We start from the raw sequence: 57426 nt of genomic DNA, 5'->3' as shown, positions 1-57426 counted from the left end.
ACTGGGGCTGGTTGAGCGGGTGCCACATGTCGGAGCGCGGGTTGTTGCCCTGAGTCCGGAAAAACTGATTGAGATTTATGCGGTGCGTGAAGCACTGGAAGGCATGGCTGCCCGTCAGGCGTGCGCCCATATTACGGAAGAAGAACTGGAAGGGCTGGAACATCTGCTCAGACAGCATCAGGAACACATCGAAGAAGTAGACGGGGCTTCTTATTTTCATCAGCACGGCGATTTTGATTTTCACTATCGCATCATCAAGGCCAGCCGGAACAGCAAGCTGATCAGCCTGCTGTGCGATGAGCTGTACCATTTGCTGCGCATGTACCGGTATCAGTCGCCACGCTCGCACGCCCGCCCGGAACGTGCACTCAACGAACACGTGCAGATTTTGTCAGCCATCCGGGATCGCGACGGTGAACTGGCAGAAATGCTGATGCGTCGCCACATCATGCGCAGCCGGACACTGATTGAAAGCCAGCTGAGAAAGGATGAACCCTCAGCGCGCTGAATGAACCGAATGAAACAAGGAGTGATTTATGAAACCAGGACAGCGTTTTCGTCAGGCGGTGGCCGACAATCATCCGTTACAGGTGGTCGGTACCATTCATCCCTATTGCGCCATGATGGCGCAGCAGGTGGGGCATCAGGCGATTTATCTCTCGGGGGGCGGCATCGCCAATGCATCTTACGGGCTGCCGGATCTGGGCATCACCACGCTGAATGATGTGACGGAAGATGTCCGACGGATCACCGCAGCCTGTGATTTACCGCTGCTGGTGGATATTGATACCGGTTTTGGCGGCGCGTTCAACATTGCCCGGACGATTCGGGAGATGGAACGTTCAGGGGCTGCGGCGGTGCACATGGAAGATCAGGTGGCGCAGAAACGCTGCGGCCATCGTCCGAATAAAGCCATCGTGTCTCAGAGCGAAATGGTGGATCGCATCAAAGCTGCGGTCGATGCTCGTCAGGATGAGAGTTTTGTCATCATGGCCCGGACTGATGCACTGGCGGTTGAAGGCATGGATGCGGCCATTGAACGGGCGATTGCCTGTGTCGAAGCGGGTGCCGACATGATCTTCCCGGAAGCGATCAACACGCTGGAACAATACCGTCAGTTTGTTGATGCAGTCAAAGTGCCGGTGCTGGCGAATATCACCGAGTTTGGCAAAACACCGCTGTTCTCCTGCGAAGAACTCGCTGAACAAGGGGTCGATATGGTGCTCTATCCGCTGTCTGCTTTCCGGGCCATGAATCAGGCGGCCCTGAATGTCTATCAGCATTTGCTGACCGATGGCCATCAGCGCAACGTGGTGGATCAAATGCAAACCCGCGAGGAGTTGTATCAATATCTTGGCTACCATGAATATGAACAAAAACTGGATCAATTGTTCAGTGGCCGGTAATGCCTGAGGCACACCGCTTCGCCGTTCACGGGGTGTGAAAAGCAGTGTGCATCAGTGAAAGAGCATCAGCGAACGAACATGCACGAATAAACATCAACGTAAAAATATCAGTCAAAAAACATCATCAATGAGAAGGCGTATGACGTAAGCGTCTCTGCCCGAAGCCGGGCCAAATCCATAACGTGACACAACGTGAAGAAAGGAGCCTGTAATGACTGCGACACACTCAGTGACAGCGGATAATCAACACACGGCAAACAAGGACAGTTCACACAATCAACCCCTGGGCGGTGCAGGACTGCGCGGTCAGAGTGCCGGCAGTACGGCGCTGTGTACTGTCGGGAAAACCGGCACCGGCCTGACTTACCGCGGCTACGACATTACGGATCTGGCGCATCATGCGCAGTTTGAAGAAGTCGCTTATCTGCTGCTGAAAGGCAAGCTGCCGACGCAGGCCGAGCTGGATCAGTACAAAGCCACACTGAAAGCCAAACGCGGTTTGCCGGATGCATTGAAAACCGTGCTGGAAGCGATTCCGGCGGATGCCCATCCGATGGATGTGATGCGCACCGGCTGCTCGATGCTGGGCAATCTGGATCAGGAAATGGATTTCAGTCAGCAGGCGGATAAAACCGATACAATTCTGGCGCTGCTGCCAGCCATCATCTGCTACTGGTACCGCTTCAGCCATGACGGCGTGCGAATTGAGACGGCTGGTTCGGATCAGGACTGCACTGGCGGGTATTTTCTGGAAATGCTGACCGGGAAAGCGCCCTCTGAACTGCACAAACAGGTCATGCACTGTTCGCTGATTCTTTATGCCGAGCACGAATTCAATGCCTCGACCTTCACCGCACGAGTCTGTGCGTCAACGTTGTCGGATCTGCATTCCTGCATCACTGCGGCCATTGGCAGCCTGCGCGGCCCGCTGCACGGCGGGGCCAATGAAGCGGCGATGGCGATGATTGAGCACTGGCAAACGCCGGATGAAGCAGAAACCAATCTTCTGAAGATGCTGGCGAACAAAGAAAAAATCATGGGCTTCGGTCATGCGATTTACCGCGAATCTGATCCGCGCAATGCGCTGATCAAAGCCTGGTCACACAGGCTGTCTCAGGATGTGGGCGACACCCGGTTGTATGCGGTTTCTGAACGGGTGGAAGCCGTGATGAAGCGCGAAAAAGGGCTGTTTGCCAATGCCGATTTCTTCCATGCCTCGGCCTATCACTTCATGGGGATCCCGACCAAGCTGTTTACCCCGATTTTCGTGATGAGCCGGGTCACGGGTTGGGCGGCCCATGTGTATGAGCAGCGCGCCAATAACCGGATTATCCGTCCGAGTGCCGACTATATCGGTCCGGATCATCAGGACTGGCTGCCCATTGAAAAACGTAAATAAGCCGTACGCTAATCTAAGACTCTGAAGTAAAAGGAAAGATGAATGAGCCTCAATGTTGAACTGAATGAACGCCCGCAACCCGATGAACTGCTGGTGAAAATTGCCGATTATGTGGCGCAGACCGAGATCACTTCTGTGGAAGCTTATAACACGGCCCGGAACTGTCTGATGGATACTTTAGGCTGTGGCCTGCTGGCACTGCGTTTTCCGGAGTGTACCAAGCATCTGGGGCCGACGGTTCCGGGGACGACTGTGCGGCACGGCGCGCGGGTACCGGGCACGTCACATGAGCTGGATCCGGTGACGGCGGCGTTTAATATCGGCTGCATCATTCGCTGGCTGGATTTCAACGATACCTGGCTGGCGGCAGAATGGGGCCATCCGTCAGATAATCTGGGCGGTATTCTGGCGACGGCTGATTACCTCAGCCGGGTTGCGGTGGCGGAAGGTAAAGCACCGCTGACGATGCGCGATGTACTGACGGCGATGATCAAAGCCCATGAAATTCAGGGCGTGCTGGCACTGGAAAACAGTTATAACCGGGTGGGTCTGGACCATGTATTGCTGGTGCGTGTGGCGTCTACGGCTGTGGTGACTAAGATGCTGGGCGGCACCCGGGATCAGATCATTGATGCCGTGTCTCAGGCCTGGGTTGATGGCTGTTCGCTGCGGACTTACCGTCATGCACCGAATGCCGGTTCCCGGAAATCGTGGGCGGCGGGTGATGCAACGTCCCGTGCGGTGCGTCTGGCGATGATCACCATGAAAGGCGAAATGGGCCTGCCGTCTGTGCTGACGGCGCCGAAGTGGGGTTACTACGACGTGCTGTTCAATGGTCAGCCGTTCAAGGTCAATCAGGACTTCAGCAGCTATGTGATGGAAAATGTGCTGTTCAAGATCTCCTTCCCGGCAGAATTCCATGCGCAGACCGCGGTGGAGTGCGCGGTTGCACTTCATGAGAAAGTGAAAGAACGGCTGGATGAGATTGAACGGATTGAAGTGACCACCCATGAATCTGCCATTCGCATTATTTCCAAATCCGGTGATCTGGCGAATCCGGCCGACCGGGACCACTGCCTGCAATACATGATTGCGGTGCCGTTGATTCACGGGGATCTGGTTGCTGAGCACTACGAAGATGAGTTCCACCGGGGCGACGGCCGCATTGATGTGCTGCGCAGCAAGATGGAAGTCATTGAAGACAAGCGGTACAGCGCGGAATATCTGGAAGCGGACAAGCGTTCGATCGCGAATTCTATTCAGATCTTCTTTAACGATGGCACCTGTACGGAAAAAGTCTCAGTTGAATACCCGATCGGTCACCGTCGTCGCCGTGAAGAAGGCATTCCGGTACTGGAACGTAAATTCAAACGGAATCTGCAAACCCGCTTCCCGCAGGGTCGATGCGAGCAGATTTTTGAACTTTGCAGCGATCAGGCCAAACTGGAAGCCACCCCGGTTCATGAGTTTATGTCACTGTTTGTGATGAACTGAGCCGATGACGGCTGAGTCCGGATTCAGAACGTTCAAAATGACACCGGCGCATGATGCGCCGGTTTTTTTATGGCTTTGATCCGACGGCTGCACCCTGAACGTTCCCTCCTGAAATCAGAGTCGTTCATTGTGCGAATTGTTAATGAAGCACGGGCGGCTGACTGAGTCGTGGTTTCAGTTGCTCTGCCTCGCGTTTTACAGCAATCACGACTACAAACTGTACCCGCGTCAGGCGAAATGTGTTGTCATTGACCGGTCTGGCCGGAAAGGTCTGACTTGCAGGCCAATTGTATTGACTGAGTTCGGGTGGACCATCCGGATTGAACGGCTGGCGGCTTTCTGTCAGTTCCAGATGCAGCCTTGGAAATTGCGTCAGCATGCTCACCTCTATCATCAGGCAGGAATCATCGTCCTGTCGTCCCTAAAAAATAAACTGGCTGAAATTGGGGCTTTCTGATTAGAGATATAAGGACGGTGAAAAGAACTTCAAGTTTCCGGGACGGAATTTTTTATTCCCTGGAAAAACGGTCAACTTTGATCTGGTTCAGCCCTGCATCTGCATCAGTGAATAGAATGCAGAGATGGATGGGTCGGATTTTCTGTTCAGCGAGGTTAAAGGTGTTTCACTTCTGTCAGGCTATGGCCACATTGATTGAACGTATTAAAAGGGCGGCTGAAGGTGTCGTACGTTTGGTTGAGCCTTTGAATGATCAACCGCTGACGGGCACTTCAGTGAACCCGTGTATAGACTGGTTTGATGCACAGCCGGTTTACCCGAAACTCTACTGGCAATCCCGGGATGGTTACGAAGAAGTGGTCGCGCTGGGACAGCAAGTAACGTTTTCAGATCCGATGCCAGCCTATGCGATTTTACAGGATGATCAGCGCATCTGGGGCTGTCGGGCATTTGATGGTCAGGCAGACAACTGTGATACCGCGAAGTCTTCATTCTTTTTTCTACCGCATCTTGAGTTGATCCGAACCGGTGAATATTGGTCGCTGGCTGTGAACCTGCATGCGGGCAAAGAGACGGTGATCAAGGTTTTACAGCAGTTAATAAGTGAGTACTTACCAGTTTCTCCGATTACTTCAGGCATTGTGTCTGTCCGGCATACACCCACCAAAGACGGCTGGCACACACTGGTGAAAGGTGCGCTGAACGACATTCAGGCGCAGTTGATGGATAAAGTTGTGCTTGCCCGGCAGACGACGGTGACCTTCGACTCAGCATGCACCGCTGCTCAGGTTCTGAAAGCCAGCCAGCAGGAAAACCGGCACAGTTTCCATTTCCTGCTGGCCTTAGATGCAAGGCGCGCATTTTTGGGATCGACCCCAGAGCGACTATACCGTCGGGAAGGCAGAAGACTGCAAACCGAAGCGCTGGCCGGGACGATTGGCCGGGGCACAAACGGCGCGCACGATCAGCGGCTGGGGCGGTGGTTGTGCCTGGATGCCAAGAATTTGCAGGAAAATCAGTATGTCGTCGATGATATTCTTGAACGGATTCGTCCATATACCGATTCAGTGACGGTCGATGAATCGGTCAGTCTGGTCCGGTTACGACAGGTGCAGCACCTGAAACGGCATATCAGCGGCGTGCTGCAACCTGATGTCTGCGGTGCAAAGCTGCTCCATGCGCTGCAACCGACTGCGGCGGTGGCCGGGTTACCGCGTCAGCAGGCAATGCAGTTTATTCTGAATCACGAACCCTTTGAGCGGGGCTGGTATGCCGGGTCGCTGGGTTATGTCAGCCTGCCGAAAGCCGAATTTTGTGTGGCGCTGCGCAGCGCGTATCTGATGGATGAAAAACTTCAGCTATACGCCGGAGCTGGCATTGTACAAGGTTCAGATCCTGCCAGTGAATGGCAGGAGGTGGATAAGAAAATGTCGACGTTATTATCGCTTTTCACAGACGTTCGTTCTGACTTGCCTGTGTCGGAGGTGGCCTGATGGCAACAGATGATTCCGGCATGAAATCCATCACGCAGGCGCAACTGAATCGCTTGTGGGCTAGAACTATGCTGGAAGAGCTGACCCGGCTGGGGGTTGCTCATGTTTGTGTGGCGCCGGGGTCGCGTTCGACGCCACTGACGCTGGAAGCCGATGCGAACCCGAAGCTGACGCTGCATACTCATTTCGATGAACGCGGACTGGGCTTTCTGGCGTTGGGCATGGCAAAAGCCAGCGGTCAGCCTGTGGCCGTCGTGGTCACGTCCGGCACTGCGGTCGCCAATTTGTTGCCTGCGGTGGTCGAGGCAGGACTGACCGGGGAAAAACTGGTGTTGATGACTGCGGATCGCCCGGCTGAACTCATCGGGTGTGGTGCCAATCAGGCGATTCATCAGCCGGGGCTGTTTTCCAGTCATGTCACGGCTCACCTGAATCTTCCCAGCCCGTCACAAGCGGTCCCGCTGAGCTGGCTGCTGACCTCGGTCGATGCGCTGATGCATCGTCAGCAGTGTGAAGGCGGCGCGCTGCATCTCAACTGCCCTTTTCCTGAGCCGTTGTACGGGGATGCCGATCTGGCCGAAGACAGTGCTTACTATCAATCACTGGGGGACTGGCGGATGCAATCAACGCCTTATACCCGCTATGACCTCGGTAAAGCGGCACCTGTGTTGCCGCCGGATTGCTCAGCACTGGCTGCCGGTCACACGGTGATCATTGCCGGTGATTTATCCGTCCGGGATGCCCGTGCTGTGGCAGAGCTGGCTGAAACGCTGGGGTGTCCGCTGCTGTGTGATCCGCAATCCGGCATGAGCAGTGACTGGGCGCATTATGACCTTTGGTTACAGCATCAAGCGCTGGCGGAGCCACTGAACGATTGCCGGTTGATCCTGCAATTTGGTTCGCGACTGATTTCCAAGCGTCTGAATCAGTGGCTGGCCCGGCAGGTGAGCAAGGGTTGCTGTGAATACTGGTATGTGTCGCCGGATCATCACAGGAACAATCAGAGTCATCTGCCGCAGCGTCACATGATTGCGGAGATTACAGACTGGGTTCGTGCGGTGAAGTCTGTATTACCGGCACAGAAAACCGATGGTACCGGAGAGAGTTGGCGCAGGCAGACGCAAAGTGCCAACAGGAAAGTGCAGTTGTTGCTGGACGATTACAGGACAGCGCATCCCGGTCTCACGGAAATGGCGCTGGCGATCGATCTGAGTCAGCGCGGGCAGCAGGCCAGCCTGTTTCTCGGTAACAGCCTGATTGCCAGACTGGTGGATATGCTGACGGTTTTTGATGGTCGGGCGGTGTATTCCAATCGTGGTGCGTCGGGCATCGACGGGCTGGTTGCCACGGCCGCGGGTGTTCAGCGGGTCACCGGAAAACCCCTGATGCTGATGCTGGGCGATACTGCGTTGCTGCACGATCTCAACTCACTGGCATTACTGAGCCATTGTGCAGATCCTGTCGTGATCGTGGTCACCAATAATGACGGCGGTGCGATTTTTGATCTGCTGCCTGTGCCGGAAGATGACAAGCAGCGGTTATATCAAATGCCTCATGGCTATGAATTTGCCCATGCTGCCCGCCAGTTTGGGCTGGGTTATTGCAAAGCCGCAACGCTGGCGGACTATCAGTCTGTCGTCAGTGAACACCTCAATACGGGGACAGGCGCCTTGCTGGTTGAAGTCCAGACCCCGCCGGGTCAGGCCGTCGGGCAACTCAGTGAGCTGATCCGGAGGCTGCATGCTTTATAGCCGTTTTCATGCCTTCGGGGAGGATATGGAACAGCCGGTGCTCGTCTTTCTGCATGGCCTGCTGGGGAATAGCGATGACTGGCGAGCCTGCACCGGTGATTTACAGGCGCAGACCTGCTTTACGCTGGATTTACCTGGCCACGGACAAAGCCGTGACGTGCGCTGTGCCTCATTCGATGAGACGGTCTGGCAGGTGAAGGAGACACTCATCGCGAACCACTTATCCAATCGGCCTGTTGTGCTGGTCGGGTATTCTCTTGGTGGCCGGATTGCCATGCATGGGGTCGCCAACAGGTTGTTTGCACCGCTGGATATCCGGGGGTTGGTGGTCGAGGGGGGGCATTTCGGACTGATTTCGGCGACGGACAGAGCTTTGCGCTGGCGTCATGATCAGCGCTGGGCACGCCGTTTTCGCCGTGAGCCAATCACTGCCGTCTTAAATGACTGGTATCAGCAGCCGGTATTCGCATCCCTCAATGAAGCACAGACACAGCATTTGGTGACCCGCCGCAGCGAGAATTCGGGCGACTGCGTTGCGCATATGCTGCTGGCAACATCTCTGGCCCGGCAGGATGCACTGCTGGCGCTATTAAAAGCCCAGCCGGTGCCTGTGCATTATCTGTTTGGTGCGCAGGACAGCAAGTTTTCCCGGCTGGCACTGGAAAGTGGTTTCCCGTCAACCCGGATTTCAAAGGCGGGGCACAACGCGCATCAAGATCAGCCGCAGGTTGTTGCCCGGGTGCTGCGGGAACAGGTTCTTCGGCAGATCTCGCTTCGACAGTCCGAACCGGTATGAGTCAGATGATAGCAGTCTTATGAACGGCTTCTAACCATGCGCAAAAACAAAGTTTGGTGACGGGTTGCAGTGCTATGCTCAGCCCCTGTATCGCCAAGCTGGAACGCCATACTGGGACAGGCGAATGTATCAATTTTCTTTGTTTTTGGAGTACATATGACAATCACCGTAGGCATTTCAGAACAAGCGCTCTATGCACCGATTGAATGGATCAATGTCGGTCAAGCGTATGCGGATATTCAGTACCACAAATCGGACGATGGGATTGCCAGAATTACCATCGCCCGACCGCAGGTGCGTAATGCTTTCCGGCCTCAGACTGTGAAAGAGATGATGCATGCGCTGGCTGATGCCCGGTATGACGACACGATCGGAGCGATTATTCTGACCGGACTCGGTGACGAGGCATTTTGCTCCGGCGGTGATCAGAAAGTGCGGGGCGATTACGGCGGTTATCAGGATGATGCAGGCACGCATCACCTGAATGTGCTGGATTTTCAGCGCCAGATCCGCACCTGCCCGAAACCGGTTGTGGCTTCCGTCGCAGGCTGGGCTGTCGGCGGTGGTCATGTACTGCACATGATGTGTGACCTGACCATTGCCGCAGAGAATGCCAAATTCGGCCAGACCGGCCCGAAAGTTGGCTCTTTTGACGGTGGCTGGGGCGCATCTTACATGGCTCGGATTGTCGGTCAGAAAAAGGCGCGTGAAATCTGGTTCCTGTGCCGTTTCTATGATGCGCAGGAAGCGCTGGAGATGGGACTGGTGAATACCGTGGTGCCGCTTGCGGAACTGGAAAGAGAAACCGTTCGCTGGTGCCGTGAAATGCTTCAGCACAGCCCGATGGCGCTGCGCTGCCTGAAAGCGGCGCTGAACGCCGACTGTGACGGTCAGGCCGGATTACAGGAACTGGCCGGGAATGCCACCATGATGTTCTACATGACGGAAGAAGGTCAGGAAGGCCGGAATGCTTTTAATGAAAAGCGTCAGCCGGACTTCAACAAATTCAAACGTAACCCGTAATCGAACGGGGAAGTCGCATATGACGAAGCGCTCGGCAAAGCTTTATCGTTATCAACTGCCGATGGACAGCGGAGTCGTGCTTCGGGGGAAACATCTGACCGAACGACGCGGTTATGTTGTCATGCTGCAAGCAGGGGAATACAGCGGCCTCGGGGAAATCGCTCCGTTGTCTGGCTTGAGTGCAGAGTCACCGGAACAGGCGGCACAACAGGCGCAACTTGCACTGGCCGGCTGGGTTAGCGGCGCACCTTTGGTGGCAGCCGATCTTTTTCCGTCGGTTGCATTCGGTCTGTCGATGGTTGAATTGGCCTGTGCGGGGCAGCTTCCGGTACAGGGCCAGTTCAGGACGGCCCCTTTGCTGAGTGGACAAACCGATACCTGCCTGACACCGGAACACCGAATTGCCAAAGTGAAAGTGGGCCGGGAGACGCCGGCGCAGGACGCGACAAAGGTGAATCAACTGCTGAGCGCTTATCCGGATCTGACCTTGCGTCTGGATGCCAACCGCGCCTGGTTACCGGGACAGGCACAGCAATTTGCCTGTCATCTGACGCCGGCCTCAGCCTCTCGTATCGTTTTCATTGAAGAACCTTGCGCGCAACCGCAAGACAGTCTGGCTTTTTCAGCAGCCAGTGGTCTTCCGCTGGCCTGGGATGAAACCTTGCAACAAGCGGTGAAACAGCCGGATTTCCGGCTGGACGATCTGTCCGGTGCGGCTGCGATTGTGGTGAAACCGAGTCTGATCGGTTCAGTACAACAGTGCGCGGCGCTCATTTGGGAAGCAAAGGCATCGGGGATGGATGCTGTCATCAGTTCCAGTCTGGAGTCCAGCCTTGGCTTAACTCAGCTCGCCCGTTTATCACACTGGCTCTTACCTGAGAGCGTGCCGGGTCTGGATACCCTGAACCTGTTTCTGGCACAACTTGAAACGCCCTGGCCGGGCAGTTTGTTGCCGGTTCAGAGACTCACGGATCAAACCTTGGTGTGGCAGTCATGAATAAGCACTTTCTCTGGCAGCAATGGGCAACCATGCAGCCTGATCAGATCGCACTGATCACGCCGGATACGGTATATAGCTGGCAGGCACTGACGGCACAGGTCCATGCGCTGGCAAACCGTTTGTCGCAGCAGGGCGTACAGACCGGCACTGTAGTGACGGCGGTTGGAAAGAATACGCCGGAACTGGTGCTGCTGCATCTGGCCTGCCTTCAATTAGGCGCTATCACCGCGCTGACCATGCCACAGCCGATTCGGCCCCTGCGGGAGAAGCTGGATGTGCTGTATGCAACTGGGCTGAATCAAAAAGGACAGGCACGGTTCTTGTGGTTCAGCGAGCAGGTCCGTGCCGGTTTTTCAGCACCGGACTGGCAAGCGCTGACGACAGGCGCGACACTGCTGGATCTGGCGATTCAGCCTGAAGCCGACTGTGCTCTCAGCCTTTCGGATGTGAATGCCATCGCGTCCATTATTTTCACTTCCGGATCTTCCGGTGCCCCGAAAGCAGTCGCTCACACGCAGGCGCAGCATCTGGCTTCTGCCCGTGGTCTGCTGGATGTGTTTTCGTTTCAACAGACAGATTGCTGGCTGCTGAGCTTACCGATGTATCACGTCTCCGGATTGTCGATTCTCTATCGCTGGTTGAGTACCGGTGCCTGTCTGAAAATTGGCAACGGAAAGCTGGAGGAGGACATTCAGGGTGTCACCCATGCCTCACTGGTGGCGACGCAGCTCAAACGGCTGCTGGAGCCGTTGGAGCAGCCGCAGCGGTTGAAACTCAGTCATGTGCTGCTGGGCGGGAGTGATGTTCCTTTACCTTTGTGTCAGCAGGCCGCGCAACTGGGCATTCAGATCTGGTTGGGGTATGGCATGACAGAAGCGGCATCGACCGTCACTGCCAAGCAAGTCGAGACGGTTGCAAGCGCCGGACGGGTTTTGCCAAACCGGCAGGTGCAACTGAAACACAACCGGATTTATATTGGCGGTCAAACACTCGCCAGTGGTTACTATCATCAGGGAAAAATCACCCCGCTGGTGGATGCGCAGGGCTGGTTTGATACCAGGGATCTGGGGCAGTGGGTTGGCGATGAACTCCGCATTATTGGCCGTGCCGATAATCAGTTCATTTCCGGCGGTGAGAATATCCATTGCGAAGAAATCGAAGCTGTACTCAATCGCCATCCGGCCATTCATCAAACCATCGTCATTCCGGTTCCATGCGACGAATACGGCGCACGTCCGATCGCCCTGATCGACGCCGCTGAAGACCCATCCACTCTGAATCTGCCGCACTGGCTGGCCAATCAACTCGACCGCTTCAAAATCCCGGATGCATTCTACCCCATGCCCAAGTTGCCGCAGGCGGGCATTAAAGTGTCACGACAAGCCATGAAAGACTGGTTTGCATCGTGTCATGGTGGTGTTCGGCCGGTCAAAATATCATGAGGCTACACTTCACGCATGCTCGGGAAGTGACATGTCGCAGAAGGACAAACGAAAACCATTTGCTTGTATGCCGTTTACACTAAAATATTGTTCAAACATAAACTCTTCATACTTTTCCTTTTCAGTGAGATGAACGTCTTCAGGATCCTGCATACCGACAGGTGAGTAAAAAATAAATTTTGGACAGGGTCTGGTTTTGATAAATGGCGCGTAGCTGAAGAATTCCGGGTCTTCCTTGATCCCAAACCAAAGAAAAATTGTTGTGACAATGAGGAGTGAAACTGACGTTTTCATATGGCGTGATACCTAGTCTCGCTTTTCAGCGACGAGCAAATTTGTCGGATGTTTGGGAATGATTTATTAGATTATTTGAACATCTTCGGGTCAAACTCAAAATCGAGTTTTTTATGAGCTTCGAAATTTTTTCCATTGCAGGATAGTTTGGGTGGACTACATTGTTGTTGTCTCGCTGTGAGATTGTCGATGGCGCTTGTCATGCTGTAAATTGAGGCTCTGTGTTATTCAGAAACTCATCCCCAATATCATCCTGAGTTCGCTCATTCGGCAGAATATCCCGCTATGTCTGAGGTAAATCTTCCATTTATAATTGGGCGATCAAGTCCTCAGGAATATCGGTACGATAGAGATCATATTGATCGATGATGTTTGGGTCATTGTGCACGTGAACAAAACAAGGGCTGATACATCCAGATCACAGTTCAATTTTTTCTTGCCATACAATGAGTTAATCAGTTCACATTTCGCTTGAATTTCACCGAAAGTAGAATTTCGAACGTTATTTTTTGTGCTATCTACATCTCACTCGACAGGAGCAATATCCTCGTCGGGGGAATGAGAATACATCAACAATAACGTGATCCTTCGGGAGTCATTTCTCCCGCAAAGGACGGCAAAAGGAAATCGACATGAGAACCTTACCTACACTCGTGATTGGCGCGTCGCTGATCAGTGCCCCCGCACTTGCCGACTGGCACTTCCGGGGAACGCCGAACCAGTGGAACGCGGCACAGATGACACAGATCGCGGCCAATCACTATCAAACCTGCCAGACCTTTCAGCAAGGGGATGCCACGGGTGGCGCCCGGTTTAAAATTGATCGGTACGGCGACTGGCAGGAAAGCTATCCCGCCAGCGATTACACGGTTGCCGGCGATCAAAGCTACCGGATTGATTTTTATCCTGACAGCCACAGCATACAAACCACGCAAGTTGCCAGTTGCGACAGCCAAGCTTTTGCACAAAACTTTAACGCGCTTTATTTTCGCGGCACGGCCAATAACTGGGCCGCAGATGCGATGGCGCTGGTCGGTGACAACACGTGGTCACGGCTGATTCATTTTGACGGGCAGGCCAATCAGCGATTTAAATTTGACCTGACCGGGGACTGGTCACAGAACTATGGTGACAATCAGAATGACGGGGTGCTGGATGCGGCTGGTGGGGATATCTATACAAACGTAAGCGGCGATTATGTGGTCACGGTGAACGACCAGACACTGGTGTACAGTCTGAGGGCCGTGAATCCATGTACTGCTGACTGTGCGGTTCAGCCGTCACTCGGTGCAATCTATCAACCCGATAAAACGACCTTTGCGATTTGGTCGCCGGACCACAGCAATGTCACGGTCACCGTGAATGGGACAGAGTATCCGCTCAGCAAGGTGAGTGACTTTAACGGTTACACCGATGTTTATCAGACCGAAGTCAGTGGCGATCTGTATCTGGCTGAATATACCTTTCAGATCAATGGGATTCCGGTTCGGGATCCCTACGGAAAAATGGTGAAACCTGGCACGGGAGACAGTGAAGCGATCAACATTGTGATGGATATGTCCCGCACCCGTCCTGCTGGGGGCTGGGCTGAGCGACCTGCACTCGTCAATCGGGAAGATGCCGTGATTTATGAAGTTCATGTCCGTGATTTTACGATCGATGCCAGTTCCGGTGTGAGCGCGGCCAAGCGCGGTAAGTTTCTGGGCATGGTGGAAAGCGGCACGCGGTACAACGGGCTGAAAACAGGGATTGATCATCTGGTCGATCTGGGGGTGACGCACGTCCAACTGCTGCCCGTTTTTGATTTCGCGACCTGTGACGGACTGCCTGACAGCGATCCTTGTTACAACTGGGGTTATGATCCGCGCAATTACAATGTGCCGGAAGAGCGTTATTCTCAGGTGCCGACCGATTACGAGGCGCGTGCGAATGAATTTAAGACGATGGTGAATGAATTCCACAAAGCCGGGATCCGGGTCATCATGGATGTGGTGTATAACCACACTTACGCTAATGAAATGTTCGAAAACATCAGCAACCGCTATTACACGCCAACGGATCTTTCCGGGACAGGCAACGCAATTGACGCCGACCAGCCGATGGTCAGCCGCATGATCCAGGATTCACTGGCTTATTGGGTGGATGAATACGGTATCGATGGGTTCCGTTTCGACTTGATTGGCATTTTCTCTTACGGGGAAGTTGTAAAATGGGGACAGGCACTGAATCAACAATTCCCGGATCGTAATTTGCTCATTTACGGTGAACCGTGGAATGGCTACGCCAGTGATCCGAAAGAAGCGCAACGTGTTCGTTACGGTACAACGCATAAAATTGCAGCAGAACATGTTGGTGTTTTCAACGGTGCCTATCGTGAAGCTCTGAAAGGTTCGAATGACGATACCCGAAAAGGTTTTATGTTTAATCAACTGGATAGCACCGATGCGGGCTGGTCTATCTATGATGGGATACGTGGGTCGGCATACGATCCGAACGACAGCCGAAACAGTACCTGGTTCAGGAACTTCGCTGCCGATCCGGAACAAAGCATTAACTACATTTCCGCCCATGATAATTTTGGGTTGTGGGATAAAGTTTTTTTAAGTCTGTCGAGCAACGTTGTGCAAAATAGCGCCCACCAAATCCTCAGTCTGACGCCTCCAGTGAATCTCGATTATGCTAAGCGAGTCGTGAATTTTGGTATGGGGATGGTACTGACCAGTCAGGGGATTAGTTTCGTGCATGCCGGAGACGAGTTCTTACGGACAAAAACCGACAACGAACACATGACTGTCCCCAGTGCCTGGAATTTCGGTCATCACGCCGGGACACACAATACTTACAATGCCCCGGACAGTTTTAACAGTATCAAGTGGCACCGTCGCGCTGACAATGCAGCCACTTATAAATATCTGAAAGATATGATTACGCTGCGTCGTCACCACGCGGGATTGCGCATGACTTCGAATCAGGACATTGCGAAATACCTGATGGTTTCCAGACCGGATGCGTTTGGTGGGCAACTGGTCACCGGTCATATCACCTACCCGCAAGACACACATAATCTGTTTGTGGTCTACAACAGTGGGGATAAACAGACCATCAGTCTGCCTGCTGGTGATTGGACGCTGGCTGTGGATGCCTCGGGTGCGCAGAACCAGATCGGACTTTCCGGCAATGTGCTCGTCGAAGGAACGGCGGTGACTGTGTTTACGCAGGCCCGGTAACTGAGTTTTTAGTCATCGTTGGTCATTGTTGGGACAGACACGTTTTCTTCATGTGACTGTCCCAGTTTGAAGGTACGTCACTCCGAAGACAAAACAAGGACAGGCACTTTATGCTGAAAATGTGATGATGCAGAACTGCTCTGATGGTACCAGGATTGCTGATATGCAGGAACGAAAGGTTATGTGATGTCTTGCTAAAGGGGTTGGTTGCTGTTGACTTCAGTGGATATTGAGTGTGATGTGAGAGTCTGTGAACCATTTCATGTTTTATTCTGTATTCAAAAATTTCAGGACGGGGAAAGAGTTAATCCAGTTCGACGACGGCGGTTCAAATAAGGTAAAGCGGTCCGAATCGCAGTTTTGGATCCAACCAGTGTCCCTTTTTCTATGTTTTGGCAGGTTTCCAGCCAGAATTGGGACTCGAAGCCTAAACGAGTGAGTATCGTGGGAAACGCCGGTGGAATATGACCCGGCTTATTTTCTCGGATTTGCCTGCTGGTCCAGTCAAGTAGTTCGAGGTAGTCCATCAGACGAAAGGGGAGTCCTGCGGGTCTGTCGTTTCTTGGATGACCGGTAAATGGATAAAGAACCCGCTTAAAAGTGTGGTGTTTCTGGTCAGGCTGTAATCGTGCTTTGACTGAAGTATATGCCGAGCTTTCAGGCGTGTCTGCAATACCCGCACGCACAGGATTGAGATCAACATAGGCTAAGGCCGCTGCCAGTGCTTGTTCATCCAGTAATGCCTGGCTTTTGAAACGTCCTTCCCAGAAATGTCCAGTGCAGCCATCTTCAAGGTTGGCTTCTGTAGCAATGTATTGATTGAGTAATCGCATGAACCAGCTGATAGAACATAGCCTGGTCCGCCAAGTTTGGATTAACTTCTGGCAACTGACTTTCTCGGATTCAGACGCCAGTTCCTGTTTTAAAAATCGATGTATTAATACGGGAGTGCGATGAAAGGTTATCCAGCGCTGAATGACTGCCTCATCGGATAATTTTTGAGCTTTCTCCTGATTAATATGCAGCACTAAATGATAGTGATTACTCATAATTGCATAGGCACAAACATCCACGCAAAAAGCATCGGCGATCTGCATGAGACGCCTTTCAACCCATGCTCGGCGATGTTCATAACTGGTTTGTGTCTGCTCGTCATATCCGCAGAGAAATGAACGGCGGACACACCGTGACACACAATGGTAGTACGGTGTTGCTTCAGGACAAATGAGCTGGCTTCGTGCGGTCGTCATGATGATTCCCTGTTTTGCTGGATGGATAAACAGTATTTCGGAGTTGTGTCTGTGAAAAGCATGGTGAGTGAAATTGATGAACCATGCCTGAAAAACATGAAAGTGATAGGTTTGTATGTTTCTAAAGGTGTTTGTTTTGATGTCTGTCCCGATATCTTTTGGAGGACAGACATCGTCATTTTCTTCTCATGTCTGTCCCGAGAGGTTGAGAGGTTGCCGAAGACGTTGATAAATTATGTCTGTCCCAAAAAAGTCAAAAATTCATGTCTGTCCTGAAAAAGTCGCCTGAACTTTTACTTTACCTTCCCGTAACGGGAAGCTTTAACCTGATGGCTGGTTTTAATGGGGAGAATGGAATGGGTTGTTGTAATCAGGCACCGAAGGGTGGCAGTAATCAGCTGGGGTTGCTGGTCAAGGGGGTACTGGGGCTGGCTGTGGTGATTGTGGTGCTGGCTGTCGCGTTTGGCTGATTGTTGCATGGCTGAGCAGAGGTGGGTTGACTTCGGCGGTAAAATTGAGTAATTTTCCGGCGAATACGAATTTGGACTTCTCTACGATGTTTTACATCCTCTTTAAGAATTTTGTCAGGCGAGTGTGCTCCGTGCATAAAACACGATGAAGTGTTGCTCGGAGCTGAAACTCTTCTGAATCTTCATCAGATATAACCGGCATACCTGATTTTTTCAGGCGGACGTGTTGTATCTGAACAAAGTAGAGAGTGGGGCCGACGATGACCTTCATCGCCGGCCTTTTTTGTTTTTGTTTACCAGAAACAAAGCATGATGTTTCTTGAAGAAAATTCTTGAAGCGGGGGCCGGTATGAAAATACCGCCCCCGTTTTTTTATGGATGTAACACAATGAGTTTACTGAATATTCAAAATCTGACTTACCACATCGGCGACAAAACCCTGTATCAGAATGCCGATTTCATGTTGTTTCCTGGCGAGCATCTGGGGGTGACCGGGAAGAACGGTGTGGGGAAAAGTACCTTACTGAAACTGCTTCAGGCTGAGATTCTGCCGGATAGTGGCGACATTCTTTGGCAGCCGTCTGTGCAGATTGGTTATCTGGACCAGCATGCGCAGATGAATGCAGCGTTGTCTGTCCGGGGATATCTGCAAACGGCCTTTGCTGATTTATATGCCCTTGAAGCGGAAATGATGTCGATTTATGCCTGTCCTGATAAAAGTGCGCGGGACAGTTATCTGACTCGGGCCGCGACGATTCAGGCCACGCTGGAAAGCCAGTCATTTTATGTGATCGACAGCCGGATTGGTGCAGTGGCTGAAGGCTTAGGGATCACTCAGTTCGGGATGGAGACCCGGCTGGGAGAGTTGAGTGGCGGGCAGCGGCACAAGGTGATGCTGGCATCCCTCTTGTTGATCTCGCCGGATGTGTTACTGCTGGATGAGCCGACCAACTATCTGGATACGGTTCATGTCGACTGGCTGGCCGACTATCTGAACAGCTTTGACGGCGCGTTTCTGGTGGTGTCTCACGATCGGGCCTTTCTGAACCGGATCGCAATGGGGATCTGCGATATCGATCGTCAGAAAATCTGCAAATATAAAGGCAATGTGGATAAGGCGATGGCTCAGAAAGCCAGTGTGGATGCGGCGCATGCCAAGCAATATCTGGCGCAGAAAAAACATATCGATAAGCTGGAACAGTTTATCGCCAAAAATGGGGCTGGGGTCAATGCGAGCATTGCCAACGGGCGGAAAAAGCAACTGGCACGCATCGATCGTCTGGCTGCGCCGGAGCAGGAAAAGGAGATTTCGTTCGCTTTTCGAACCGCTGCGCATGCTGCACAGAAAGTCCTGGCAGCGTCGGCACTGGAGATTGGCTATTCCCGTTCGCTGTTGCCGAAAATGGGCTTCACGCTGTCCCGAGGTGAAAAAGTCGTGATTGCCGGGTTTAACGGAATCGGAAAATCGACCCTGCTGAAAACACTGGTCGGTGAACTGGCGCCCATTGCCGGGCAGGTTGCGTTGTCGCAGGGGCTGAAACTGGGCTATTTCGAACAGGAATTATACTGGGATGATCCGGAGGCAACGCCAGTCAATCTGGTGAAATCGGCTTGTTCTGGCTTGGATGACAAAGCGGCAAGGCAGCATTTGGCACGTTTTGGTGTCTCAGGCAAACTGGCAATTCAACCGATTCGTTCACTGAGCGGCGGCGAACAGACGAAAGTGAAGCTGTGCCGTCTGGCACTTCAGCCAACTAACTTGCTGGTGCTGGACGAGCCGACGACGCATTTGGATGCCAAAGTGAAAGCGGCGCTGAAACAGGCGCTGAAGGATTACAGCGGGACGCTGATCGTCGTTTCGCATGAAAAGGATTTCGTTGCCGGATGGCCGGACCGGGTGGTGGATATCCAGTCGGTACAGACGACAGGACAAACCGCAGCAAGCGCGGCAATGGTTTAAGGGAGGATGAAGATGTTGAACGTTCTGTTGTTTTTGATTGCTTTCCTTGTGGGCGCTGATGAACTGATGCTGGGGCCGATTCTGGCCCCAATCGGTAATGATTTAGGAGTTGCGCCTGAACGAGTGACTTTGTTTATTACGACTTACAGTGTGGCACTGGCTTGTGTTGCGCCGTTTCTGGGCGCTTATTCTGATCGTCATGGCCGGATGGCCGTGCTGATTCCTGCGTCTCTGTTATTCGGACTGGCTTCTGTGGCGACCGGTGTGGTTGGCACATTTGAAGCGGGTTTAGTGACTCGGGTTGTGACTGGGTTAGCCAGCGCCGGTATGTTGCCGATTGCCTTTGCACTGGCAGCGGATGCCTCCGATGGCGAAGCGATGAAGCGGATCGCCTGGGTACAGTCCGGACTGACGCTGGGCATGATTGCTAGTCCGGCGTTGGGAGCTTTTCTGACGGAAAGCCTGTCCTGGCGAGCTGGGTTTCTGGTGCTGGGCGTCTGTGCCTGGATGGTTGCGGCGGCGCTGGGGTATCTGTCTGTCAGCGAAAAGGCGCTGCCGGTACACACAGTTGTTGCGCCTGAAGCACGCGAAGCATCACCCAGTAAAATCTGGGCGATCCCCGGTGCTGCCGGTGCGTTGCTGGCCATGTGTTTTGGTCTTGGTGGTGGAATTGGGTTATTCAATTTGATCGGTCAGCACTTACGGGACACACAGGGTGTGTCTATGTGGTCAGTCGGTAGCCTTTATGCGGCACTGGGTTGTGTCAGCGTGATCGGCAACCTGCTGATGCCGCGGTTATCGGTGCGTCTGGAAAGTGGTCGTCAGGTGATGCGTGTTGCTTTGGTGGTCTGTGTGCTGGTCAGCGTCTGGTTTTATCTGTTCCCTGCGAACAGCCTGCTGGTCCTGATACCGCCACTATTGCTGTGGTCACTGGCAGGTGGTGTGGGTTCACCGGCGTTGCAGAGTTATATCGCGGAACTGTCGCCAGCGCACCGCGGGATCCTGATGTCACTGGCGATGACCATGATGCATCTCGGTGTTGCGATGTGGTCTGGCGTTGCCGGATTCGCCTACAGTACAGGCCCGGTCGGGATGGCAATGCTTGCCATTGTGTTGTTTGGTGTGGCGATTACGGTCTTAAAACCGGTAAAAAGCAATCCGATCTGAGGTCATTCATGGCTGCCCTGTACTTGGTGAACAGGGCAGTCATTGATGATGCGTGAGCTTTCACTTTCGAGCTTTCAGTCTATTGATGAGTCTTATTTCCATCTGCGAGTAAGCAATTTCAGCGACCTTCCACTCACCGTCTTCAAGGTTGAAAGTCCAGTAGACTGATTTTTTTTCGGCATTTGTACTGCCTCTCGTCACTTCTCCGGTGTCATTTTTGATTAAGTAGTCTTTGATGATTGCGTTCATCTCGACGGTGACTGTAACGCCATTCAGTAGATCAGCTTGATTACGAATGTGCGCTCCGAAGGGAGACAGACGATTGACGCGCTCAATACTACAAATATTTGTGAATCCTTCTTTTTGCCAATCCTTTAGAAATTTATTATTTTGAACCTGAAAGCAGGTCTTCGTCATTTTAGAAGCCAGTCTCTCTGTATCCAGTGCTTGCCAATCTTTATAAGTCTCACAGATGATATCGGTGAATACTATTTCGAGCTTTTCCCATTCATATTTGCTATCCAATGTGACGAGATGACTGAGAACGTCATCCATATCTGAAAATCTATTCGATTTTTTTATGTAACTCTGAATACTCAGAATGATGTGAAATGCGAAAATGATATAAAAACCAATTTCGATAATCTCATCGCCGCCAGATGAAGATGATGAAGAGGGAGTATATGAACTATAACTCCCGGATCCAGACGAGGAAAATCCCCCGGGTCCGGCAATGGCGGATTCTGCGAACAAGGCGAGCGAGATGGATGCGAGAAAGATGAGTAGCGTCTTTGGATTCACCGAAATAGCCTCTTAACAAAGGTACTGAATAGATTGATTTTTTTTGATGGTTCAATGTGAAGGGCGGATGCTGCGTTGTTCGGATTAAGTCGGTGAGGGTAAATGTGCCCGATGAGGAAACCCTTCATCACAAGAGTGGTGTCGGGTGTTCTTTGTTTTTCCTGCTGTGTTTAACCAATCAGGTAGAACCATTTTACCCTCTTCATGATGATATTGATGACTCGCATAATAAAGTGCGCGCTTCTGATTCATTACCAATATTTACAACCGTCTCTGGTCAGAAAATGATATAAAAATTGAAGAAGCAGAATATTTGCTAAAACTTATTTTTCTGGTAATGTGCCCACTTTAAAAAACTAAAAGGAATTAGGATGAAAAATAAACTTGCACTCGTCGCTTCGCTTTTCGTTGCAAATTCGGCTTACGCTACAGTTGAGCTTTATTCTGGTGAAAATCACTGTTCGCTCGACGCTGCATTAGAATCTAAAGCGTTTAACAAGCATGCGAATACAGTCGGTACGCTAGAAGCAATAAAGCAAAAACAAAGTGAGCAAATGGGTGCCACAGAAAATGGTTACTTTATTTTTAATCCCACATACTTAAGAACGGAACGCTATTTCAATTGTAGCGTGCCGCTGAATGCCAATATTGGCCAATTCAATTTGACTGTTCATGGCACGACAGAAGACCTGAATCAGTCAAATGGTGGGTGTACTATTTCGAGATTTCGCAAGGTCAGTGACGGCGGCCAAGACAAGTGGCTCAATTATGGTACAGGAAAAGGGTTTGACTGGATTGATCTGTCAGACTCAAATGTATCTGGCGAACAATTCGTAACCTACCGTACGACGCTAAACAACGACTATGATGACAACGCAATCTTAACGTTCAAGTGTAGAACGACATGGGCTGAAGGTAGCGTATCCGTTGGTCAGATAGAATTGAGCTACTAAGGTTAAGGTCAGCGAGGGCAGTACATCGAGTGTTGCCGCTGGTGAAAATATGACAACCTGAATAAGACAAGTTTCCGCCCTGTCAGGAGAGGTTTGCACAGGGCGGGAAATATCATGTTGTATTTTTCAGGGGTTGCATATGCAGTCTGTCGGTTTCCCGAGAAGCGATTTCTGCAACTTTTCATTCACCGTCGATACGGGTCAAAGTCCAGTAGCTTAAAGAGTGTTGGCACACACTTTTCCTTTCTCAGAAATTAATGTTTATTTTTTTGATATTGGTTGATGAACTTTACGTGACCCGGTCTGTTTGCGATCTCAGCAACTTTCCAATTGCCCTGACTGAGTATGAAAGTCCAGTACCTGACGGCTTGAACATCGTCTTTTGTGCCTTCAATGATATTTCCGTTCTCAGGGAACTCCAGGTAATCTTTGACAATTGCATCTAGTTCAACTGTCATGATGATGCCGTTTTTGGCGTCAAAGTCCTTTTCAGTCTGGATGAGATAAGGTTCGAGGCTGTTAATTTTTATAATATGGCAAATGTTGACAAATCCTTCCTGTTTCCACTCTTGTAAATAAGAGTCGTTTTGTTCCCGCAAAAAGTCTTGGGTCATATACTTTGACAGTGCGGATATATTCAGGTTTTGCCATTCCCGATAAGTATGGTGCATCAATTGTTCAAAGAGAGGCTGTAAATTTTGCCACTCGAATATTTTTTCATCTTCAGAAATTTCATTTAACCGCGCTTTGGCTGTTTTTTTGAGAGTGCTTATCTGTTGTGTGTTTGACAGCTTTAGAATAAGAAGGATGGGTATGCCGATGAAAATCAGGAATGGGACGAATTCTGGCAATGAGGCGTCACTGTAATCAGAATCTGTTCGGTGATAGGAACTGTTTGAAGAACGTGAAGAAGAACTAGAAGAAGAGCCTGATGATGCAATCGAGCCACCGGGACCAGCCACTGCAGACTCTGCAATGATTGCGATGAGGAAAGCGGTTATCAGCACAAGAAGCGTTTGTTTTTTCATCGATATATCCTTAGCCAAACCGAATAGCGAAATTATTTTTATGGGTATACAGCTCAGGGCGGATGATGGCTGGTTAAAATTAAGTCGATGATTCAGTTGCTTAGCATTCAGTTGGTTGCACCAGACAACTGAATCTGACACTTGTCGTTCTGTAAGAGGTGGGAGCGAGGCGCGTCTGTTAGTATTCTTTTTTTAGCTGATGATTCAATGTTCAGGGCGGATGCAGCATTGTTGGGATTAAGTCAATGAGGGCAGATGTACCGAATGAGGACATGAGGAAACCCTGCATGACTCGATCAATGCAGGGTGTCGTTTGTGCTTGCTGCTGTGTTTTACCAGCCGGACAGAACCACTTTGCCGATCATATTGCCTTGTTCAACCAAGGCATGTGCTTTGCGCAGATTGTCTGCATTGATGGGCGTCAGGTGTTTCCGCATTGTGGTTTGCAGGGTGTCGTGCTCGACAAGTTGGCTGATTTGATTCAGTAGCTTGCCTTGCTCGGCCATATCTTCGGTCTGATACATCGAACGGGTAAACATGAACTCCCAGACGAAACCGGCGCTTTTGCTTTTGAGCGGCTCCATATCCAGCGGCTCCGGGCTTTCCACAATACTGCAAATCATGCCCTGCGGTTTGATGATGTGTGTCATCGCTGCCCAGTGGCCTGCGGTATCGTTGAGGCACAGAATATAGTCCACAGTCGGATAACCCTGCGCTGCCAGCTGTTCTGCCAGGTTCAGACGGTGATTGATCGTCAGATCCGCGCCCAGCTCAAGGCACCAGTGTTTGGTTTCTTCCCGGGATGCTGTGGCAATCACCTGAAGCCTTGCAATCTGGCTGGCGAGCTGAATGGCGACAGAACCGACGCCCCCTGCGCCCCCAATAATCAGGATACTTTTCGGACTCTGGAAGCCGTCAGCGGGAATACCGAGGCGTTCAAACAATGCTTCCCAGGCGGTGATCCCCGTGAGTGGCAGAGCTGCCGCTTCTGCCATCGACAGTGACTGGGGCTTTTTCCCGACAATGCGCGCATCCACCACATGATATTCACTATTGGTGCCGGGACGGGTGATGTCACCGGCGTAATAGACTTCATCGCCAGTCTGGAACTGCGTGACGTCTTCACCGACAGCGACGACTGTCCCCGCAGCATCCCAGCCCAGCACCCGGGGCCGGGGTTCGGTTTTGTCTTTTGGCGCCCGGACTTTGACATCGACCGGATTGACCGAAATAGCTTCGATCCGGACCAGAATGTCATGGCCGGAAACGGCCGGGGCAGGGAGTTCGATATCCATCAGGCTGTCCGGGTTCGAAATAGGTAAATAGTGCGTCAGTGCGACAGCTTTCATTCGGGATTCCTCTTTCATACGGGTTTCTTAAAGGCTTGGGTTGTAAAAAGGATAATCGGTGTAACCGGTCTCGTTGCCGCCAAAGAGCGTGGTCGGATCGGTGATGTCGTTCAGCGGGAGCTGGTGCTGTAAACGATAGGGCAAGTCCGGGTTCGCCAGAAACTTGCGGCCAAAGGCGACCAGATCGACCAACCCTGAGTGCATCAGATCCTGGCTTTTTTCCGGCGTATAATTTCCGGCAACCATGATGCTGCCACGGAAGGTCGCTCGCAGGGATCTGCGAAAGTCGGGTGAAACTTCCGGCGCGTCATCCCAGTCGGCTTCAGCCAGATGGATGTAGGCAATGCCGGTTTGCTGGAAGTGCTGTGCAGCCAGCAGGATAGCGTTGGTCACCTGCGGATCATTCATGCCACGCTGAGTAATGAAAGGGGCCAGCCGAATGCCCACTTTGTCGGCACCGATTGCCTCACTGACGGCATCGACAACATCTGTAGCAAAACGAATCCGTTTTTCCAGCGTGCCGCCATAGGCGTCTGTCCGTTGATTCGAAGTGCGGCGCAGAAACTGATCGATCAGATAACCGTTCGCACCGTGAATTTCCACACCGTCAAATCCGGCCTCGATCGCGTTGATCGCAGCCTGCTGGTAATCTGAAATGATGTTTTTGATTTCCGGCAGTGTCAGCGCACGGGGGACCGGGCAATCCTGCATCCGGCCAACGCCGTCTTCACCGACAACCCAGACCTGAGCATCCGGTGCAATCGCCGATGGCGCGACCGGTTGCCCGTCAGCATGGAAAGACGGATGCGACATCCGACCGACATGCCACAATTGCAGAAATATTTTGCCACCTTTGGCATGCACCGCTTGGGTGACAGCCCGCCATCCCTGGATCTGCTCAAAGCTGTAGATACCCGGCGTAAACGAGTAGCCTTTCCCTTGTGCGGAAATTTGGGTGGCCTCGGTGATGATCAGTCCGGCGCTGGCACGTTGGGCATAGTAATCTGCCATCATCCGGTTCGGGATATCGCCGGGCTGACTGGTGCGGGAGCGCGTCATTGGGGCCATTACAATCCGATTGGGTAGTGTGAATGCACCCAGTCGATGTGGTGAAAACAGGTTGGAATCCGGCATTTTGAAACTCCATTGAATGATTCAGTGATTGGACGCATTCAGTGTATTGTTTCAGGAAAAATTTATAATTGGCTTAAATCTGAAAACACATTTCATAAAAACTGAAGAATATGGCAAAAATTGATGACATGGCGCTGTTTGCACAGGTAGTGAAATCGGGTGGTCTGGCTGCCGCAGGACGTAAGCTGGGATTGTCTCCAGCCAGCATGACGGCCAGAATGAATCAGATCGAACAGCACTACCAAACGCGCTTATTGAACCGGAATACCCGGCACATTGCCTTGACAGAAGCCGGACAGCGTTTTTATGAAGGCTGCTTGCGGGTGCTGGAAGAAGTCGCGATGACCGAGGCGGCGCTGAATGAAGAGGAAACGGCATTGTCCGGAACTTTGCGGATCACAGCGCCGTCAGATTTTGGCAGACAGTATGTGGCACCGGCACTGGCGGCCTTTCACGCAGCACATCCTGATGTGTCGTCTCATCTTTATCTGACAGACGGCCGGTTAAAATTGATTGATGAAGGCATTGATATGGCCATTCGTATGGGGGATCTGCCCGACAGTAATCTGGTGGCGCGTGCGCTGGTGAAGAATCGCCGGGTTCTGTGTGCTTCACCAGTGTATCTTGAACAGGCGGGCATGCCGGCACACCCCGGTGAACTGGTCAACCATCGTTGTCTGGTGATGGCCTGGGGTGGGCAGGAAATGGATGAATGGTTCTTCAGCACTGAAACGGGACAGATGTCGGTGAAGGTTCGTCCTGCGCTGGTCAGTACCGATGGTGCAATGGTCCGTCAGTGGGCCGTCGATGGCTGTGGTATCGCGATGAAATCCTGGTGGGATGTCCGGAAGGATGTACTTGAAGGCAGGCTGGTCTTAATGTTCGATGATCAGATGATCGGCCTCACTCCCGGTGATTCGGATGCGGTTGGCATTCATCTGGTGTTCCCCGGCCGGAAATTCCAGCCCCGTCAGGTTCAGGCATTTTCCAGTTTTCTGCTGGACTGGATGACCGTGCAATAAAAAAACGCCGCCCCGAAACAGCGGAAGGCGGCGTGTCACACAGATACAGCGTGTTACACAGATACAGATAGAGAGACAGAGATCAGGCGGGGGCCAGATGGACATGTGCCTGACGCCGGTAAAGGAACTGCATGCTCAGCCCGGCAAGAAGAATGATCACCGCCATAATGGCAAAACCCAGTTCGGTGATTTGCAGGTGGCTCAGAATGGCAATCAGCACGAAGCTCAGCCCCTGACTCATGACAGAAAAGAGTTTCAGTCCCCCTTCGATACGCCCTCGTTCGTGAATACTCACTTCGTGGTTGAGTTTGTTCGTACGGGCGATGCGGTTCAGGGCGTTGAAGAAGCCAAGAATGACCGTCACACTCACCAGAACTTCCGGCGTCAGCCAGACAGACATGATCATCAGCAGGCATCCCATGATCATGACCGACCCTGTCATCGCTTTTTCGTGGCTGATGCAGGCCAGCAAACGGGTAATCAGGAGTCCTGTAATCAGAGCACCGATGCCATAACTGAGCGACCAGGAGGCAAACCAGCTCCCGCTGATGTGCTGCTCGGAAAAATAGACCGGAACCAGTTTCGCCAGATAGGTCAGCATCGGATAGGTCAGGCACGACAGTGCCAGAAAAAGATAAAATGCAGGCTGACGGGCGAATATCTGGCGGCTTTCCGAAAGTTGCCGGAAGAATGCCTGCGGTTGATGCGTCATCAGCTGGCGACGATAGGGCGTGAGCTGATAACTAACCGCAGCGATGCCGGAAGCCAGCGACGCCAGCAGGGCAAATTCCCGCATCGACCAGAGGTTCAGCAGGACAATCCCGGCTGCCCCGGCACCCAGCGTGGTGAGCTGTATCACCACTTCCTGCTGGCCGGTGACTTTTGCGTAATCTGCTTTGTCGTAGTTTTCCTGAGTAAAAGCATTGTTGGTGCTCCAGGCCATATCATTGGTCAGCCAGAAAATCAGCTGTGCCAGCGCCAGCAGCCAGATGGAGTCGGCCTGAAACTGAAACGCGACCAGTACAGCCAGGGCGGTGGACGACTGAATGATCTGAATGGTGACCAGAATGTTTTTTCTGGAGTGGCGGTCGATCAGAGTGGCCGTGAATGGCGTCGCGAGAAAGGATAACGCCGTGCAGACCAGTGAAACCGCCGCAACGAAAACGCCCATATCCCCTTGGCTGAGCATCACCCAGGGTAATGCCAGCATAAACATTCCCGAAGAAATACCGTCAAAAAAGCGGCCGGTAAGGTAAGTCGCAGTCCGTGACATCATGATTTCCTTTTATTTTTATGGATAGATGTGCAGAGCTTAAAACCTCAAGTAAACTTGAGGTCAAGGCAAAAGACAGATTTTGATTTGATGAAAGGAATAGCGATGGAGATGTCGGTTGGACAGGTGGCGCAGCGCGCGGACGTCAAAGTATCAACGCTGCATTTTTATGAACAAAAAGGGTTGATTCAAAGCTGGCGCAACGCGGGCAATCAACGACGGTATGATCGCAGCGTATTGCGCCGGATTGCGGTGATTAAAACGGCCCAGCAACTGGGGATGTCGCTGGAAGAAATCGGCGCGGCATTGTCCCATCTGCCATTAGATCATGCGCCGACACAGGAAGAGTGGCAGGCGATGGCGAGTCTCTGGCGACAGCAGCTGGATGAGCGGATTATGAAATTACAGAAAATGCGGGATTCCTTGGGAGAATGCATTGGCTGTGGCTGTCTGTCCCTGAAAAAATGCCAACTGCGCAATCCGGATGATGCACTGGCAGAAACAGGGACAGGCGCCGTATTGCTGGAAGCAACGTCTTTATAACGTGTCATCCGGCCTGGTGATCAGCTTTTGTGTGAAGAAGTCCACGGCGGCTCTGATCTTGGGCACCTGATATCTGGGTTTGTAATACAGCAGGTAAATTCCAAGTTTTTCAGTCGACAGGCAGGCGGGCTGCGGCAGGTCGATTTTCACCAGATCGCCTTTTTCTCTGTCTGCCTGGGTCGACCAGTCCGGCAGTAGCGCCATGACTTTGCCTGCCATCATGAGTTCACGAATGTAACGGCCGGAATTGGTGACCACATAGGGCGTGAGATTCATTGCCATCCACTGTTCCTGCTGCACAACACCCCAGCGCAGGATCTGGTTGGGTCCCCGGTAAAAAGCCACCTGATGCTGATGCAATTCCTCGTGACTGGCGGGCATGCCGAACCTGTCGAGATACCGGCGGCTGGCACACAAGTGCGGGGTGTTATCGCACAACCAGCGTGCGTGAATTCGTTCTTCAGGCATATAACCGCCTCGAATCGCAATGTCGATTTCAGCCTGTGCAAGGTCATTCACTTTATCTGAAACATCAATATCCAGCCGGATATCCGGATACAGGGATTCAAATTCATTCAGATGGGGCAGCATCTGATTTTCAAAATAATGGCTCATGCAGCTGATTTTCAGGATCCCTGAAGGCGTGTGCTGATAGGTCTGGACAAGTTCCTCGGCCTGACGGATTTGTTCGAGTGCGCGTTGACTCTGGGTCAGATAAGCCTGACCGACTTCTGTGAGTTTGATGGCACGGGTACTGCGTTTCATCAGCTCGGAACCCAGCGTTTCTTCCAGCCAGCTCAGATGGCGGGAAGCACTGGAAACGGGCAGGCGAAGTTGTTTGGCTGCGCCGGAAATGCTGCCACACTGAATGGTTGTGACAAATACTTCCATGGCTTTGAGTTTGTCCATGTGACCTCTCTTGGGTTATTTTTCCAAAATGAGCAAAAGTGTTTCCTGATTTTGCCGGGTTATTTTCATTTTCAGCAAGAGTTAAAGTGTGCCTTAACGCAATGTGAGGAACAAGATTATGAGCTACAACGCGATTCTTCTGAAAAAACGTCCGAACGTCACTATCACACCAGATGTCTTTGAAATCGTGACAAAACCGATGCCTGAGCTGGCAGAGGGGGAGTTTCTGGTCAAACAAACTCACATGTCGCTGGATCCTGCGATGCGCGGCTGGATGAGCGCAGACCGGGACAGCTACATCCCGCCGGTGGAACTGGGAGATGTTATGCGTGCCAGTGGTATCGGTGATGTGGTGGCATCCCGCCACCCTGATTTTCCGGTTGGCACCCGTGTGATGGGGATGATGGGCTGGACTGAATATTTTGTCGCCAAAGGCGGACTTTCACCGGTACCGACGACTGTACCGCAGGAAGCCTTGTTGTCTGTGGTTGCACTGCCGGGCGTGACCGCTTATCACGGTCTCTATGAAGTGCTGAAACCGGAAGCGGGACAGACACTGGTTGTGACCGGTGCTGCGGGCTCTGTCGGCTCGATGGTCGGCCAACTGGCGAAGCTGGAAGGTGTCCGGGTTGTCGGTGTGGCCGGGAGTGATGAAAAGTGCCAGTGGCTGACTGAGATGCTGGGCTTTGATGCGGCCATTAATTATAAAGATGCAGATTTTGCTGAGCAGCTGGCGGCTGTAACGCCAAATGGTATTGATCTGTTTTTCGAAAACACCGGTGGTGTGGCACAGCAGCCGATTTATCAGCGGATGAATGCCCACGGACGCATTGCCGTATGCGGCATGATTGCAGATTACAATACTGAGACGCCACAACCGGGGCCGAATTGGATGAATATTGTACGCAAACGATTGATGATTCAGGGCTTTACGATGCCAGATCATTACCACCGTTTTGCAGAATACGGTCAGAAACTGGCGGAACACCTGATGGCAGGTCACCTGAAATACCGCGCGCACATGCTGCACGGTCTGGACAGCGCGATAGAAGGCATTAATCTGCTGTTTACCGGCGAGAATCAGGGCAAGCTGATTGTTGAACTGTAAGGTCTTATTGTTTGTATCAGAGCTGTCTGTATCAGAGTTGTCTGTAAAAGATCGGTCTGTCAATGAGCCGGGCGTGTGCCCGGCTCAGTCGTTTCAGCATCTCAGTTGTCCGGCATCTGACCAGTTGTAAACAAACTCATCCACCACGGTGCCATCCGGTGCCTGCCAGGTTTGCGAACAGTGCTCTGTGCCGCCAACGCGCTGGTAAAAACCAATGGCTGGCAGGTTCGAAGCCAGCACTTCCAGATAAATGCCCTGACGTTGCGCTTTCTGTTCAATGATTCCGGCAGCGGTTTTCAGTAACTGTTTCCCGACACCTTGTCCTTTTGCTTCAGGACTGACATGCAGGTTATCAATCAGCGTCCCGAGATCCTGATGGGCGTCTAATTCGATACAGATGAACCCACAGAGCTGATTGCTCTGCTTTGCGACCCAAATGTGGCGTTTCTCCATCGGTTGGCTCAGTCGTTGATGCCACACCTGCTTTCTGTCCAGATGAATGTCATGCGCCAGATATTGTTCGGATAAGTCGTTGCGGTAAACGATTTTCCAGTTCTGGATGTGCAGGTCGGCGATGGCCTGATGATCGTCGAAAGTTGCGTCTTGAATAGTCAACATATAGGCACTTCTTTTATTATTCATGATTTTTTCAGACATTATGCCTGAATGGCGTATGAGAGAAAGTCATTCGCAATGTTCAGTCTGCAATCACAGCAGAAAACTTTACCCGCCTCAAACTTTTGCGGTCTCAGTCGTGATTTCATGCCTCTTATGAATAACACTGCCAATAAAAATAAGAAACCGAAGTCACCTCAGCCATGCGAGCGCTTCGGATACCGATGTGTACAAGGGAAGAGAACACGAAGATGTCAACCAAGACCATTCTTGTTGTGGATGACGATGTTGAAATTCGCGAGTTATTACAAGCGTATCTGACAAAATCCGGTTTTACCGTGCTGACTGCTGAAGACGGCATGGCGATGAAGCAATGCCTGGAAATCAGCAAACCCGAATTGATTCTGCTGGACGTGATGATGCCGGGGGACGACGGTTTCACCCTGTGCCAGTTCGTGCGGAAAACCTCGGAAGTGCCCATCATCATGCTGACGGCAGTGTCTGATGAACTGGATCAGATTCTGGGGCTGGAGATCGGGGCGGATGACTATATTGCCAAACCCTTCAGCCCACGCCAGTTGCTGGCCCGGATCAAAGCGTTGTTGCGGCGGACAAGGCCGGTTGTTCAGGAAGAATACCCCCAGCCGGCAGCGTTGCCACGCACCATTCGTTTTGGTCACTGGCGGTTGGAGACCTTGTCTCATCGTTTGTACAACCTGCAAACAGAGCAGGACTTTGAGCTGACCAGCGGAGACTTCAGCTTGCTGATGCTGTTTCTGTCCCGTCCGAATGAAGTGCTGGACCGAGACACGATCTCCAACGCCACCCGGGGACGGGAGTCGTTACCGTCCGAGCGGGGCATTGATGTTCAGCTCAGTCGATTACGCCAGCGGCTGGGCGACAGCGGCAAACAACCAAAATTTATCAAAACCATGCGGGGAAACGGCTATATCTTTACCGCCCCGGTGACCTATGAGCATTAAGTGTGAATGAAAACGCATCATTGATGCGTTTTCTTCAACTATTCAGAGTTCAGGTGACATCTTTTATTTTTAATAATGCACTTAAAAATAACTTCACTAGTTTTTTGTTTTTAATTGAATGTAGTGAATGAATGATTTTTATTGGATTGCTATAAAGTGTGTCACTTTTTATTATATTGTCCCAGTTTAAATCATTCGCAATTAATCCATTGCTTCTCATGACTTTAAGGAATTCATGTGCAATTAAACCCTGGCCAATGGCTGAAGGGTGAACACCATCCAAACCGAAGAGACCACCTTTTTCAACTTGGCCATTTTTATCCACATCATAAAATAAAGTGTTCACAGTTATATTATTTTCTTTAAAATAATCGGGGAATTTATAGGGTGGATTTTTGAAATTTCTTTTATATGCCATGCTGGTTAAACATGACGAAAGATCTACTAAATGAAAGCTAATTTTTGATGTTCCTTTTTTTTGTATCAGCTCTTTTATGATTTCATTATATTCAATAATAGTATCATCAATTTTTCGGGCTTGAGTGAATGTTAAATACCGTTTGCCTTTTATTGCAATGGACTCATCAATTGGATACAAGGTGTAATATTCAAAGTATAAAGAATCACTGCCGTTAGAAGATACTGGAATCTCTTTCCCAAACCCCTTCAGGGCAGGTGTTATAGTAATCAAAGGAATATTGCCAACGAATATTTCACAGTGGGAACTCTGGTTTCTGCTTAGCGAAAGGATGAGTTTATCTAATAGAATTTCGTATTCTCTTCTGAAATCACGAGTATCCCAGATATTGTATTTTTGTCTGTCTACCCTTGATTGATTGAGAATGCTACCAGAGCCGTCTGTCCAACTTAAATCTAAATCAAAGATTGTCCCTAAAACATTGTTAGACCCTAACCATAGCGCTATGTTTTCTATCCCTTCACTATCGGAAATAAAATTCAACCAGGATAAAGCTGATTTATCCATATGTAAGGCGTTAGAAGTGGGATTTAGTGTTCGATAAGCATTGCGATAAAATGGGGAGCTGGCACCTTGAAAATAATTGTTGCTTTTTGAATTTCCATTTCCACTGACAATAGTATTAGCCAGCCTTGGGGTGACAAGCCACGCATCAGCAATATCCATACCTTCGACAGCGATGTTGTGATATTTCTGAGGGGCTCCTGGAATCGGATGACCAATTTGTCCAAGGCCAGACTCAAAGTATTTTTCAGATTTATCAAGAACATCATTTATGGTTTTTAAAAATGTTCCAGGAAGATGTGTCAGAAAATCTTTTGGCGATAAATTATTACCGTAAACTGACTCTAAAGCTCTTAGAATACCTTCTAAATCATACTTAAGCTTATAGCCATTGGGCCAGATGATTGCGTTATAATTAGCAATGGACATGGCATTTGCAATTAAAGTGCTGTATGCAATGCTTGGTTCTGCAGCAGCGCCTGAGATAAATCCTTGAGAAATACTGTCACCGATAGTAAAGAGCTTAACTGACATTGTTTTATTCCTTCTAATTATTTTTAATTAATTCTAGCTGGAATTGAATCGGTTGAAGTGAAGAAACAGTAAGTATTATTGAAAATGTTAAAGATTATTAATTCTAATAACCTGAATTCAAAGCGAACGTGGGGTATGTTCCCATTTTGTATTGATCTGTCGAAAGCCGTTTTCTTTGATGTAGCAACGAATGACGCATAGAAAAGCGCTTCATTTTGATGAAAATCCGCTCGGGCTCAGAGGGGAAATATTGCCGTTTGTACGCCATCAGTTACCGGTAATCTTTCTGAGTTTTGATCCTGAACACGGATGAAACCTGCCTGGAAACGTTGTCTCTGGGCAGGTTTTTTTGTTGGCATCAGGACTGGCTTATCAGAAGCTTTGGAGAACAATCTGCATGAGTGTCGGGAAGATGATAAAGTGGCGACATGTCAGCCACAGAAATGAGAAAGCCTTGTGCAGCCAATAGCGGATAATCAGCAGTATTACGACGAAACCTTCAGTAAATTGTCGCTTTCGTTTTCAGAATGGGCTGAGATTGAGTTTGAAGATTGTGAGTTTCATGATTGCAATTTTTCAGAGTCGACGTTTAAAAACTGCAAGTTTATTAACTGTCAGTTTTCTCAATGTAATCTGAGTCTGTTGAAAATTCCGCAAACCCGTTTTTTCGAGGTTTCATTTGTTGCCTGTAAATTAGTCGGGATTGATTGGACGCAGGGGAACTGGCCATCCTTCAATATTGATCATGAGCTGACATTTCGGCAATGCATTCTCAACGACGCCTCTTTTTTTGGTCTGACGCTGAACGAACTGGTTCTGGATGACTGCAAACTCCATGATGTTGATTTCAGGGAAGGGGACTTCAAAGATTCGTCCATGACGTATTGCGACTTTACGCATAGCTTGTTTATGCGAACGGACTTGCGCCGGGTCGATTTCACGGAATCAACGCATTACAACATCCATGTTCTGGAAAATTCAGTGGCAGGGGCGAAATTTTCCCGCTTCGAAGCATTGAACCTGCTTGAGACATTGGGCATTGAGCTGGTGGATTGAACATTCAGCCGGTGATTTTAAATCGTGACCCTGAATTCAGATAATAAGTGCAACACTCATGGGTTGACTCCCGTGATGGTCTATTTCGGTCATTTCAAGTTTTGACCATTGAATGGTTTTTTATATGACCTGTGACCAAATTTTCAAATCGTTTCTGAAATTCTGGTGTGAGTTTCAGGAGGAAATCACTGACTTCTGAGAGGACATGGATTTTTATCACAGCAAATTTTTTGAACGTGCGGCGAAATTGCATTGCTTAGTTTGACTACGAACAAAAACTGAATTGATTTTTAGTGTTTTGATGGCAGTTTTGTTTATCTTCATTCTTTAACTTTATCTTTCATGGCGATGGATGAAATCCGTTTGATGATAGAAATGAGAGGGGCATTTTCAGCCACTTTTTATCTCTTTATTCAGCCATGTTGATTGTGAATGATGGAACCATAGGAAGGGAAAAGATGAAGGCAGGAAAAATTGTTCAGTGGGCTGGTTTGTTGATCGGGTTGCAAAGTGTTTCAGTCGTACAGGCCGCCGATCATTCATGGGGATACGAAGGTGTTAATGGTCCTGAGCATTGGGCGGCACTGAGCGGTGATTTTGCAACATGCGCGGCTGGGAAAAACCAGTCTCCAATTGATTTGGTGGCGATGGTTGAGGGTAAATTACCACCGCTTTCGTTGTATTATCAGCCTGCATCGGCGAGTGTGATTGATAACGGGCATACGGTGCAGGTGAACTATGCGCCGGGGAGTTCTCTGACGCTGGATGGTCAGTCGTTTGAACTGAAGCAGTTTCACTTTCACACACCGAGTGAGAATCATATCCGGGGCAAGTCTTTCCCGCTGGAAGGCCATTTTGTTCATGCGGATAAAAGCGGCAATCTGGCGGTGATTGCCGTGATGTTTCAAGAAGGTGAGGCCAATGAAGCGCTTGCCAAGATCTGGTCACAAATGCCATCTGCAACCGGAAAAGTGGTCTCTTTAAATCAAAAGGTGGATGTGCGTCAGATCATTCCGGCTCAACAAGATTACTACCGTTTTAGCGGTTCACTGACAACCCCGCCGTGTACTGAAGGGGTTCGATGGATTGTGCTCAAACAGCCTCAAACGGTTTCAGCGAGCCAGATCGAGGCGTTTTATCAAGTCTTGGGTCATGGTAATAACCGTCCGGTACAGCCTGTGAATGGTCGACTGGTGGTTTCATCTTAATTGATTGTCATCGCCGCACCGGCATAGCCTCGTGTGCTGATGGTGCGGCTTGATAAAGCATTTTGAGCTGCTGTTGTAATTTCAAACGATACGGATTGGTTTAAAACCGTGAAGTGAATCGAAAAAATTATTTTATTTGATAAAAGTCCTACCTGAAAGTTATGAATATCAATTAGATTCTCTGCGCCAGGATCATCTGTCAGTCAACGTCAGTAAAAGCCAATTTTTATTTTCATTTTTTGATGAACGTGACGGTGAGTGAACCATGGCTACCTATCAGTTTTTTACCAAGAAAAAGGCTTATACCTATCTTCTGGTTGATATGCCCGACTATTGGGAAAGCGAATCTCAACTTCTTCAACAAGGATTTGAGAAAGAAAAATTCCTGATTTCTGCCCCTGAAACCTCTGAAGCCATTCAAAAATACAGAGCGGTTGAACAATGTCGCCGAAAACACCAATCAAGTGCATTTGATTTTATGTTCGACATGATTACGTTTTCATCTGATCATTGATTTTTTGCTGGACGGCCGGTTAAAGAGAAATATTTTTACTTCCGTTGATTGATCCGGAATGCAGTCAATCGATGATGCAAAGAGAGTATTTAGAATGAAAACATTTCACTTTTATACAAAGAATGAAGCTTATACGTTGATTGATGTCAATTCAGAAACCTTTTCTGAAGAAGAGAAACAATTATTCGAGCAAGGGTTTGAGTTAGATATCAAGAGTATTCATGCAGAGACTTCGAAGGAAGCGGTTGAAAAGTATGAACAAGAAAACGAGTTTAATTGTCAGGCTACGACAACGCTTGCCATGATTGAGGCGCTCACGATCCCGGTCATCCTTTCTGTCGATGATTGAAAAGCAAACGGAATGATTCACTGAGATCCTTTCGTACCGTTCATTTCAATAACCGGCGAGATTGCCGGTTATTTTTATGGTGGCTTGGCGGATCAATTATTTGATGACTGCCTTGATTGCTGCTTCTGCACAAGCTGCATCCAGATGCCCGCCCGGCGCTCCCCCGACGCCGATTGCACCGACGACCTGATTGTTGACGCTGACCGGCAAGCCGCCCGCCAGAAGCAGCAGGTTGTCATCCATATCTTTCAGTGGCGCGAGGAGGGGCTTGTCATTCACCAGTTTCATCAGGTTGGCGGTTGGCTGTTTCATGCTGACGGCGGTAAACGCTTTTTTGCGTGAACTTTCGAGTGTATGTGGCCCAGCCTGATTCTGGCGCAGTTGGGCTAACACACGGCCGGAGCGGTCGACAACAGTCGCCGTGACAGCGTAATTGTCTTTTGCACATTGTGCGACGGCAGACTGGGCCAGTTCGAAGGCTGTGTTTGAAGAAAGCTGCGTTTCTGTGACGGTTGTTGCTGCAGAGGCTGAAGCAGCAAAAACGGACAGGGCCAGGCATACAGGTGTCAGAGTTTTCATGTTCTATCCTTCTTGGGATGGGTGATGTGATGACTTTAATGCATGCTCAATTGCCACAGACTTGCCTGAAGATTACCAGATTGTAATCTTTGAGAATTTACAGCCATGTTAGGATCAGAACCGGTTTGGATATAACACAGGGGTCTACAGACAGGATCAGTGATGCACATCTTAGTGGTTGAAGATGATCAGCCGATACGTGAGTTCGTCCGTCTCGGGCTGGAGGAACTGGATTTTCAGGTGACAGCCTGCGCGGATGGCAAGCTGGGGTATCAACTTGCCTGTCAGGAAGCTTTTGATCTGATCATTTTAGATCTGATGCTACCGGGAATGGATGGCATGGAAGTCCTGCGCCGTTTACGGGGGGAAGGGCACCAGACACCGGTTTTGATTTTAAGTGCCCGTCATTCAGTTGATGAACGCGTGCTGGGTTTACAGTCCGGTGCGGATGACTATCTGGTGAAGCCGTTTGCATTTGCCGAACTGGTTGCCCGGTGCCAGACGCTGCTCCGGCGGCAATCAGCGGCAGCCAGTGTTGAATCACTGACGTATCAGGGACTGACACTGGATTTGCTGTCGCGGGAAGCCAGCCGCGATGGCCAGCGCATTGAACTGAAACCCAGAGAGTTTGCGCTGCTGAAATTATTGATGACCCAGCCGGGTCGGGTGCTGTCAAAAACCATTATTCTGGAGCATGTGTGGGGATTTCAGTTTGATCCCCAGACCAATGTCGTGGATGTACTGGTCTGCCGTCTCCGCAGCAAGATTGATAAAGGCTTTTCCGTACCATTGTTGCAGACTATTCGCGGAGTGGGTTATGTCCTCAGACATGAACGCTGAACAGGCCACCCGTTCGGCACAACGGGCGCTGTTTCACCGTTTCCTGCTGACCCTGCTGATTTGCTTTCTTTTCCTGATGACCGTGATGGTATTTATTCTGACTTACCTACTTGATTATCAGGAAAGAAAACTGCTCAGTTCCCTGGGGCAGGAATACCAGCGCATTCTGACCTTTGAATCGGATTCTAAACTTGAGCATGTGGTGATCAACAACCCTAACCGATTGATAGAAAACGCGATCAGTGTGGCGCGTGTTGATTCGACGGGGCAGTTAGAGTGGCTGAGTGGTGCTGAACTCCCCAGTTTCCCAGAGGTTGTTTCCGAATATCAGCCTGCTTTGAGGCATTGGTATCATTTATTCAGCCATGCGCCTTACCTGAGCCTGAAACTGGATGGCAAACCCTCGCAATATTGGCTCATCATGGATGGGACACCCAGACGGACTCATTTATTTGTTCAGGGAGCCGCTCTGTGTGCTGCTTTAGCGGTGATGGTCGCCTTGATTGCGCTGATCGTCTGGCGATTGCTGAGCCGAACTCTGTCGCCGTTGCACAGCCTTGCCAAAGGGGTGGATCAGGTCAGGGGCTGGTCCCTGGATGTGATGCTGGCAACGGATCTGCCAGCGCTTGAATCGAGCGGCCCGCTGGGTCAGCTCAGTCAAAGTGTGCAGCAGGTACTTAATCGTCTGAGAGAAACCGTCAAAGGGATGGATCAGACGGTGGATGCCATTGCCCATGATGTCCGGACACCTTTGTCTCGTGTGATACTGACCACAGAGGCCGCATTGAGCGAGGACACAGCAAAGTATCAGCCTGAGCAAATTGAAGCCTCGCTGCGTTCTGCCCTGTCTGATTGTGCTGAATCTGCCCAGCAGGCGAATCAGATGCTGACGACCCTGATGCGGATTCATGATGAACAGGTGGGACGGCATGCGCTGGAAACACAGCCGATTGAACTGGCCCAATTATTATCGGAGGTTGCAGCCTGGTATGAGGAAGTCGCTGAAGATACGGGAATCCGGCTGAATACCGACGGCTTAGAAGCGGTGACTTGCGTCTCTGACGCCAAACGCCTGACACAAATTGTCGTGAATCTGGTGGATAACAGTGTGAAATACAGTCTGCCCGGAGGTGAAGTCAGTTTGGCTTGCGGCGAAGCAGTTGATCATCTCTGGTTCAGTGTCAGTGATCGGGGAATTGGGATTGAACCTGCACATCAAGCCTTGATCTTTCGGCGGCTTTACCGGGTGGAAGGGAGTCGTCATCGGCCGGGGTACGGGTTAGGGCTTGCCATGGTTTCTGCCATGGTGAATACACTGCAAGGCAGCATTGATCTGAACTCCGTGCTGGGAGAAGGCAGCCGGTTTACAGTCCGGCTGCCAAAGACACTGGACCTGTGAATCGTTTGATTCAGTCGCCCGTGGTATCAGGTTACAGGCAGAGCCGTTCCGCAATAAAATCGAGGAAAGCACGAATACGCGGCGACAGTGCCGTGTTTCTGTAATACACCGCATGAATCGCTTCTCTGTCGTTGGGGGTCGCAATGTCTGCTTCAAGGACAGACACCAACCTGCCCGCGGCCAGATCGTGGCACACCATGAAGTTTGACAGCAGTGCGAGCCCATTTCCGGACAGACACAGTTGCCGGACTGTTTCCCCACTGCTGCCCTGGATGTGCATGCGCGGGGAACAGGGGCCGTGCAGAAAGGGCCATTTGTTCAGATTCGGCTGACCGGCAAAGCCAATACAGCGATGCGTACTCAGGGCTTCAATACTGTCTGGTGTGCCGTACTCTGTCAGGTAGGCCGGGCTGGCGACAATCCGCAGCGGGCTGCGTCCGAGAAATTTTGCATGCAGGTTGGAATCTTTCAGCTCACCAATCCGGATAGCAAGATCGGTGCGCTTTTCGATCAGATCAATGAAACGTTCACTGGATATCAGTTCAACCTCAATGTTCGGGCAGGCCGCCTGAAATGCCGCCATATGAGGCACGAGCTGGTGCAGGATGAACGGGCTGGCCGAATCGACCCTTAAGCGTCCGGCAGGCTTCCCTTTGAGCAGGCGCAGTTTTTCTTCTGCACCGGCAATCTGGCTCAGGCCATGGCGGATGTGTTCGGCAAAGAAGCGCCCTTCTTCAGTGAGTTCGACCCGGCGTGTGGTGCGTGTCAGCAAGGTTGTGCTGAGTTCTGTTTCCAGTCTCGCAATGGCCCGGGAAACCTTGGCCACCTGAATGTTTAATTGATTCGCTGCGGCTGAAAATCCGCCGCTGTCGACGACAGTCAGGAAAATCTCCAGCTCTTCTGTTCGGGAAACTATTGTCATTTTCGATAAAGTCATTTGTTGTTGGTGCTATTTTTTACAAAAATAAAGCTGGTCAGCTTGTATGCCATCGGTGTTGCCATAGGTGCGCCGGTGCTGACAGCACTGACCGGACGCTGGCCGCGCAAGACTGTATTGCTTGCACTGATGGCGTTGTTTATCGGCGGGAATCTTCTGGCCTGGCTGGCGCCCGGATATGAATCTCTGATTGCCGCACGAATACTGACCGGTCTGGCCCACGGTGTCTTTTTCTCAATCGGCTCGACGATTGCGACGAGTCTGGTGAGCAAAGAAAAAGAGGCCAGCGCTATCGCGACCATGTTCACGGGGCTAACCGTTGCACTGGTGACCGGTGTGCCACTGGGAACCTGGATTGGTCAGATCTTTGGCTGGCGGGCAACTTTTCTGATTGTAGCGTTACTGGGGTTGATTGCTTTGATCGGCAGTGCGCTGCTTGTTCCTTCAAATCTGAAGCAATCACCGCCAGCACAACTGAAACAGCAACTGGCTGTCCTGATTCATCCGCGTTTATTACTGGTTTATGCGATGACTGCGGTGGGTTATGGGGGCACGTTTGTGGCGTTCACATATCTGGCACCCATACTTCAGCAGGTGACCGGGCTGGCGGAAGGTGCCATCAGTCTGGTGATGCTGGTGTATGGTGTATCCGTCGCTGTTGGCAATATCTGGGGTGGGAAGTTGGCTGACCGGCAGGGACCGGTGAATGCATTACTGTGGATTTTTGCGGCTCTGGCGCTGACTTTGCTGGTGTTCAGCGTGACGGCGAACAGCCCTGTATTGGCCGTCTTGACGGTTCTGGTTTGGGGCGCCTTTGCGTTCGGAAATGTACCGGGTTTACAGGTTTATGTGGTACAGCTTGCCGGCAGGTATACCCCGAACGCAGTCGACGTGGCTTCAGGACTGAATATTGCTGCGTTTAACGTGGGAATTGCCCTGGGGTCTGTCATCGGCGGTGTGGTTGTCGAAAGGATGTCGCTGACGGACGCACCGTGGATTGGTGCACTGATTGTGATGCTGGCCTTCCTGCTGACCTGGTTTTCGGGACATTTGGATCGGTCTGGTGAACCTTCGGCAGCATCTGAAGCAGCACCATCAGCTCAATAAGAAAAAGGCCCGTTCAGGGCCTTTTAAGATCAGTGACTGGCGTTGGATGGCTCTCTGAGATAAGAATTCCAGTAATAGATGGCGTAGTTGGCACCCACCCAGAGGACCAGCAAAGTTGCCACGCTGATTTCAATCACACCGGTCATATTGAGGTATTTCGACAGGGCATGTTCGTCCGGCAGCCACTCGATCAGGCGATGCATGGCGACAGCGCTGATCACAGAGGGAAAGGTAATCGCAGCCAGTGAGGGCTGAAAGCGGTACTTTAAGATATCGATGTAGCACAGATAGACAAAAATGGTCATGGTGATCCCAATGCCAGCCAGTGCGCCGGTGAGGACAGGATCCGGATGATCCAGATTGGTCAGATACGCGGTCAGCGACAGGTTGACCGGTGCTGCCATAATGGTCAGGGTTGGTCTGGCAACGCGGGGCAGACGTCCGGCAAAACACAGTCGGTACAACACGACGGGCAACATGAAGAAGTAGATCGCCACACAGGCGTTCGTCATCAAGATGGAAAACTCGGTATAGCCAAGTTGTGAACCGGCCAGTGTGCCGCTGATGGCGCCCACCGGGTACAGGAACCAGCTTGGATAAAGGTGAATCAGACGAAATTTCTGTAACTGACAACTGAAAAAAATCACCATCATGGTGAGATGCAAGGCCAGGGCCGGATACCACAGTATCCGGGCACTGGCGGGATGGATGCCTGCCAGATAATCGGCCAGGACCAGCATGGTCATCGACATCGGTGGCATCAGACTGCCGTACAGTGGATGGTGAAGATCGGTCAGGAACAGTTTCGGATTCAGCAGGTATTTCAACACCACAGGAATCAGCAGGCAGGCGCCGATGAGTGCACACAGTGAACGGATATAAAGGCCATAACTTGGATAGTAGAGTGACCAGGCAAGGCCGATCCCTGTGATAGCTAATGCTAAAGCAGCCTGAGCGGTAGGAACTTGTGTGAATGCTTTGCCAAGTGTCACTGGGTCTCCTTTTTATTGACCTGCGAATCAAAGAGAAGGGATTTTACACGAAATGATGACAAATGATCCTCGTTAATCGCTTCAGAGTAGAAAGATTTTCAGGTTCTGAGGAAATATGTCAGTCATCAGCACAGCGCTGAAACATTGACGGTGATACAGAAAGTGTAAGGACAAAAGTTGCGAAATACAGGATTTGATCCCATAGTAATAGTGAAGCGTATGAAGTGAGAGAGTTTCATGCTCTAGCTTCTGGAGGATTTAGCTGTTCTTCGACTTTCTTGCGTTCTGTGCTTCACGGTTGTTTCCGGCTTCAGAGGATGCAGCCACCAAGGCACTAAGCCTGTGAAAACTTAGTGTTACAATTTGGAAAGTGACACCACAAAATTAATACTTCTTCGCCAATACAGCATAAAGCTCGATTGAAAGAAACTGACGATTATCGAGCCCGGCATACTCAACGTAATGAGTGGCGAAGCCCCCGTTATAAATACCATCGGTGTGCTGAGTAGGTAGACTGAAGGTGATAACGAATACAAGCCGCACGCAACGTGCGGCTTTTTTTGTGCGTTTCTGACTGAGCGCTGCGAACATCAATTTGTGCTCTGTCCCCCACTCGTCTTCAATTGTGAGCGAAGCGACAGTTTTCAGCGGTTGACCACCACCAGCACGATCAGTCTGCGCGGGCCATGAGCACCGTAGGCGAGGGTTTGCTGAATGTCGGCTGTTTTCGAGGGACCGGAAATCAGCACCACATTTGTGGGCAACCCTTGCTGCCAGTGCTGTTCCTGCATCAAACCTGTCAAGCTGTCGGTGAGCTGTGACGCATTCACCAGCGCGATGTGACACGGGGGCACCAGCGACAGTGTTCTTGGTTCATGGCGATTCGGCCATAACACCAGTGTTCCCGTTTCGGCAATGGCCGCATGAACATGGGTGATTCCGGCATCGACTTCAGAAAACAGGGCCGCTTTCCAGTGTTCTATGGGTTGCTCGAACGGCACGTGTGTTGCCGTTTGGCTGGCCTGCTGAATCTGTGTCATGTATTCACCGGCTGTACCCGTTGCAATCCGTTGGGCACCGATCTGCCCGATGATTTCAGTGAGCTGATCCGGCAGCGTTTCTACGGTGCAGCGATAAATCTCAGCATGACTGGCGGTGAGCTGCTCACAAAAGTGCGCCAATCGCTGCGTTTTATCCCGGGCTGTCCACGCAGTGTATGCCGGCTCCGGTGTATGGAGCTGGGGTGCGGTTTGTTGTCCGGCACGTAAACGGGCCAGAATGGCTTGTCGGGCTGGGTTCATTCCGGAACTCCTTTACGTTTTTGTTTGATCAGGTGATGCAGGGAAGTCGCCGCTGGTTTGGGTGCGGTTCGGCATTGTGTCCAGTGACCCAGGTTGTCCGGAATCCAATGACGGATCTTGCCGGCCAGCCAGGTTCCGGTGTGATAAAGCGACGGATGACAGGCGGCGGTGGCAAAAGTTTTCATCATCAGGGATTCCGCAGTGCTGGCAGCCGATTGCTGGCCTCGCAAGGGTGTCTGTCCCTGTTCCGGCGGTTGTTTTGCATCATGGCGTAATCGCTGAAGCAGCGATGGAATAGGGATGCGAACCGGGCAGACTTCTCCGCAGGCTCCGCACAGGCTGGATGCTGTGACGAGGTCTTGCGTGGCTTCAAGCCCCAGCAGGTGTGGCGAAATAATTTTGCCGATCGGGCCCGGATAGACAGTGCCGTAAGCATGGCCGCCAATCCGGGTATAAACGGGGCAGTGATTCATGCAGGCACCACAACGGATGCATTGCAGGGTCTGGCGGATTTCATCATCCTGATAAGCCTGGCTGCGTCCGTTATCCAGCAAAATCAGATGCACGGCTTTCGGGCCGTCCAGCTCGCCGGGTTTGCGGGGGGATGAAATCAGGTTGAAATAGGTCGTAATCGTCTGTCCGGTCGCGGAACGGGTCAGTGCACTGTAAAGCGGCGGCACATCACTGAGCAATTCCACCACTTTTTCGATGCCTGTAATGGCGATATGGATGTCAGGTACTGTCGTGCACATTCGGCCATTGCCTTCGTTTTCAACCAGACACAGTGTGCCGGTTTCAGCCACCGCAAAATTCACGCCCGAGACACCGATGTCTGCGGTGCGAAATTTTTCCCTGAGCTGTTGGCGGCCGGTCTGGATCAGGCTGTCGACATCTGTGGTGGGGGTAAAGTGCTCCAGATGCTCGGAAAAAGTGTCGCTGACCTGCTGTTTGTTTTTATGGATCGCCGGCATGATGATGTGAGACGGTGTGTCGCCATCCAGTTGAATGATGTATTCCCCCATGTCACTTTCGAGGCAAGTGATCTGATGCTTCGCCATCTCGTGGTTCAGGTTGATTTCCTCACTGACCATCGATTTTCCCTTGACCATCAGTAAGGGGGGATTGACGTCGGTGGGTGAGACAGCGCGTGTGCAGGATTGAGCGATCGCCAGAAAGATCGCATTTGCCTGTTCGGCATTTTCAGCCCAGTGCACCTGAATCCCGTTGGCGGTACAGTGGGTTTCCAGTTGTTCGAGCAGGTCGGGTAATTTCCGCAGGCAACGCTGGCGGATGGCTTCAGCCTTGTTACGAATGGCGGCTTCTTCCTGGGGATCTGCAAATGCGCTTTTTCGTTTGTCCCGGAGATAGTCCATCGCGCCCCGAAAATTGTGCCTGAGTTGCGGATCAGCCAGGGCATCAGCGGCCTGTTGATGAAAGTGTTCAGGTTGCTCGTTACTCATGCTGACCCTCGATGCGGTTGAGCAGAAAACTGGCGAGGTGCTGACCCTGTAACTTTTGTCCCTGATAAGCGAGCGCGCCGTTGATATTGAGCAGGCAGCCCCAGTCTGCACTGACGAAGTGCTCTGCCTGTGTGTCGCAAAGGTGGCGTGTTTTATCTTCGACCATAGCCTGACTGATGTTCGGATGACGAACCGCAAAAGTGCCACCGAAGCCGCAGCATTCACTGTCGTAAGCCTGTTCCCGGAGTTCGACGTGTTCGAGCTGGCTGAGGAGCTGTCGGGCAGTGACATGGACCTGCATTTCACGCCGCGCGGCGCAGGACGTGTGCATGACCACCGAAGCTGGCTGACCGGTATCCTGCCAGCGCACCCGACAGACATTGATCAGAAACTCCGTCAGTTCAAACACCCGCTCACAAAACTGATTGACGACAGTTTCATGTTCGCTGTCTTTGAACAGACGCCGATAGTGGTGGTGCATCATGCCGCCACAGGAACCAGACAGCACCACAACCGGCCAGGGTTCCGGAAACAGGGCAATCTGATTGAAGGCGATCTGACGGGATTCGCGGTTGTAGCCGCTGCTGTAAGCCGGTTGACCACAGCAAGTTTGCTTGGGAATGAAGCAGACCTCAATCCCTTCCCGTTCAAGCAGTGAGATGGCGTCTAATCCAGCCTGAGGATCAAACAGATCGACGAGGCAGGTGGCATAGAGATAGACTTTTTGTGGTTTGGCAGGATAAAGGCGACGGATGTGCATGCAGGACTCCCTGTTCGACATGCGGAGACATGAATCATTGATCAACATGGAATTTCATCTCCATTTGCATTCGCTAATGGAGATGAGATGCGAAAAAAGCCGTCCCGTGTTTGTTCAGGCTGTCAGATCTTTCACTTTGTCTGTCGGGCCGTTTTTCTGAACCGACTTGATCCCGTTGTCTGCGCCAGCCTTCGATTTATACATCTCACTGCTGCCAATGATCTGGTGATTTTTCGCTTTCAGATTGAAGTGAAATTGTCCGTTTGCGCCTTCTTTTAGCTCGAACTGCTCAGCATTGGGAGAATTGGTCTGAACGGATTTGATGCCATTCTGAGCGGCGGCCTTCGTGGTATACATTTCACTTTTGAGGATAACCTCGCCGTTTGCGGCTTTCAGAACAAAGTAAATCTGATCGTTTTTGGCTTTCTTCAACTCATAACTGCCCATCTCCAACTCCTTGTTGTGTCGTGGATTTAGATCAAGATTAGTCCTGTTTCGGTAAAAGAGAGTGATATTTGTCGAAGTCGGGTTGTTTTTTCATTGCGCCGGCTCACGCCGCTTTGATGCATCCTGAATCGGCGCTGTAAACAGCATCTTCAATGGCCCGATCCGGTGATTTTTTCTCCGCTCAAACAATCTTTCCAAAAAGATACTTGATGTTTTTGGTGATTGGATATATCTTTTTAAAAAGATACTTCAATGAAAGCATTAAGGATGTACATGAGTAAAGACAAGGTCGGCATGGTAAACACCATTAAAAATATCTGTCTCGCCATCATTGGCGGGAGTTTTCTTACATTAATGATTCAGACAAACAGTTACTTAGCCAAAGATACCTCAGCAATTTTTGCTTCTTGGGTCGCTCATGGTGTTGGTGCCGTGACTGCTTTGCTCATTGTTCTGATCACCTATCGGCTCCTCTCAGGGCAGGGAAATGCGCAACAAGTAAAGGAAAGAAAAAAAATCCCGTTATGGTTGTACCTCGGGGGAATTCCCGGTGCATTTACCGTCATTCTTGCGGCACTCGCGATTAATGGGGGGCTTTCTTTATCCAGCACCATTTCTTTAGGTTTGGTTGGTCAAATCGCATTCGGGATCGTTTCTGATTATTTTGGTTTGCTCAATACACAGAAAAGAAAAATAACGATGATCGATATGGGTGTTATTTCACTGGTTCTGATCGGCAGTATGATGATTTTATTCGGAGCTTAAGCTTTATGTTTACTTTTTTATTGATTGCAATGTTCAACGGAATCATGATTGGCACAGCAAGAACAATTAATGGGCAGTTGAGTGTTTCTTTAGGATCTTTTAGCGCGTCACTCTGGAACCATGTTGTTGGTTTACTTTTTCTGACACTCATTTTAGTCACTTCATTGGGTTCAGATTGGCAATTCTCACAGCTGAGTCAATTACCGTCATGGGCCTATATCGGGGGTGTTTTTGGCGCACTGTTTGTTGCTATCAGCAGCTATATTTTTCCACGCTTAGGTGCAATGAATGCAGCCATTTTTGTGATTGCCGGTCAGATGCTCTCTGCTGTCATCATTGACTGTCTGAGTCAGGGAACGGCACCGGGTGTATACCGGGTTCTGGGTGTGTGTCTTGTATTATCAGGAATTTACTTAAGCAGTAAAAAGAAATAGACCATTAAATAAAAAGGGAAATTGAATGAGTATCAATGAATTATTGGATGATCAAACGTATGACATTGAATTTAATGGTCATCTGACAAACCATATTAAACACGCTGTGATTGCATTAAATGGCTTAGGAATTCATGCTGAGCGAATTAAAGCCTATTATGAAAATTATGCAGAATTAACCCCCTATGGCATGGGGCTGGAAGCCCCCAGAAAAAGTAAATATCAGATCGATGAACAAAACTGGAAAGATTTTTTAGGCAAGCGAACCAGCTTTTGGGGGTATTGTGATTTCTTTGATAAAGAAATTTCCCAAAAAGGAATGGCAGCCGTACTTCAGCAATATGTCCCGACGCTTCTTCAAGGTTGGGCTGGCGCATTAACGCATGGCACCATCCATCTTGGCTGGGCACTGGACATTCAACACCGTTGGATGATTGTGGAAGGGCTCGCTTATATGGCTTTCTCCTATGTGCCTTGCCATCCCGAACGCGCGGTATTTGACAGTCAGCTTGACGAAGAAAATGCCGTTGCGTCTCTGATGAGGCTCTCACACCAGTGGCATTCGGAGCGTCGGGAAAGTCTCACGCATTGGTTGGATACGTTATTGAACAGTGAGGACCCGGCCTTACTCGACCGCATTCATCCTGAACTGCTGAGATCGGGACTTCAAAGTCGGATCGCGAAAGTGTTGATACAGGGACATCCGGAAATTTATCGTCTCCCGAAATGGCTCAATACGCTTGAGTCTAAAGAATGCTGGGAGCAACTTTTCTATCTGGTGACCTTAATCTATCTGTCGAGACCCGGTGATTTCCTGTTGCTCCATTTAGTGACGTCATTATATGCGATGGAGAAGATTGCGCTCCATTTACCTGAACATGAGACGAAAAATATCATTGGTCATTATTGGATCGGTTTACAGTGTATTTTGTTTGCCACAGATAAGTTTGCGAAGCCAGAGAAGCTACTGTCCCTGCATCAAACTTATTCAGACCGTTTTGATCATTTTAGTGAACGCATTGCTAATTCTGAGTGGGAACATATTGTACTCAGAGGTTTGGAAGAAGAAGAAGAACATAACCCGAAACTTGTCTACGTGATGAAAAAATGGTGGGAAAAACAAAACGGAACCATTTTCAGAGCGGCAGCCTATCAGTTTACGGCGACACCGGAATTACCACCTTCATTTGAGGAAGAACCGATTGAAGAGTGGTGAAATCGCGATGAGATATGCATCTCATTGATACTCATGTAAAATTGATGCATTTACGTGATGGAGCAAATGACATGAGTCATGAAATTGATAAGTTAGCCTGGGTTCATATCAAGAATAACCGTGTGTTGATGGCACGTTCTCACGGCAAAGCAATGTTTTATGTGCCGGGAGGAAAAAGAGAAGCGGGCGAAAGTGATCAAGCGGCACTGATTCGAGAAATTAAGGAAGAAGTCGCGGTTGATCTGATTCCTGAAACGTTGTCATATCTCGGCACTTATTACGCTCAGGCGGATGGAAAACCTGAAGGGACTCAGGTGAAGTTAACTTGCTATCAATCTGAATTTCAAGGCGAATGCAGACCATCGGCAGAAATTGAGGAAATTGTCTGGATCAGTTATAACGAAAAAGACAAGTGCTCCCAAGTCGCGAGAATCTTGCTAGAGAATTTGAAGGCATCAAATCTGATTGATGCCATTTGAATTTTCCTGACAAATTAGATTCGGAGCATATTTTTTAAGTGGATAATGTTTTGTTAAAAATAATATCTATTTTAGATTTAGATAGATTGTTTATTTATCCCTTTCAAATCATTCGAGAAACTGATTCAAATTAAAAATTGATGCACCAAGAGAAAGGCCGGTATTTCATGACCGGCTTTTTTTGTGTCTTGCCGGAGGGGATGGACAGAGGAAAGTCATTCATCCGAAGCGAGAATCTGCTGGATGGTGGCTTTCTGCTTTTATCGGTGTGCTGTCACGTGTTGGCCACTGGTTCTTCGGTGGATTCGTTCAGAGGTCACTTTTCACTTTGAGAAGCATGCTGCAACCAGAGTGGGGTGGTTGTTCTGACTTGTTTTTGCCCCAAAACAATTCAGAGCAAAAGCTCTTGCTTACTTCGAACCTAGTAATTTCCCCTATCAAAAGTTCTCCGAAGGTGTTTGGGTAACAGCATTTTTCTGAAATTATAAGGCATCATACAACCTAATCTCTGTTAACTTTCATTAACCTATTGATTACACGTTGATGTGGTATTAAAAAGGTTGCATGATAAGAATATGAAAGGCGGCTAAAAGCCGCATAGAAAGCGTTATGATGCAGCCCAAACTTAACCGCTTGGGCTGCTCTCGACTATGCAGTCATGAGGTCAACAATTTCAGTTAACTTTGTTTCTAAAACAGTTGGAGTCCACTCGGTTTCATTTAGTAATGCTAAGCTGCGAGGTAGATCAGATATCTTACCTTTTAAGTATTTTGATTTTTTAACTTCAAAGTCAAAATTAGAAGCAGAAGAATTTTTCTTTTTACTCAATAATACAAGGTTGGCAATGCTGTGGGTCCACCTAGTTCTTTCATCGTCACTAAAGTTTTTCTTCCAATCTGAATCATCTTTTGGATTTACAGGCAAAATATGCTCAATGCTTACCGCCCCAAACTTTCTTTCTGCTGTAATATCGGACATTAGATATTCTAGTTTAACTAAGGCGTACTTAACAAAGTTTCTCTTGGCAAAATCATTACTCATTAGGATTTCTGAGTATTTATCCACGTCTATATGGAAGTTATTACTACTTAGAACGTCAGAACTGCTAGCGTATTTATCAATATCTTTCAATATTGAGCACATCTTAATTATTCTCTTATCTTTAGTTTCGCCAATAAACCAACTAAATGAATAACTTCTTTCTAGTTTTGTCAGGAATTGAAAAATATTCTCGGTCTTAAATTTTTTGTAATAAGCCAATAGTGGTGCTAACCAATCGGAACCACGTAAATAGCTATTCATGATGTTAATTAAGCTGTTGAATTTCGATTTGTCTTCATATGAATCCAACAGACTTTTGTTCAAAACTAGATCTGTGTAAATATTTTTGTAGTCAGCAATGTAGTCAATGAACTCTTCACCCGGTTTAATCTTTCCTTTTTTGAAGATATCTTCAAAAACCTTAACTAGCTCACTATTAGATTTTTGCTTAATCTCTATCAATTTGATTATATTGATTAACCTTTCAAACTCATCACCACCCAGATCATCTTCCATTTGCTCCCATTTTTTGGAGTATTCCTTTCGTAAATTAACGTCCGGCATAACTTGGTTGCCCAAGTTTTTAGCCTTGAGGATATCAATTCTTCTAAGATCAATTCCTCTGTCATTAATTATTGAGAACATTCTGAACGCATCGTCAAACTTTTCAGTAGATACAAAGATTACTATGCAACGCTGAGATATATGGCTTACTAAAGACTCAATTTCACTCTGCTTTAAAATGGCTATCTTTTCGTTGAAAATATCAACCGCTTTAACTATGTTTATCTGTTGGTCTGTCAAGTTATCTAGGCTAGGGCTATTTAACGTAGAACCGTTAGTTTGAACATGAGCTTTAAAAAAAGTACGTTCTTTAACTTCTAATCTATCGCGCTCTTCAATACCACTTACTGGGTTTTTCGGCTGATAAATATATTTCTTAAGTGGATCTTTGTATTCGTTATCTTTAATGATATCTCGTAGGCAAGCCATCAAAATTTGCAGTGTTGTCATTCTCTGCTGACCATCTATAACATCGTAGTTGGTAGCATTTCCAGATTTACTTACTTCTTGAGCGATGACAGTTCCAAGAAAGTACTCATTGTCTCGATCAGACTCAAAAATATCATCAAAAAGTTGCTCACAGTTTTCTCTACTCCATGAATAAGGGCGTTGATACTCTGGAATTCTAAAAAAATACTCGCTACTGAACAGCGTGTTAATGTTTATTTTGTGTCCTTCAATCTTTGACATGGCTTGGCTCTACTTTTTTGGCACGATGCGCTGTACTCTATCATGGACTACTAAAAAAATGCATCATAACAAGTGTTTAAGGTTTCAAGATACTTTTGCTAATCTGAAATAAGCGGCTTACCAGATTTCGCGTAACTCGCTTCTGTCCATTTATCTCTAGGCCCCGACAGATTCGCTGAGTGATCAGCGTCACTTCGCTCTGCGTCCTGTCCCAAATCATCCACGGCAATCCAGCCTTTAATGACTATTGAGATAGTATTTTGCTGAAAAACGCGCATAATCTTGCTAGACCACACTCAAAGAAGAAATTATCTATGACTGATTTTCACTATTACTTTCATCAACTGCCTTGTTTTAACTGTAAAAAAACCACAGTAAGCACTGATCTTGGTTGGTTAACGGTGGCGATGAAAGATGATGTCCTAGCGCAAGTGGGTGCGATTATCGAACAAGGCAACGTTGAGCCAGATCTTTCGGTGAAGGTTACTTGTACGAAAGAGGAAGCGCGTGATTACTTATTGCTGAATTTCTACGGTTACTCAGAAGAAGAACTAGCGAATCAAGTTGAAGCGGAAGATGAGCAAGAAGTCGCGGATGAAATAGCAGAGCTACTGGCAGAAGGTAACGATACAGCAGTCTTTGAACACGAAATCGCACTGCAAAGTTGTACTGATTGCGACATTGATGAAGAGTCAAACCAAGCGTAATCGTTCAACTTAAACATGCTCGTCATTCGTAAGATGACGTTCTGTTTATTCAAAGCGTTAGCAGAGTAGGGTTTGCTAACGCTTTTTTGTTTTTGCGGTTTTTAGTGAGGCACTGTTCAAGGGGGCTGGTATTGCTTTTTGTCTATCGCCACCGTCTATTCCTGAGCGAACCCATGAAAGACTAAATGAGCAAAGCCGCTGACGCACGTTTATCTATTCCTAAACCATCGGCAGCCACCCATGAATGTATGGCTACCGATTTGCTCAGGATCATTGAGTCAGTCCCACTCAGGTGTGAACACCAAGGGATGACTTGCCAAAGTGGCTGGTCGCTGTCTCGACCACGTCATCAAAGTGGGCCACAATCCACCGTGGGTTGGCTGTTTGAAGCTCTTGCTCAGAGTGAATGCCATAATTGACAGCAATGGTGTCACAGCCAAGATGATTCGCCATGAGAATGTCATGCGTTGTATCCCCGACCATGAGGGCGTTGTTGGCGGTTGTGCCATAGTAGCTGAGGATTTTTTCGCCAGATTCCGGCGCGGGTTTCTTCTCGGTCACTTCATCTGCACAGACAACGATATCAAAGAAATTGGCGATGCCTGCTGCTTCCAGTAATGGGTTGGCACTGCGTGCGAATTTATTGGTTGTGACCGCCAATTGATAGCCAAGGTTTTTCAACACGGATAAGCCAGAAGTCACGCCTGGGAAGAGCAAACTTTCAGCCTTTGGCAGGATGGTTTGCCTGAATTGTTGCTGATACTCTTTGCACAATGCTGCCACACCGGCGGCTTCGCTGGATTGGTCGGTCAGCGTGGCAAATGCTTTTTCCAGTGGCATCCCGATGGTCGCCCTGATGTTTGCCGGGCTTGGTCGCGTTGTGTCATTGCAGGCCGAAAATGTTGCATCAAATGCTTCAACGATTGCGCGTTCGGTGTCAAATAAGGTGCCATCTAAATCAAACATGATGACAGGCTTGAATACTTCCATTGCTCTTCCTTTAATCTCTTATAACGTCCTGGTTTCTGTACCGATCAGTAGTTTGGCGTTTTAATCAAATATTGCGATTTGGCATCAATTTCCGGCTGGTAGACGGCTTGTTGCCAGTCATCCGGCTGGACAGATTCAAGTGAGATTGAAATCACCTCTTTGCTGCACCCCAGCGCTTCGGTAACCGCCTGGTTGATGTTTTCTACCAGCATCGTTTTTTGCTCAGATGAAATTGAAACCGGAAAATGTTTAATGGATACGTGTGGCATGAGAGCTCCTTTCTTTTCATGCAGTTTATCTATGGTTTTATTTTGTAGGGCTTTCAGGTGAAAGCGGGCAACACAGATTTGTGTCAGGCTGAATCAATGAGTTTATCCAGCGTAAGTACCAAAATACCGATCACCAAAATCGCCAATGCCTGGTTTCATAAAGGCATGTTCGTTCATTCCTTTTTCGATGGAGGACGTCACAATTTTCAGGTTCGGGAAGCGGGTGATTACCCGGTCTAGTCCTTCCGGTGAAGCGAGAAAGTTCACCACAATGATTTGCTGCTCTGGAACTTGATTCTCCAGCAAAGTTTCAATGGCTTTGATCAGCGAGCCGCCCGTCGCCAGCATGGGTTCAAAGAGGAAAACAGAGCGATGCGCAATATCAGCAGGAAAGTGTGAATAAAAGTAGCTGGGTAACTTGGTGACTTTATCTCTCTGGATCAGAATTTTTCCGATGGGACTGCCCGGAAACATGTTGTTGTATTCTGGCTCCATACTTTCACCAGCACGAATGACAGAAACGCCACAGATACCGGTGGTTAAATCACATCCGTGATACGTGTCTCCGACTGGTGTTGTAATGGCTTTCTCGTGAAAGGGTAAGAGTTCGGCGGCTTTCACAAGTAGCTGTCGGATGACTTGATCACTGTAAGCATTAAATGTTTTCTGTGAGGCGCGCTTATCACGGATTTTCGAATGCAGATATGTGAGATAAGGCGTTGCAGCGAGGACATGAACATTTTGAACGTGAGACATGTGAAGTTTCCTTGTACGGTCGATAAGCAATTTCAGGCTTTCTTGAGAATGAATCACACCAGAGTTATTCAGTAAAAAGTATCTCTCAAGAAAGATATGTCAAATAAAGTACTACCATTCATGCTTTCATTCAAGTATCTTTTCAGAAAATTAAATGGAAAGGATGAATGATGGAATTCGATCATGTAGAAAAGCTTTTGATGCAATGGCGACAGCAATGCCCTGATTTAGATTGTTCTTCAATGGCGATTATTGGTCGGCTGAGCCGGGTAAACCGTTTGATCAGTCAGAAGCGGCAGACTGGTATTGAGGGGCATGGCTTAAGTGAAATTGAGTTTGATATTCTGGTGACGCTCCGGTTGATGGCGCATCCTGTGACGCCAACAGAGCTGTATCAAACCTTGATGGTTTCATCGGGGGCCGTGAGTACTCGCATCGAGCGTATGGTGCAGCAGGACTGGGTGGAACGCGTGGCGAGCCAGCATGATCGTCGCAGTTATAAAGTTCGGATTACGCCAGCGGGCAGAACCCTGATCGATCAAATCATCGAGACCAACTTAGACCTCGAAAAATCCTTCCTTGAGCCACTCACAGAAGAAGAGCAAGTCAAAATTTCTACGCTGCTTCGTCACTGGCTGTTGTCGATCGACGCAACGCGCTAACGGCTTTTCTTGGCCACGACACCTGGTGGTTGATGCCGCCAGGTGGATTTGATTTTTTACTTCGCAGCTTTCTCGCTCAATAGCTTCCTCTCTCATCAGCTTCAACAGCGCAAATACCCCGATTTTCTGGATCGACCTTCCGCTGAAGAAAACCATCCGACTGATTACGCTTCATAGGCATAATACTTTTCTTTATGTATCTTTCAAAAAAGATACTTGACAAAATAATACGTGGGAGTAATTTATATAGTCATTGTCGTGCATATAGTTGAAATGGAAGTTAAAGAGATGATGAACGCCACCTTTGTGTCACCTGAGATGGAAATCGAAATAGATCATGGAACTGCTACGTTGCTGGATATGTTCTCTGAGCAGGCAAGGCTGAACCCAGACAAAATTGCGGTCACAGATTGTCATCAATCGCTGAGTTACCTCGATTTTTACCTGAAAGTTTTAAAAACAGGTCATCGTCTGGCAGATGCGCAGTTGTCTGATGAGAATTGTATCGGTCTTTTCTGTGAGCCTTCGATTGATATGGTGTGCGGAGCGTGGGGCATTCTGGCTTCCGGGAATGCTTATTTACCGCTTGCGCCGGAATATCCGAGTGAGCGGATTCGTTACATGATTCAGGACTCAAAAATTCGTGTGATTTACACACAGACGCACCTGAAATCGAAGCTGGAAGCTATGGTTTCAGACCAGGTGACCATCGTCACAGCAGAGGACATCACCGCTTTACTTGCCAATGAACTGCCTCAAATGTCCGACCCTGTATTTTCTAAAGTCACGCCTGACCATCTGGCCTACGTGATTTACACCTCTGGAAGCACCGGAAAGCCCAAAGGTGTCATGATCAAACACCGCAATATTGTGCAGCAAATGTCATTCCTGAAGCAGACTTTCTCGTTTGGCGGGCAGACGCGCATCCTTCAAAAAACACCGATGAGCTTCGATGCGGCACAATGGGAAATTCTTGCGCCCGTGTTTGGTTGCCACCTGATTGTCGGGCCTGCGGGATGTTACCGAGACCCAGACGAGATGGTCGAAGTACTGCTGAAACACGAGATCAATGTGCTGCAATGTGTCCCGACTTTGCTGCAGGCCTTAGTTGATCATCCGTCTTTTATCGATTGCAAATCACTGGCACAAGTCTTCAGTGGTGGTGAAACGCTCACTCGGCAACTGGCAAAAGAATTTTACCGGGTTCGTCCAGAAGCGGAGCTGATTAATCTTTATGGGCCAACAGAATGCACGATCAATTCCTCCTATTTCAAACTTTGTGAGAAAGCGGTAGACACTTATCCAAGCGCAATTTCGATTGGGAAGCCGGTCGCACACACCCGCTATTATCTGCTGCGGGAAGATGGTCAGCCGGCTTTGGTCGGTGAGATTGGTGAACTGTATATTTCAGGGCGGCAAGTTGCGTCAGGGTACCTGCATCGGTCTGACTTAACGAAAGAGAAGTTTGTCCCGAATCATTTATCTCAGGACCCAGAACATGCCTGGCTCTATCGTACCGGTGATCTGGGACGTTGGGATAGCGAAGGAAATGTCCACTTTGCCGGACGAGCTGACAATCAGGTGAAGCTGCGGGGCTACCGGGTTGAATTAGACGAGATTCGCCATGCCATTGAAAATCACAGCTGGATAAAAAATGCGGCGATGGTGATCAACAATGATCCACGAACGGGCAGTCAAAATTTAATCGCGTGTATTGAACTGGATGAAACGCAGGCCGCGCTGATGGATCAGGGAAATCATGGTTCACACCATCAATCAAAAGCGAATAAGTGTCAGGTGAAAGCGCAGCTATCGAATGCTGGATGCCGCCCTGCCGAAGCCTGTGAAGACAGATTGCACATTGCGCTGGAAGGTAAAGTAGCAACCCCGAGTCAAAAAGAAAAAGCATTCGGAAGAAAGACGTATCGCTTCTTTGAAAGAGAGCAGCCAGTCACTCGGGAAGAATTGATTTCGCTGCTCACGCTTGAGCAGGATAAAACGTTGTCCCGCGAGATCTCACAGCTGACTGCGCCGCAGTTTG

54 protein-coding genes and 1 pseudogene (2 of these 55 running past the window's edge) are annotated in these 57426 nt (G+C 49.6%); 33 read left to right on the top strand and 22 right to left on the bottom strand.

The window, feature by feature from the left end; all coding sequences use genetic code 11:
• The 4 genes from EA58_RS01630 to EA58_RS01615 form a co-directional block, all read left to right on the top strand.
• On the top strand, positions 1-508 hold the 3' portion of the coding sequence (locus EA58_RS01630) for a GntR family transcriptional regulator (RefSeq protein WP_051641843.1). It extends 203 nt beyond the left edge of the window; only the last 508 of its 711 coding nucleotides appear in the window; its start codon lies beyond the left edge, outside the window; the stop codon is at positions 506-508.
• 28 nt (positions 509-536) lie between these two features.
• Entirely contained in the window at positions 537-1406 is an 870-nt protein-coding gene (prpB, locus tag EA58_RS01625; protein ID WP_036748147.1) for a methylisocitrate lyase, read from the top strand.
• Positions 1407-1617: 211 nt separating this feature from the next.
• Positions 1618-2805, top strand: coding sequence for a bifunctional 2-methylcitrate synthase/citrate synthase (gene prpC / locus EA58_RS01620; RefSeq protein WP_081819525.1), 1188 nt, complete (start codon positions 1618-1620; stop codon positions 2803-2805).
• A gap of 42 nt (positions 2806-2847) precedes the next feature.
• Complete coding sequence (locus tag EA58_RS01615) at positions 2848-4299, top strand: bifunctional 2-methylcitrate dehydratase/aconitate hydratase (RefSeq protein ID WP_036748144.1); 1452 nt, start codon at positions 2848-2850, stop codon at positions 4297-4299.
• Between the two features lie 139 nt (positions 4300-4438).
• Here EA58_RS01615 and EA58_RS21515 read toward each other — a convergent pair whose 3' ends face one another.
• Positions 4439-4678 (bottom strand): hypothetical protein, encoded by a 240-nt coding sequence (locus EA58_RS21515; protein ID WP_152547905.1) that lies wholly within the window; start codon positions 4676-4678, stop codon positions 4439-4441.
• Between the two features lie 206 nt (positions 4679-4884).
• Between EA58_RS21515 and EA58_RS01605 the strand changes: the two genes are divergently transcribed.
• From EA58_RS01605 to menE, 6 genes are all read left to right on the top strand, one after another.
• Positions 4885-6249 (top strand): isochorismate synthase, encoded by a 1365-nt coding sequence (locus EA58_RS01605; RefSeq protein WP_051641835.1) that lies wholly within the window; start codon positions 4885-4887, stop codon positions 6247-6249.
• On the top strand, positions 6249-8000 hold the full coding sequence (gene menD / locus EA58_RS01600; protein ID WP_235199525.1) for a 2-succinyl-5-enolpyruvyl-6-hydroxy-3-cyclohexene-1-carboxylic-acid synthase: 1752 nt from the start codon (positions 6249-6251) through the stop codon (positions 7998-8000). The genes EA58_RS01605 and menD overlap by 1 nt, the downstream gene beginning before the upstream one ends.
• Entirely contained in the window at positions 7990-8796 is an 807-nt protein-coding gene (gene menH, locus EA58_RS01595) for a 2-succinyl-6-hydroxy-2,4-cyclohexadiene-1-carboxylate synthase (RefSeq protein WP_036748138.1), read from the top strand. Before menD ends, menH begins: the two co-directional genes overlap by 11 nt.
• Positions 8797-8952: 156 nt before the next feature.
• Positions 8953-9819 (top strand): 1,4-dihydroxy-2-naphthoyl-CoA synthase, encoded by an 867-nt coding sequence (menB, locus tag EA58_RS01590; RefSeq protein WP_036748135.1) that lies wholly within the window; start codon positions 8953-8955, stop codon positions 9817-9819.
• A 19-nt stretch (positions 9820-9838) separates the two neighbouring features.
• A complete protein-coding gene (menC, locus tag EA58_RS01585; RefSeq protein WP_036748133.1) occupies positions 9839-10816 on the top strand; it encodes an o-succinylbenzoate synthase in 978 nt (325 codons plus the stop codon).
• A complete protein-coding gene (gene menE / locus EA58_RS01580; RefSeq protein ID WP_051641834.1) occupies positions 10813-12261 on the top strand; it encodes an o-succinylbenzoate--CoA ligase in 1449 nt (482 codons plus the stop codon). Before menC ends, menE begins: the two co-directional genes overlap by 4 nt.
• Positions 12262-12270: 9 nt before the next feature.
• Here the strand turns inward: menE and EA58_RS01575 are convergent, their stop codons facing one another.
• On the bottom strand, positions 12271-12555 hold the full coding sequence (locus EA58_RS01575; RefSeq protein WP_036748131.1) for a hypothetical protein: 285 nt from the start codon (positions 12553-12555) through the stop codon (positions 12271-12273).
• 632 nt (positions 12556-13187) lie between these two features.
• Between EA58_RS01575 and EA58_RS01570 the strand changes: the two genes are divergently transcribed.
• Positions 13188-15782, top strand: a complete 2595-nt coding sequence (locus EA58_RS01570) for an alpha-amylase family glycosyl hydrolase (protein ID WP_036748130.1) — start codon at positions 13188-13190, stop codon at positions 15780-15782.
• Positions 15783-16069: 287 nt separating this feature from the next.
• On the opposite strand, the gene EA58_RS01565 is transcribed toward EA58_RS01570, so the two are convergent.
• Positions 16070-17032 carry a transposase gene (locus EA58_RS01565; protein ID WP_036748128.1) on the bottom strand — a complete coding sequence of 321 codons (963 nt, stop codon included), beginning with the start codon at positions 17030-17032 and terminating at the stop codon, positions 16070-16072.
• Positions 17033-17361: 329 nt separating this feature from the next.
• Between EA58_RS01565 and EA58_RS21800 the strand changes: the two genes are divergently transcribed.
• From EA58_RS21800 to EA58_RS01550, 3 genes are all read left to right on the top strand, one after another.
• Positions 17362-17502 (top strand): hypothetical protein, encoded by a 141-nt coding sequence (locus tag EA58_RS21800; protein ID WP_162472449.1) that lies wholly within the window; start codon positions 17362-17364, stop codon positions 17500-17502.
• Positions 17503-17890: 388 nt separating this feature from the next.
• Entirely contained in the window at positions 17891-19462 is a 1572-nt protein-coding gene (locus tag EA58_RS01555) for an ABC-F family ATP-binding cassette domain-containing protein (RefSeq protein ID WP_036748123.1), read from the top strand.
• Positions 19463-19474: 12 nt separating this feature from the next.
• Positions 19475-20629 (top strand): MFS transporter, encoded by a 1155-nt coding sequence (locus EA58_RS01550; protein ID WP_036748122.1) that lies wholly within the window; start codon positions 19475-19477, stop codon positions 20627-20629.
• A 60-nt stretch (positions 20630-20689) separates the two neighbouring features.
• On the opposite strand, the gene EA58_RS01545 is transcribed toward EA58_RS01550, so the two are convergent.
• Entirely contained in the window at positions 20690-21430 is a 741-nt protein-coding gene (locus EA58_RS01545; RefSeq protein ID WP_036748120.1) for a Tim44 domain-containing protein, read from the bottom strand.
• Between the two features lie 371 nt (positions 21431-21801).
• Between EA58_RS01545 and EA58_RS01540 the strand changes: the two genes are divergently transcribed.
• A complete protein-coding gene (locus tag EA58_RS01540; RefSeq protein WP_036748116.1) occupies positions 21802-22383 on the top strand; it encodes a hypothetical protein in 582 nt (193 codons plus the stop codon).
• Between the two features lie 254 nt (positions 22384-22637).
• Here the strand turns inward: EA58_RS01540 and EA58_RS01535 are convergent, their stop codons facing one another.
• The 3 genes from EA58_RS01535 to EA58_RS01525 all read right to left on the bottom strand — a co-directional run bounded on the left by EA58_RS01535 (position 22638) and on the right by EA58_RS01525 (position 25894).
• A complete protein-coding gene (locus EA58_RS01535; RefSeq protein ID WP_036748114.1) occupies positions 22638-23411 on the bottom strand; it encodes a Tim44 domain-containing protein in 774 nt (257 codons plus the stop codon).
• Between the two features lie 332 nt (positions 23412-23743).
• Positions 23744-24778: a zinc-binding alcohol dehydrogenase family protein gene (locus EA58_RS01530; protein ID WP_235199524.1), complete on the bottom strand. Its 1035-nt coding sequence runs from the start codon at positions 24776-24778 to the stop codon at positions 23744-23746.
• A gap of 9 nt (positions 24779-24787) precedes the next feature.
• Positions 24788-25894, bottom strand: a complete 1107-nt coding sequence (locus EA58_RS01525; protein ID WP_036748111.1) for an alkene reductase — start codon at positions 25892-25894, stop codon at positions 24788-24790.
• 110 nt (positions 25895-26004) lie between these two features.
• Here EA58_RS01525 and EA58_RS01520 point away from each other — a divergent pair, with 110 nt between their 5' ends.
• Positions 26005-26916, top strand: coding sequence for a LysR family transcriptional regulator (locus tag EA58_RS01520; protein WP_036748108.1), 912 nt, complete (start codon positions 26005-26007; stop codon positions 26914-26916).
• An 82-nt stretch (positions 26917-26998) separates the two neighbouring features.
• Here the strand turns inward: EA58_RS01520 and EA58_RS01515 are convergent, their stop codons facing one another.
• Positions 26999-28192, bottom strand: coding sequence for an MFS transporter (locus EA58_RS01515; RefSeq protein ID WP_036748105.1), 1194 nt, complete (start codon positions 28190-28192; stop codon positions 26999-27001).
• 102 nt (positions 28193-28294) lie between these two features.
• Between EA58_RS01515 and soxR the strand changes: the two genes are divergently transcribed.
• Positions 28295-28732, top strand: a complete 438-nt coding sequence (gene soxR, locus EA58_RS01510) for a redox-sensitive transcriptional activator SoxR (RefSeq protein ID WP_036748103.1) — start codon at positions 28295-28297, stop codon at positions 28730-28732.
• On the opposite strand, the gene EA58_RS01505 is transcribed toward soxR, so the two are convergent.
• Positions 28727-29641, bottom strand: coding sequence for a LysR family transcriptional regulator (locus EA58_RS01505; protein WP_036748101.1), 915 nt, complete (start codon positions 29639-29641; stop codon positions 28727-28729). The two genes, soxR and EA58_RS01505, sit on opposite strands and share 6 nt — an antisense overlap.
• A gap of 118 nt (positions 29642-29759) precedes the next feature.
• On the opposite strand from EA58_RS01505, the gene EA58_RS01500 reads away from it, so the two are divergent.
• Positions 29760-30749, top strand: a complete 990-nt coding sequence (locus tag EA58_RS01500) for an NADP-dependent oxidoreductase (protein ID WP_081819523.1) — start codon at positions 29760-29762, stop codon at positions 30747-30749.
• Between the two features lie 93 nt (positions 30750-30842).
• Here EA58_RS01500 and EA58_RS01495 read toward each other — a convergent pair whose 3' ends face one another.
• Positions 30843-31367, bottom strand: coding sequence for a GNAT family N-acetyltransferase (locus EA58_RS01495; RefSeq protein WP_161781012.1), 525 nt, complete (start codon positions 31365-31367; stop codon positions 30843-30845).
• 248 nt (positions 31368-31615) lie between these two features.
• Here EA58_RS01495 and EA58_RS01490 point away from each other — a divergent pair, with 248 nt between their 5' ends.
• The gene (locus EA58_RS01490; RefSeq protein WP_036748099.1) at positions 31616-32347 is read left to right on the top strand and encodes a response regulator; all 732 of its coding nucleotides are present in this window, start codon (positions 31616-31618) and stop codon (positions 32345-32347) included.
• A gap of 49 nt (positions 32348-32396) precedes the next feature.
• On the opposite strand, the gene EA58_RS01485 is transcribed toward EA58_RS01490, so the two are convergent.
• Positions 32397-33863 (bottom strand): hypothetical protein, encoded by a 1467-nt coding sequence (locus EA58_RS01485; protein WP_051641832.1) that lies wholly within the window; start codon positions 33861-33863, stop codon positions 32397-32399.
• 456 nt (positions 33864-34319) lie between these two features.
• On the opposite strand from EA58_RS01485, the gene EA58_RS01480 reads away from it, so the two are divergent.
• The 4 genes from EA58_RS01480 to EA58_RS01465 all read left to right on the top strand — a co-directional run bounded on the left by EA58_RS01480 (position 34320) and on the right by EA58_RS01465 (position 36990).
• Complete coding sequence (locus tag EA58_RS01480) at positions 34320-34919, top strand: pentapeptide repeat-containing protein (protein ID WP_036748097.1); 600 nt, start codon at positions 34320-34322, stop codon at positions 34917-34919.
• A 458-nt stretch (positions 34920-35377) separates the two neighbouring features.
• Entirely contained in the window at positions 35378-36127 is a 750-nt protein-coding gene (locus EA58_RS01475) for a carbonic anhydrase (protein ID WP_051641831.1), read from the top strand.
• Between the two features lie 265 nt (positions 36128-36392).
• Complete coding sequence (locus EA58_RS01470) at positions 36393-36641, top strand: hypothetical protein (protein WP_036748094.1); 249 nt, start codon at positions 36393-36395, stop codon at positions 36639-36641.
• 58 nt (positions 36642-36699) lie between these two features.
• Positions 36700-36990, top strand: a complete 291-nt coding sequence (locus EA58_RS01465) for a hypothetical protein (RefSeq protein ID WP_152547904.1) — start codon at positions 36700-36702, stop codon at positions 36988-36990.
• Positions 36991-37086: 96 nt separating this feature from the next.
• Here the strand turns inward: EA58_RS01465 and EA58_RS01460 are convergent, their stop codons facing one another.
• A complete protein-coding gene (locus EA58_RS01460) occupies positions 37087-37569 on the bottom strand; it encodes a GlcG/HbpS family heme-binding protein (RefSeq protein WP_036748088.1) in 483 nt (160 codons plus the stop codon).
• 162 nt (positions 37570-37731) lie between these two features.
• On the opposite strand from EA58_RS01460, the gene EA58_RS01455 reads away from it, so the two are divergent.
• Positions 37732-38409: a response regulator gene (locus EA58_RS01455; protein ID WP_036748085.1), complete on the top strand. Its 678-nt coding sequence runs from the start codon at positions 37732-37734 to the stop codon at positions 38407-38409.
• The gene (locus tag EA58_RS01450; RefSeq protein WP_036748082.1) at positions 38387-39808 is read left to right on the top strand and encodes a sensor histidine kinase; all 1422 of its coding nucleotides are present in this window, start codon (positions 38387-38389) and stop codon (positions 39806-39808) included. The genes EA58_RS01455 and EA58_RS01450 overlap by 23 nt, the downstream gene beginning before the upstream one ends.
• Positions 39809-39839: 31 nt before the next feature.
• Here EA58_RS01450 and EA58_RS01445 read toward each other — a convergent pair whose 3' ends face one another.
• A complete protein-coding gene (locus tag EA58_RS01445) occupies positions 39840-40724 on the bottom strand; it encodes a LysR family transcriptional regulator (RefSeq protein ID WP_200872143.1) in 885 nt (294 codons plus the stop codon).
• A 54-nt stretch (positions 40725-40778) separates the two neighbouring features.
• Between EA58_RS01445 and EA58_RS01440 the strand changes: the two are divergent.
• Positions 40779-41852: pseudogene (locus tag EA58_RS01440) on the top strand (MFS transporter); the annotation flags it as partial.
• A gap of 29 nt (positions 41853-41881) precedes the next feature.
• On the opposite strand, the gene EA58_RS01435 reads toward EA58_RS01440, so the two are convergent.
• The 5 genes from EA58_RS01435 to EA58_RS01410 form a co-directional block, all read right to left on the bottom strand.
• Positions 41882-42844 carry a TDT family transporter gene (locus tag EA58_RS01435; protein ID WP_036748079.1) on the bottom strand — a complete coding sequence of 321 codons (963 nt, stop codon included), beginning with the start codon at positions 42842-42844 and terminating at the stop codon, positions 41882-41884.
• A 644-nt stretch (positions 42845-43488) separates the two neighbouring features.
• Entirely contained in the window at positions 43489-44145 is a 657-nt protein-coding gene (locus EA58_RS01425; protein WP_036748074.1) for a LutC/YkgG family protein, read from the bottom strand.
• Positions 44142-45605: a LutB/LldF family L-lactate oxidation iron-sulfur protein gene (locus EA58_RS01420; protein WP_036748072.1), complete on the bottom strand. Its 1464-nt coding sequence runs from the start codon at positions 45603-45605 to the stop codon at positions 44142-44144. Before EA58_RS01420 ends, EA58_RS01425 begins: the two co-directional genes overlap by 4 nt.
• A complete protein-coding gene (locus EA58_RS01415) occupies positions 45598-46365 on the bottom strand; it encodes a (Fe-S)-binding protein (RefSeq protein ID WP_036748070.1) in 768 nt (255 codons plus the stop codon). The genes EA58_RS01420 and EA58_RS01415 overlap by 8 nt, the downstream gene beginning before the upstream one ends.
• A gap of 114 nt (positions 46366-46479) precedes the next feature.
• Complete coding sequence (locus EA58_RS01410; RefSeq protein WP_081819520.1) at positions 46480-46812, bottom strand: YegP family protein; 333 nt, start codon at positions 46810-46812, stop codon at positions 46480-46482.
• 273 nt (positions 46813-47085) lie between these two features.
• Here EA58_RS01410 and EA58_RS01405 point away from each other — a divergent pair, with 273 nt between their 5' ends.
• From EA58_RS01405 to EA58_RS01390, 4 genes are all read left to right on the top strand, one after another.
• A complete protein-coding gene (locus tag EA58_RS01405; RefSeq protein WP_200872142.1) occupies positions 47086-47577 on the top strand; it encodes a DMT family transporter in 492 nt (163 codons plus the stop codon).
• Positions 47578-47582: 5 nt separating this feature from the next.
• Positions 47583-48011: a DMT family transporter gene (locus EA58_RS01400; protein WP_036748064.1), complete on the top strand. Its 429-nt coding sequence runs from the start codon at positions 47583-47585 to the stop codon at positions 48009-48011.
• 25 nt (positions 48012-48036) lie between these two features.
• On the top strand, positions 48037-49227 hold the full coding sequence (locus EA58_RS01395) for a questin oxidase family protein (protein WP_036748062.1): 1191 nt from the start codon (positions 48037-48039) through the stop codon (positions 49225-49227).
• A gap of 71 nt (positions 49228-49298) precedes the next feature.
• Entirely contained in the window at positions 49299-49706 is a 408-nt protein-coding gene (locus EA58_RS01390) for an NUDIX hydrolase (protein ID WP_036748208.1), read from the top strand.
• A 648-nt stretch (positions 49707-50354) separates the two neighbouring features.
• On the opposite strand, the gene EA58_RS01385 is transcribed toward EA58_RS01390, so the two are convergent.
• Positions 50355-52001 carry a DUF262 domain-containing protein gene (locus tag EA58_RS01385; protein ID WP_036748061.1) on the bottom strand — a complete coding sequence of 549 codons (1647 nt, stop codon included), beginning with the start codon at positions 51999-52001 and terminating at the stop codon, positions 50355-50357.
• Positions 52002-52315: 314 nt separating this feature from the next.
• Between EA58_RS01385 and EA58_RS01375 the strand changes: the two genes are divergently transcribed.
• Entirely contained in the window at positions 52316-52708 is a 393-nt protein-coding gene (locus EA58_RS01375) for a hypothetical protein (protein WP_036748055.1), read from the top strand.
• A 288-nt stretch (positions 52709-52996) separates the two neighbouring features.
• Here the strand turns inward: EA58_RS01375 and EA58_RS01370 are convergent, their stop codons facing one another.
• From EA58_RS01370 to upp, 3 genes are all read right to left on the bottom strand, one after another.
• Entirely contained in the window at positions 52997-53698 is a 702-nt protein-coding gene (locus tag EA58_RS01370; protein WP_051641830.1) for an HAD family hydrolase, read from the bottom strand.
• A gap of 44 nt (positions 53699-53742) precedes the next feature.
• A complete protein-coding gene (pptA, locus tag EA58_RS01365; RefSeq protein ID WP_036748053.1) occupies positions 53743-53967 on the bottom strand; it encodes a tautomerase PptA in 225 nt (74 codons plus the stop codon).
• 102 nt (positions 53968-54069) lie between these two features.
• Positions 54070-54723 carry a uracil phosphoribosyltransferase gene (gene upp / locus EA58_RS01360; RefSeq protein ID WP_036748051.1) on the bottom strand — a complete coding sequence of 218 codons (654 nt, stop codon included), beginning with the start codon at positions 54721-54723 and terminating at the stop codon, positions 54070-54072.
• 167 nt (positions 54724-54890) lie between these two features.
• Between upp and EA58_RS01355 the strand changes: the two genes are divergently transcribed.
• Both EA58_RS01355 and EA58_RS01350 read left to right on the top strand, forming a co-directional pair.
• A complete protein-coding gene (locus tag EA58_RS01355; protein ID WP_235199523.1) occupies positions 54891-55385 on the top strand; it encodes a MarR family winged helix-turn-helix transcriptional regulator in 495 nt (164 codons plus the stop codon).
• Positions 55386-55673: 288 nt separating this feature from the next.
• Positions 55674-57426, top strand: partial view of an amino acid adenylation domain-containing protein gene (locus EA58_RS01350; protein ID WP_200872141.1) — the 5' end (the start) only. It continues 2105 nt past the right edge of the window; the window shows 1753 of its 3858 coding nt (coding positions 1-1753); its start codon is at positions 55674-55676; the stop codon falls past the right edge of the window.

The organism is Photobacterium galatheae (genome assembly GCF_000695255.1).
In the GTDB taxonomy this organism is placed as follows: Bacteria; Pseudomonadota; Gammaproteobacteria; order Enterobacterales; family Vibrionaceae; genus Photobacterium; species Photobacterium galatheae.
This window is presented reverse-complemented; position numbering and strand designations above follow the sequence as displayed.

Excerpts from the sequence above, each read along its gene's own strand:
- menD (WP_235199525.1), top strand. The coding sequence starts at position 6,249 with ATGGCAACAGATGATTCCGGCATGAAATCCATCACGCAGGCGCAACTG.
- upp (WP_036748051.1), bottom strand. The coding sequence starts at position 54,723 with ATGTCTCACGTTCAAAATGTTCATGTCCTCGCTGCAACGCCTTATCTC.
- EA58_RS01575 (WP_036748131.1), bottom strand. The coding sequence starts at position 12,555 with ATGAAAACGTCAGTTTCACTCCTCATTGTCACAACAATTTTTCTTTGG.
- EA58_RS01370 (WP_051641830.1), bottom strand. The coding sequence starts at position 53,698 with ATGGAAGTATTCAAGCCTGTCATCATGTTTGATTTAGATGGCACCTTA.
- EA58_RS01460 (WP_036748088.1), bottom strand. The coding sequence starts at position 37,569 with ATGAAAACTCTGACACCTGTATGCCTGGCCCTGTCCGTTTTTGCTGCT.
- soxR (WP_036748103.1), top strand. The coding sequence starts at position 28,295 with ATGGAGATGTCGGTTGGACAGGTGGCGCAGCGCGCGGACGTCAAAGTA.
- EA58_RS01485 (WP_051641832.1), bottom strand. The coding sequence starts at position 33,863 with ATGTCAGTTAAGCTCTTTACTATCGGTGACAGTATTTCTCAAGGATTT.
- EA58_RS01615 (WP_036748144.1), top strand. The coding sequence starts at position 2,848 with ATGAGCCTCAATGTTGAACTGAATGAACGCCCGCAACCCGATGAACTG.
- EA58_RS01375 (WP_036748055.1), top strand. The coding sequence starts at position 52,316 with ATGACTGATTTTCACTATTACTTTCATCAACTGCCTTGTTTTAACTGT.
- pptA (WP_036748053.1), bottom strand. The coding sequence starts at position 53,967 with ATGCCACACGTATCCATTAAACATTTTCCGGTTTCAATTTCATCTGAG.
- EA58_RS01390 (WP_036748208.1), top strand. The coding sequence starts at position 49,299 with ATGAGTCATGAAATTGATAAGTTAGCCTGGGTTCATATCAAGAATAAC.
- EA58_RS01515 (WP_036748105.1), bottom strand. The coding sequence starts at position 28,192 with ATGATGTCACGGACTGCGACTTACCTTACCGGCCGCTTTTTTGACGGT.
- prpC (WP_081819525.1), top strand. The coding sequence starts at position 1,618 with ATGACTGCGACACACTCAGTGACAGCGGATAATCAACACACGGCAAAC.
- EA58_RS01555 (WP_036748123.1), top strand. The coding sequence starts at position 17,891 with ATGAGTTTACTGAATATTCAAAATCTGACTTACCACATCGGCGACAAA.
- EA58_RS01450 (WP_036748082.1), top strand. The coding sequence starts at position 38,387 with ATGTCCTCAGACATGAACGCTGAACAGGCCACCCGTTCGGCACAACGG.
- EA58_RS01385 (WP_036748061.1), bottom strand. The coding sequence starts at position 52,001 with ATGTCAAAGATTGAAGGACACAAAATAAACATTAACACGCTGTTCAGT.
- EA58_RS01405 (WP_200872142.1), top strand. The coding sequence starts at position 47,086 with ATGAGTAAAGACAAGGTCGGCATGGTAAACACCATTAAAAATATCTGT.
- EA58_RS01565 (WP_036748128.1), bottom strand. The coding sequence starts at position 17,032 with ATGACGACCGCACGAAGCCAGCTCATTTGTCCTGAAGCAACACCGTAC.
- EA58_RS01465 (WP_152547904.1), top strand. The coding sequence starts at position 36,700 with ATGCAGTCAATCGATGATGCAAAGAGAGTATTTAGAATGAAAACATTT.
- menE (WP_051641834.1), top strand. The coding sequence starts at position 10,813 with ATGAATAAGCACTTTCTCTGGCAGCAATGGGCAACCATGCAGCCTGAT.
- EA58_RS01470 (WP_036748094.1), top strand. The coding sequence starts at position 36,393 with ATGGCTACCTATCAGTTTTTTACCAAGAAAAAGGCTTATACCTATCTT.
- EA58_RS01540 (WP_036748116.1), top strand. The coding sequence starts at position 21,802 with ATGAAAAATAAACTTGCACTCGTCGCTTCGCTTTTCGTTGCAAATTCG.
- EA58_RS01420 (WP_036748072.1), bottom strand. The coding sequence starts at position 45,605 with ATGAGTAACGAGCAACCTGAACACTTTCATCAACAGGCCGCTGATGCC.
- EA58_RS01520 (WP_036748108.1), top strand. The coding sequence starts at position 26,005 with ATGGCAAAAATTGATGACATGGCGCTGTTTGCACAGGTAGTGAAATCG.
- EA58_RS01400 (WP_036748064.1), top strand. The coding sequence starts at position 47,583 with ATGTTTACTTTTTTATTGATTGCAATGTTCAACGGAATCATGATTGGC.
- EA58_RS01410 (WP_081819520.1), bottom strand. The coding sequence starts at position 46,812 with ATGGGCAGTTATGAGTTGAAGAAAGCCAAAAACGATCAGATTTACTTT.
- EA58_RS01415 (WP_036748070.1), bottom strand. The coding sequence starts at position 46,365 with ATGCACATCCGTCGCCTTTATCCTGCCAAACCACAAAAAGTCTATCTC.
- EA58_RS01550 (WP_036748122.1), top strand. The coding sequence starts at position 19,475 with ATGTTGAACGTTCTGTTGTTTTTGATTGCTTTCCTTGTGGGCGCTGAT.
- EA58_RS21515 (WP_152547905.1), bottom strand. The coding sequence starts at position 4,678 with ATGCTGACGCAATTTCCAAGGCTGCATCTGGAACTGACAGAAAGCCGC.
- EA58_RS01525 (WP_036748111.1), bottom strand. The coding sequence starts at position 25,894 with ATGCCGGATTCCAACCTGTTTTCACCACATCGACTGGGTGCATTCACA.
- EA58_RS01530 (WP_235199524.1), bottom strand. The coding sequence starts at position 24,778 with ATGAAAGAGGAATCCCGAATGAAAGCTGTCGCACTGACGCACTATTTA.
- EA58_RS01425 (WP_036748074.1), bottom strand. The coding sequence starts at position 44,145 with ATGAACCCAGCCCGACAAGCCATTCTGGCCCGTTTACGTGCCGGACAA.
- menB (WP_036748135.1), top strand. The coding sequence starts at position 8,953 with ATGACAATCACCGTAGGCATTTCAGAACAAGCGCTCTATGCACCGATT.
- prpB (WP_036748147.1), top strand. The coding sequence starts at position 537 with ATGAAACCAGGACAGCGTTTTCGTCAGGCGGTGGCCGACAATCATCCG.
- EA58_RS01455 (WP_036748085.1), top strand. The coding sequence starts at position 37,732 with ATGCACATCTTAGTGGTTGAAGATGATCAGCCGATACGTGAGTTCGTC.
- EA58_RS01395 (WP_036748062.1), top strand. The coding sequence starts at position 48,037 with ATGAGTATCAATGAATTATTGGATGATCAAACGTATGACATTGAATTT.
- EA58_RS01570 (WP_036748130.1), top strand. The coding sequence starts at position 13,188 with ATGAGAACCTTACCTACACTCGTGATTGGCGCGTCGCTGATCAGTGCC.
- menH (WP_036748138.1), top strand. The coding sequence starts at position 7,990 with ATGCTTTATAGCCGTTTTCATGCCTTCGGGGAGGATATGGAACAGCCG.
- EA58_RS01355 (WP_235199523.1), top strand. The coding sequence starts at position 54,891 with ATGATGGAATTCGATCATGTAGAAAAGCTTTTGATGCAATGGCGACAG.
- EA58_RS01490 (WP_036748099.1), top strand. The coding sequence starts at position 31,616 with ATGTCAACCAAGACCATTCTTGTTGTGGATGACGATGTTGAAATTCGC.
- EA58_RS01475 (WP_051641831.1), top strand. The coding sequence starts at position 35,378 with ATGAAGGCAGGAAAAATTGTTCAGTGGGCTGGTTTGTTGATCGGGTTG.
- EA58_RS01500 (WP_081819523.1), top strand. The coding sequence starts at position 29,760 with ATGAGCTACAACGCGATTCTTCTGAAAAAACGTCCGAACGTCACTATC.
- EA58_RS01505 (WP_036748101.1), bottom strand. The coding sequence starts at position 29,641 with ATGGACAAACTCAAAGCCATGGAAGTATTTGTCACAACCATTCAGTGT.
- EA58_RS01495 (WP_161781012.1), bottom strand. The coding sequence starts at position 31,367 with ATGTTGACTATTCAAGACGCAACTTTCGACGATCATCAGGCCATCGCC.
- EA58_RS01605 (WP_051641835.1), top strand. The coding sequence starts at position 4,885 with ATGGGTCGGATTTTCTGTTCAGCGAGGTTAAAGGTGTTTCACTTCTGT.
- EA58_RS21800 (WP_162472449.1), top strand. The coding sequence starts at position 17,362 with ATGGCTGGTTTTAATGGGGAGAATGGAATGGGTTGTTGTAATCAGGCA.
- menC (WP_036748133.1), top strand. The coding sequence starts at position 9,839 with ATGACGAAGCGCTCGGCAAAGCTTTATCGTTATCAACTGCCGATGGAC.
- EA58_RS01535 (WP_036748114.1), bottom strand. The coding sequence starts at position 23,411 with ATGAAAAAACAAACGCTTCTTGTGCTGATAACCGCTTTCCTCATCGCA.